This is a genomic window from Burkholderia sp. Tr-862, assembly GCF_011753085.1.
In the GTDB taxonomy this organism is placed as follows: domain Bacteria; phylum Pseudomonadota; class Gammaproteobacteria; order Burkholderiales; family Burkholderiaceae; genus Burkholderia; species Burkholderia ambifaria.
Window position 1 is genome coordinate 1 of record NZ_VWWG01000030.1, and the last position, 54,626, is coordinate 54,626.

General features: G+C 66.3%; 55 protein-coding genes and 1 pseudogene. 27 read left to right on the forward strand and 29 right to left on the reverse strand.

Annotated features, from left to right (window positions below):
* The coding region (locus F3J14_RS11830) for an aldehyde dehydrogenase family protein (RefSeq protein ID WP_166723142.1) at nucleotides 1-1,275 on the forward strand (1,275 nt) is incomplete at its 5' end.
* A 135-nt stretch (nucleotides 1,276-1,410) separates the two neighbouring features.
* Here the strand turns inward: F3J14_RS11830 and F3J14_RS11835 are convergent.
* Nucleotides 1,411-1,815 carry a nuclear transport factor 2 family protein gene (locus F3J14_RS11835; protein WP_166723183.1) on the reverse strand — a complete coding sequence of 135 codons (405 nt, stop codon included), beginning with the start codon at nucleotides 1,813-1,815 and terminating at the stop codon, nucleotides 1,411-1,413.
* 155 nt (nucleotides 1,816-1,970) lie between these two features.
* Nucleotides 1,971-2,783, reverse strand: coding sequence for a methyltransferase domain-containing protein (locus F3J14_RS11840; RefSeq protein WP_166723143.1), 813 nt, complete (start codon nucleotides 2,781-2,783; stop codon nucleotides 1,971-1,973).
* Between the two features lie 663 nt (nucleotides 2,784-3,446).
* On the opposite strand from F3J14_RS11840, the gene F3J14_RS11845 reads away from it, so the two are divergent.
* Nucleotides 3,447-4,037, forward strand: a complete 591-nt coding sequence (locus F3J14_RS11845; RefSeq protein ID WP_011660099.1) for a GNAT family N-acetyltransferase — start codon at nucleotides 3,447-3,449, stop codon at nucleotides 4,035-4,037.
* 39 nt (nucleotides 4,038-4,076) lie between these two features.
* On the opposite strand, the gene tam is transcribed toward F3J14_RS11845, so the two are convergent.
* Complete coding sequence (tam, locus tag F3J14_RS11850; protein WP_166723144.1) at nucleotides 4,077-4,868, reverse strand: trans-aconitate 2-methyltransferase; 792 nt, start codon at nucleotides 4,866-4,868, stop codon at nucleotides 4,077-4,079.
* 125 nt (nucleotides 4,869-4,993) lie between these two features.
* Between tam and F3J14_RS11855 the strand changes: the two genes are divergently transcribed.
* Entirely contained in the window at nucleotides 4,994-5,890 is an 897-nt protein-coding gene (locus F3J14_RS11855; protein ID WP_166723145.1) for a LysR family transcriptional regulator, read from the forward strand.
* Nucleotides 5,891-5,906: 16 nt separating this feature from the next.
* Here F3J14_RS11855 and F3J14_RS11860 read toward each other — a convergent pair whose 3' ends face one another.
* The gene (locus F3J14_RS11860) at nucleotides 5,907-6,341 is read right to left on the reverse strand and encodes a GNAT family N-acetyltransferase (RefSeq protein WP_006749417.1); all 435 of its coding nucleotides are present in this window, start codon (nucleotides 6,339-6,341) and stop codon (nucleotides 5,907-5,909) included.
* A 237-nt stretch (nucleotides 6,342-6,578) separates the two neighbouring features.
* Here F3J14_RS11860 and F3J14_RS11865 point away from each other — a divergent pair.
* The 8 genes and pseudogenes from F3J14_RS11865 to F3J14_RS11900 all read left to right on the forward strand — a co-directional run.
* Nucleotides 6,579-6,839 (forward strand): annotated as a pseudogene (locus F3J14_RS11865) (LysR substrate-binding domain-containing protein); the annotation flags it as partial.
* 209 nt (nucleotides 6,840-7,048) lie between these two features.
* Entirely contained in the window at nucleotides 7,049-9,601 is a 2,553-nt protein-coding gene (locus tag F3J14_RS11870; protein ID WP_166723147.1) for a type VI secretion system Vgr family protein, read from the forward strand.
* Between the two features lie 14 nt (nucleotides 9,602-9,615).
* Nucleotides 9,616-10,647 carry a DUF4123 domain-containing protein gene (locus F3J14_RS11875; RefSeq protein ID WP_247682200.1) on the forward strand — a complete coding sequence of 344 codons (1,032 nt, stop codon included), beginning with the start codon at nucleotides 9,616-9,618 and terminating at the stop codon, nucleotides 10,645-10,647.
* 400 nt (nucleotides 10,648-11,047) lie between these two features.
* The gene (locus F3J14_RS11880; protein ID WP_166723149.1) at nucleotides 11,048-11,530 is read left to right on the forward strand and encodes a DUF3304 domain-containing protein; all 483 of its coding nucleotides are present in this window, start codon (nucleotides 11,048-11,050) and stop codon (nucleotides 11,528-11,530) included.
* Between the two features lie 17 nt (nucleotides 11,531-11,547).
* Nucleotides 11,548-12,027 (forward strand): DUF3304 domain-containing protein, encoded by a 480-nt coding sequence (locus F3J14_RS11885; protein ID WP_166723150.1) that lies wholly within the window; start codon nucleotides 11,548-11,550, stop codon nucleotides 12,025-12,027.
* Between the two features lie 17 nt (nucleotides 12,028-12,044).
* Complete coding sequence (locus tag F3J14_RS11890; protein WP_166723151.1) at nucleotides 12,045-12,524, forward strand: DUF3304 domain-containing protein; 480 nt, start codon at nucleotides 12,045-12,047, stop codon at nucleotides 12,522-12,524.
* Nucleotides 12,525-12,541: 17 nt separating this feature from the next.
* Complete coding sequence (locus tag F3J14_RS11895; RefSeq protein ID WP_166723152.1) at nucleotides 12,542-12,997, forward strand: DUF3304 domain-containing protein; 456 nt, start codon at nucleotides 12,542-12,544, stop codon at nucleotides 12,995-12,997.
* 15 nt (nucleotides 12,998-13,012) lie between these two features.
* Entirely contained in the window at nucleotides 13,013-15,022 is a 2,010-nt protein-coding gene (locus F3J14_RS11900) for a DUF2235 domain-containing protein (protein ID WP_166723153.1), read from the forward strand.
* A 108-nt stretch (nucleotides 15,023-15,130) separates the two neighbouring features.
* Here F3J14_RS11900 and F3J14_RS11905 read toward each other — a convergent pair whose 3' ends face one another.
* On the reverse strand, nucleotides 15,131-15,331 hold the full coding sequence (locus tag F3J14_RS11905; protein WP_166723154.1) for a hypothetical protein: 201 nt from the start codon (nucleotides 15,329-15,331) through the stop codon (nucleotides 15,131-15,133).
* A 30-nt stretch (nucleotides 15,332-15,361) separates the two neighbouring features.
* Nucleotides 15,362-16,690: a DUF3422 domain-containing protein gene (locus tag F3J14_RS11910; RefSeq protein ID WP_166723155.1), complete on the reverse strand. Its 1,329-nt coding sequence runs from the start codon at nucleotides 16,688-16,690 to the stop codon at nucleotides 15,362-15,364.
* A 165-nt stretch (nucleotides 16,691-16,855) separates the two neighbouring features.
* On the opposite strand from F3J14_RS11910, the gene F3J14_RS11915 reads away from it, so the two are divergent.
* A complete protein-coding gene (locus tag F3J14_RS11915; RefSeq protein WP_166723156.1) occupies nucleotides 16,856-17,731 on the forward strand; it encodes a LysR family transcriptional regulator in 876 nt (291 codons plus the stop codon).
* Between the two features lie 30 nt (nucleotides 17,732-17,761).
* On the opposite strand, the gene F3J14_RS11920 is transcribed toward F3J14_RS11915, so the two are convergent.
* A complete protein-coding gene (locus tag F3J14_RS11920; protein ID WP_166723157.1) occupies nucleotides 17,762-18,328 on the reverse strand; it encodes a hypothetical protein in 567 nt (188 codons plus the stop codon).
* A 488-nt stretch (nucleotides 18,329-18,816) separates the two neighbouring features.
* On the opposite strand from F3J14_RS11920, the gene F3J14_RS11925 reads away from it, so the two are divergent.
* Nucleotides 18,817-19,953 (forward strand): acyltransferase, encoded by a 1,137-nt coding sequence (locus tag F3J14_RS11925; protein WP_166723158.1) that lies wholly within the window; start codon nucleotides 18,817-18,819, stop codon nucleotides 19,951-19,953.
* Between the two features lie 57 nt (nucleotides 19,954-20,010).
* On the opposite strand, the gene F3J14_RS11930 is transcribed toward F3J14_RS11925, so the two are convergent.
* Nucleotides 20,011-20,601: a methyltransferase domain-containing protein gene (locus tag F3J14_RS11930; RefSeq protein WP_166723184.1), complete on the reverse strand. Its 591-nt coding sequence runs from the start codon at nucleotides 20,599-20,601 to the stop codon at nucleotides 20,011-20,013.
* A gap of 201 nt (nucleotides 20,602-20,802) precedes the next feature.
* Here F3J14_RS11930 and F3J14_RS35415 point away from each other — a divergent pair, with 201 nt between their 5' ends.
* A complete protein-coding gene (locus F3J14_RS35415; RefSeq protein ID WP_211080349.1) occupies nucleotides 20,803-21,045 on the forward strand; it encodes a hypothetical protein in 243 nt (80 codons plus the stop codon).
* A 22-nt stretch (nucleotides 21,046-21,067) separates the two neighbouring features.
* Here F3J14_RS35415 and poxB read toward each other — a convergent pair whose 3' ends face one another.
* The gene (poxB, locus tag F3J14_RS11940) at nucleotides 21,068-22,789 is read right to left on the reverse strand and encodes a ubiquinone-dependent pyruvate dehydrogenase (protein ID WP_166723185.1); all 1,722 of its coding nucleotides are present in this window, start codon (nucleotides 22,787-22,789) and stop codon (nucleotides 21,068-21,070) included.
* Nucleotides 22,790-23,055: 266 nt separating this feature from the next.
* The gene (locus tag F3J14_RS11945) at nucleotides 23,056-23,556 is read right to left on the reverse strand and encodes an Lrp/AsnC family transcriptional regulator (RefSeq protein ID WP_126226445.1); all 501 of its coding nucleotides are present in this window, start codon (nucleotides 23,554-23,556) and stop codon (nucleotides 23,056-23,058) included.
* Between the two features lie 191 nt (nucleotides 23,557-23,747).
* On the opposite strand from F3J14_RS11945, the gene F3J14_RS11950 reads away from it, so the two are divergent.
* Nucleotides 23,748-24,764 carry a 1-aminocyclopropane-1-carboxylate deaminase gene (locus F3J14_RS11950; RefSeq protein WP_166723159.1) on the forward strand — a complete coding sequence of 339 codons (1,017 nt, stop codon included), beginning with the start codon at nucleotides 23,748-23,750 and terminating at the stop codon, nucleotides 24,762-24,764.
* Nucleotides 24,765-24,875: 111 nt separating this feature from the next.
* Here F3J14_RS11950 and F3J14_RS11955 read toward each other — a convergent pair whose 3' ends face one another.
* From F3J14_RS11955 to F3J14_RS11985, 7 genes are all read right to left on the reverse strand, one after another.
* Complete coding sequence (locus tag F3J14_RS11955) at nucleotides 24,876-25,070, reverse strand: hypothetical protein (protein WP_211080350.1); 195 nt, start codon at nucleotides 25,068-25,070, stop codon at nucleotides 24,876-24,878.
* Nucleotides 25,071-25,122: 52 nt separating this feature from the next.
* Nucleotides 25,123-28,131, reverse strand: coding sequence for an ATP-binding protein (locus F3J14_RS11960; RefSeq protein WP_166723160.1), 3,009 nt, complete (start codon nucleotides 28,129-28,131; stop codon nucleotides 25,123-25,125).
* A gap of 81 nt (nucleotides 28,132-28,212) precedes the next feature.
* Nucleotides 28,213-28,872, reverse strand: a complete 660-nt coding sequence (locus tag F3J14_RS11965; protein ID WP_011660082.1) for a response regulator — start codon at nucleotides 28,870-28,872, stop codon at nucleotides 28,213-28,215.
* A gap of 355 nt (nucleotides 28,873-29,227) precedes the next feature.
* Nucleotides 29,228-29,416: a hypothetical protein gene (locus tag F3J14_RS11970; protein WP_168736183.1), complete on the reverse strand. Its 189-nt coding sequence runs from the start codon at nucleotides 29,414-29,416 to the stop codon at nucleotides 29,228-29,230.
* 120 nt (nucleotides 29,417-29,536) lie between these two features.
* On the reverse strand, nucleotides 29,537-32,605 hold the full coding sequence (locus tag F3J14_RS11975) for an ATP-binding protein (protein ID WP_166723162.1): 3,069 nt from the start codon (nucleotides 32,603-32,605) through the stop codon (nucleotides 29,537-29,539).
* 408 nt (nucleotides 32,606-33,013) lie between these two features.
* Nucleotides 33,014-34,021 (reverse strand): hypothetical protein, encoded by a 1,008-nt coding sequence (locus F3J14_RS11980; protein WP_166723163.1) that lies wholly within the window; start codon nucleotides 34,019-34,021, stop codon nucleotides 33,014-33,016.
* 71 nt (nucleotides 34,022-34,092) lie between these two features.
* A complete protein-coding gene (locus tag F3J14_RS11985; protein WP_166723164.1) occupies nucleotides 34,093-34,800 on the reverse strand; it encodes an SEL1-like repeat protein in 708 nt (235 codons plus the stop codon).
* Nucleotides 34,801-35,156: 356 nt separating this feature from the next.
* On the opposite strand from F3J14_RS11985, the gene F3J14_RS11990 reads away from it, so the two are divergent.
* From F3J14_RS11990 to atsR, 3 genes are read left to right on the forward strand one after another with little or no spacing between them, the layout of a single operon-like run.
* The gene (locus tag F3J14_RS11990; protein WP_166723165.1) at nucleotides 35,157-36,035 is read left to right on the forward strand and encodes a helix-turn-helix domain-containing protein; all 879 of its coding nucleotides are present in this window, start codon (nucleotides 35,157-35,159) and stop codon (nucleotides 36,033-36,035) included.
* A gap of 54 nt (nucleotides 36,036-36,089) precedes the next feature.
* Nucleotides 36,090-36,590 (forward strand): molybdopterin-dependent oxidoreductase, encoded by a 501-nt coding sequence (locus tag F3J14_RS11995; protein ID WP_166723166.1) that lies wholly within the window; start codon nucleotides 36,090-36,092, stop codon nucleotides 36,588-36,590.
* 9 nt (nucleotides 36,591-36,599) lie between these two features.
* Nucleotides 36,600-38,411 carry a hybrid sensor histidine kinase/response regulator AtsR gene (gene atsR, locus F3J14_RS12000; protein ID WP_166723167.1) on the forward strand — a complete coding sequence of 604 codons (1,812 nt, stop codon included), beginning with the start codon at nucleotides 36,600-36,602 and terminating at the stop codon, nucleotides 38,409-38,411.
* Between the two features lie 53 nt (nucleotides 38,412-38,464).
* Here atsR and F3J14_RS12005 read toward each other — a convergent pair whose 3' ends face one another.
* Together F3J14_RS12005 and F3J14_RS12010 are read right to left on the reverse strand one after the other, a co-directional pair.
* Complete coding sequence (locus F3J14_RS12005) at nucleotides 38,465-38,884, reverse strand: secondary thiamine-phosphate synthase enzyme YjbQ (RefSeq protein ID WP_166723168.1); 420 nt, start codon at nucleotides 38,882-38,884, stop codon at nucleotides 38,465-38,467.
* A gap of 10 nt (nucleotides 38,885-38,894) precedes the next feature.
* The gene (locus tag F3J14_RS12010) at nucleotides 38,895-39,221 is read right to left on the reverse strand and encodes a thioredoxin family protein (protein WP_166723169.1); all 327 of its coding nucleotides are present in this window, start codon (nucleotides 39,219-39,221) and stop codon (nucleotides 38,895-38,897) included.
* A gap of 219 nt (nucleotides 39,222-39,440) precedes the next feature.
* Here F3J14_RS12010 and F3J14_RS12015 point away from each other — a divergent pair, with 219 nt between their 5' ends.
* The 5 genes from F3J14_RS12015 to F3J14_RS12035 all read left to right on the forward strand — a co-directional run bounded on the left by F3J14_RS12015 (nucleotide 39,441) and on the right by F3J14_RS12035 (nucleotide 42,301).
* The gene (locus tag F3J14_RS12015) at nucleotides 39,441-39,773 is read left to right on the forward strand and encodes a DUF2322 family protein (protein WP_006760903.1); all 333 of its coding nucleotides are present in this window, start codon (nucleotides 39,441-39,443) and stop codon (nucleotides 39,771-39,773) included.
* 72 nt (nucleotides 39,774-39,845) lie between these two features.
* Nucleotides 39,846-40,646 (forward strand): hypothetical protein, encoded by an 801-nt coding sequence (locus F3J14_RS12020; RefSeq protein ID WP_247682201.1) that lies wholly within the window; start codon nucleotides 39,846-39,848, stop codon nucleotides 40,644-40,646.
* 199 nt (nucleotides 40,647-40,845) lie between these two features.
* On the forward strand, nucleotides 40,846-41,478 hold the full coding sequence (locus tag F3J14_RS12025; protein ID WP_166723171.1) for a LysE family translocator: 633 nt from the start codon (nucleotides 40,846-40,848) through the stop codon (nucleotides 41,476-41,478).
* 249 nt (nucleotides 41,479-41,727) lie between these two features.
* Nucleotides 41,728-42,027: a type II toxin-antitoxin system RelE/ParE family toxin gene (locus F3J14_RS12030; RefSeq protein ID WP_348771987.1), complete on the forward strand. Its 300-nt coding sequence runs from the start codon at nucleotides 41,728-41,730 to the stop codon at nucleotides 42,025-42,027.
* Complete coding sequence (locus F3J14_RS12035) at nucleotides 42,014-42,301, forward strand: helix-turn-helix transcriptional regulator (RefSeq protein ID WP_006761397.1); 288 nt, start codon at nucleotides 42,014-42,016, stop codon at nucleotides 42,299-42,301. The genes F3J14_RS12030 and F3J14_RS12035 overlap by 14 nt, the downstream gene beginning before the upstream one ends.
* Before the next feature lie 82 nt (nucleotides 42,302-42,383).
* Here the strand turns inward: F3J14_RS12035 and F3J14_RS12040 are convergent, their stop codons facing one another.
* The 3 genes from F3J14_RS12040 to F3J14_RS12050 form a co-directional block, all read right to left on the reverse strand.
* The gene (locus F3J14_RS12040) at nucleotides 42,384-43,109 is read right to left on the reverse strand and encodes a YebB family permuted papain-like enzyme (RefSeq protein ID WP_166723172.1); all 726 of its coding nucleotides are present in this window, start codon (nucleotides 43,107-43,109) and stop codon (nucleotides 42,384-42,386) included.
* A 139-nt stretch (nucleotides 43,110-43,248) separates the two neighbouring features.
* Entirely contained in the window at nucleotides 43,249-43,818 is a 570-nt protein-coding gene (locus F3J14_RS12045; RefSeq protein ID WP_166723173.1) for a hypothetical protein, read from the reverse strand.
* Between the two features lie 218 nt (nucleotides 43,819-44,036).
* On the reverse strand, nucleotides 44,037-44,495 hold the full coding sequence (locus tag F3J14_RS12050; protein ID WP_006486309.1) for an Lrp/AsnC family transcriptional regulator: 459 nt from the start codon (nucleotides 44,493-44,495) through the stop codon (nucleotides 44,037-44,039).
* 124 nt (nucleotides 44,496-44,619) lie between these two features.
* Between F3J14_RS12050 and F3J14_RS12055 the strand changes: the two genes are divergently transcribed.
* The 3 genes from F3J14_RS12055 to surE all read left to right on the forward strand — a co-directional run bounded on the left by F3J14_RS12055 (nucleotide 44,620) and on the right by surE (nucleotide 46,636).
* On the forward strand, nucleotides 44,620-45,357 hold the full coding sequence (locus F3J14_RS12055) for an AzlC family ABC transporter permease (protein ID WP_006761394.1): 738 nt from the start codon (nucleotides 44,620-44,622) through the stop codon (nucleotides 45,355-45,357).
* Nucleotides 45,350-45,649 carry an AzlD family protein gene (locus tag F3J14_RS12060; RefSeq protein ID WP_211080351.1) on the forward strand — a complete coding sequence of 100 codons (300 nt, stop codon included), beginning with the start codon at nucleotides 45,350-45,352 and terminating at the stop codon, nucleotides 45,647-45,649. Before F3J14_RS12055 ends, F3J14_RS12060 begins: the two co-directional genes overlap by 8 nt.
* A gap of 207 nt (nucleotides 45,650-45,856) precedes the next feature.
* Entirely contained in the window at nucleotides 45,857-46,636 is a 780-nt protein-coding gene (gene surE, locus F3J14_RS12065; protein ID WP_166723175.1) for a 5'/3'-nucleotidase SurE, read from the forward strand.
* Between the two features lie 105 nt (nucleotides 46,637-46,741).
* On the opposite strand, the gene F3J14_RS12070 is transcribed toward surE, so the two are convergent.
* From F3J14_RS12070 to F3J14_RS12095, 6 genes are all read right to left on the reverse strand, one after another.
* Complete coding sequence (locus tag F3J14_RS12070; RefSeq protein WP_166723176.1) at nucleotides 46,742-47,563, reverse strand: SDR family oxidoreductase; 822 nt, start codon at nucleotides 47,561-47,563, stop codon at nucleotides 46,742-46,744.
* Nucleotides 47,564-47,632: 69 nt separating this feature from the next.
* Nucleotides 47,633-48,100 carry a cupin domain-containing protein gene (locus F3J14_RS12075; RefSeq protein ID WP_166723177.1) on the reverse strand — a complete coding sequence of 156 codons (468 nt, stop codon included), beginning with the start codon at nucleotides 48,098-48,100 and terminating at the stop codon, nucleotides 47,633-47,635.
* Nucleotides 48,101-48,234: 134 nt separating this feature from the next.
* Nucleotides 48,235-49,458 carry a Zn-dependent hydrolase gene (locus F3J14_RS12080; RefSeq protein ID WP_166723178.1) on the reverse strand — a complete coding sequence of 408 codons (1,224 nt, stop codon included), beginning with the start codon at nucleotides 49,456-49,458 and terminating at the stop codon, nucleotides 48,235-48,237.
* 105 nt (nucleotides 49,459-49,563) lie between these two features.
* Nucleotides 49,564-50,916: an aminotransferase class V-fold PLP-dependent enzyme gene (locus F3J14_RS12085; RefSeq protein ID WP_166723179.1), complete on the reverse strand. Its 1,353-nt coding sequence runs from the start codon at nucleotides 50,914-50,916 to the stop codon at nucleotides 49,564-49,566.
* Between the two features lie 20 nt (nucleotides 50,917-50,936).
* The gene (locus F3J14_RS12090) at nucleotides 50,937-51,236 is read right to left on the reverse strand and encodes a metalloregulator ArsR/SmtB family transcription factor (protein ID WP_012365181.1); all 300 of its coding nucleotides are present in this window, start codon (nucleotides 51,234-51,236) and stop codon (nucleotides 50,937-50,939) included.
* A 187-nt stretch (nucleotides 51,237-51,423) separates the two neighbouring features.
* Complete coding sequence (locus F3J14_RS12095) at nucleotides 51,424-52,311, reverse strand: LysR family transcriptional regulator (protein ID WP_166723180.1); 888 nt, start codon at nucleotides 52,309-52,311, stop codon at nucleotides 51,424-51,426.
* 129 nt (nucleotides 52,312-52,440) lie between these two features.
* On the opposite strand from F3J14_RS12095, the gene F3J14_RS12100 reads away from it, so the two are divergent.
* Complete coding sequence (locus F3J14_RS12100; RefSeq protein WP_166723181.1) at nucleotides 52,441-53,478, forward strand: aldo/keto reductase; 1,038 nt, start codon at nucleotides 52,441-52,443, stop codon at nucleotides 53,476-53,478.
* A 54-nt stretch (nucleotides 53,479-53,532) separates the two neighbouring features.
* Here F3J14_RS12100 and F3J14_RS12105 read toward each other — a convergent pair.
* Nucleotides 53,533-54,626, reverse strand: a 1,094-nt coding sequence (locus F3J14_RS12105; protein WP_166723182.1) for a PLP-dependent aminotransferase family protein, incomplete at its 5' end; no start/stop codon positions are given.

A 54,626-nucleotide genomic window follows, 5' to 3' on the forward strand; every position in this document is an offset into this window, starting at 1 on the left:
TGGCGCGACACGCCGCCCGCCGCGCGCGGCCGCGTGCTCGCGAAGATCGCCGAGCGCGTCGAGGCCAACCGCGAGCGCCTCGCGGCGCTGCAGATGCAGGTGAGCGGCAAGCCGCCGTTCGAAGCGGACGCCGACGTTGGCGACGTCGCCGCGACGTTCGCGTACTACGCGCAGCTGTGCGACGACTCCGCGCTGTTCGCGGCCGAGGCGGTCGCACTGCCGAGCGACGCCGTCGCGGCCGAGCGCTTTTACGACGCGCTCGGCGTCGCCGCGCTGATCGTGCCGTGGAACTTCCCGATGGTCACGACCGCGTGGAAGCTCGCGCCCGCGCTCGCGGCCGGCTGCACGGTCGTGCTCAAGCCGTCCGAACTGACGTCGCCGACCGAGCACGCGCTGCTCGACCTGATCGCCGAAGCCGGCGTGCCGGATGGTGTCGTCAACGTCGTGAACGGCGGCGCCGAGGTCGGCGCGGCGCTGACCGCGCATCCGCTGATCGACAAGATCTCGTTTACCGGCAGCACGGCTGCCGGGCGCAAGGTCATGCAGGCCGCAGCCGAGGACATGAAGCGCGTGACGCTCGAACTCGGCGGCAAGTCATCGCTGATCGTGCGCGACGACGCCGATCTCGACGTCGCCGTGTCGCTCGCCGTCGCCGGCGCGTTCACGAACGCGGGCCAGATGTGCTCGGCCACCGCGCGCATCCTCGTGCACGACAGCCTCTACCGCAGCTTCATGGCCGCGTTCGAGACGGCCGTGCGCGCGCTCGTCGTCGCGCCGCCCGCCACCGGGCAGGTCACGATGGGCCCGATGATCTCGGCCGCGCAGCGCGCGCGCGTCGAGGCGATGCTGGAGCAAGGCATCGCGGCCGGTGCGCGGGTCGCGTTCAGCGGGCGCGTCGCCGAGGGCGGCGGCAACGGCTTTTTCATGGCGCCCGTCGTGGTCGCGGAACCGGATGCCGACAACCTGCTGTGGACCGATGAAGTGTTCGGTCCGGTCGCGTGCGTGAAGTCGTTCCGCACCGACGATGAGGCGATCGCGCTCGCGAACGACACGCGCTACGGGCTCGTCGCGACCGTCGTGACGCGCGATGCAGCCGTGGCGAAGCAATTCCAGGCGCGCGTGCGCGCCGGGCTCGTGTGGATCAACGCGCCGCAACTGATCTATCCACAGGTGTGCTGGGGCGGCTTCGGGCTCAGCGGAATCGGCCGCGAACTCGGCGTGACGGGCCTGCGCAGCTATCAGGAACTGCGCCACGCGATGCGCGCGATCGATTGACCAGGGCGGCCGTTCAGGCCGTTGGCGACGCCGTGCCCGGTTGGGCGGCGTCGCCATTTTTTTGGAGGGACTTTGCGGAATGGCGGGAAATGCTGGATAGCCCGACGGCGGTTCGCTCAAAACGGATGGCGGTCGTCAGTATCGGTGAGCGGCCGCTTCGGCGGCGGTGTCGTGGTACTCGGCAAACGTCGTGATCTTCCCGCTTTGGATCGTGAACAGGTGCACCCAGTCATCCTCGTAGGTGCGCCCGGTCGACAGGACATGCCAGCGCTGCGTGCCGAGCACGACGACCCGGTTGCCGCTGGCGATGAACTCGAGCGGCTCGAACCGTTCCGCGGTCTGCGTCGACGCAAGCGCAGCAAAGAACGTCGCGACCTCCCGCGGCCCGCGTCTCCTGCCGACGAACGGTACGACGTCGGCCGGCCCCGGGATGAACCAGTCGATGTTTTCGGACAGCGTCTGCAGGACGCCGCCGATATCGCCCCTGCCGAACGCCGCGTACGCCTCTTGCACCAGTTGCACATTGCTTTGCCCGCTCATCGCGCCCTCCCGCCATCGCCGGTTCGCCGCGTTGCGGCGCGCAAATCCGGCCGCAGACAATTCAGCATAGTCGAACCGCGGAACGCCACGCACAGGGTTCGCGAGCAATCGGCTAGCATGGATTTGGTATGACGGTATGAGAATTCGCGGTACCGCTATCCGGCCGCCACGATCACATGCGCCTGTATCTTGCCGACCACCGGCCCGTCGCCGTGGCGAGCGGCAATGGCCTCGGTCGCGCGGTCCACCGCCCGTTCAAGCAAGCCGGCATCGCGCGCGACGATTTCGTCGTGCAGCGGCGTTCCCACACAATAGGCGGTGGCGGCATCGCGTGCCGATGCCGCGCAACTGGTCTTCTCGCGCGTCGCGATGTCCACGTCGGCGAAGCCCGCACGGAGTAGCTCCTCGCGGATCAGCGCGATATCGTGATAGCCGTGCGGCGTGCGGGCGAGAAATCGCGGCGGGTCGTGCGGAAACAGCGCCGCGACGGCGTGGGTGATTTCGTCGGCAAAGGCGTTTTCCTCGATGCGATCCCAGACACTGAAGACGAAGCGCCCGCCCGGCGCCAGAACACGCTTCGCCTCCGCATAGCCGGCGACCCGGTCGGGAAAGAACATCGCGCCGAACTGACAGCAGACGACGTCGAACGACGCGTCGTCGAACGGCAGTTCGAGTGCGTCGGCCCGCCGCCATTCGATACGGCTGTCGGGCCCCTGTCTGGAGACGGCATAGTCGAGCATCGGCTGGTTGAGATCGGTCACCGCGTAGCGCACGTGAGGGCCGAGTCGCGCCGCGAGCGCCCGCGTGAGCGCGCCGCTGCCGGCGGCCGTTTCGAGCACCGAGCCGGGCGAGAAAGCGGCGATGAGTTCCGCCACGTCGACGGCATAGGCCTCGAAGATCAGCGGGACCATCAGCGTGTCGTAGAACGCCGGGATCGAGCCCGCGAACACCTCGTCGCGATCGGTCATCACACCCCCTTGCAAGCGTCGAGCGACGCGTTCGTTTGCGCGTGCGTTCCAGGTCAACCAGGCCATGCCGGCAGGCTTTCGACCTGCTCGTCCCTGGGCGGCCGGCGCGGCGGCCGCGCATGCCCGAGCAGGACCGGCTTCATACATGATAGGCGTTGGAACTGCCGAACGGTGCGGGCGACGGATGCATGCCGAAGGTCGCGCTTTCCGGGGAAACGTGTCACAGCAACGGATCGGTCAGCGACATCGATCGAAATCCGCAAAACGCGTTCGCTGCGCTTTCGTTATATCCCATAGAATATATCGATATCAGCCCCTCTTCCGGAGACACGCCATGCCCCGCACGCCGACGGATCGCGCCTCGCCGCGCACCGCCTTCAGCGCGGCATCGCGCTCCCTGCTCGTCTCGTGCAGGCGTGCCTGCTGCCGCTCGATCTTCGCGTGCGACGGTGGTTGAGTTGTCATCAAGTGGAAAACGATTATTCGGATTCCTCTCTACCTTCTTCCAAAGGAACGTGCAGCACCTTCGACAAATCTCAATCCGATGGTAGCAACCGACCTGCGGCGGGGTCCGCGCCGATATCCCGCATAATCGGGCGTTGAACGGCGCCGCGGGGGGAAGGCATTGTGCGAGCGCAGCCACTCGAGACAGGACACCGACACATGGACCGAGCCGAGCACATCAGCATCGAACAGGCGGTCGATCTACCCGCCGACGAACTGAACGGATGCGACTTCTCGTTCGAGATCGCGTGGGAACTGAATGCGCCGTACCGGGATCTGCTCGATTTGCGCGCGCTGCCCGTGCGACGCAAGGACTACGGCTTCGACCCAGCCGGCTGGGCGCGCGAGGCGTGCGGTGGCACCGCGCTGTTCCGCGCGACCGCGGGCGGGCGCCTCGCGGGATTCGTCGCGATCACCGAAAGCTGGAACGGGATGGCCGAGATCGCAGAACTCGCGGTCGATCGCGCGTGCCGGCGGCAAGGGATCGGCCAGTACCTGCTGGCGGCCGCGGAAGCGTGGGCACGCAGCCGCGGGTTCGGCTTCATGCGGCTGGAAACGCAGGCGAACAACGTCGCGGCCTGCTGCACGTACGCCCGTGCGGGCTTCGTCGTAGGCGGCCACGACCGCTTCCTGTACGCCGACGGCGTGAACGACGGGGAAGTCGCCCTCTTCTGGTACAAGGATCTGCGCGACGGGCAGACCGCGAAGAGCCGGACAGTCGATCCGGAATCGATGCGGCCGCTGTCCTGACGTGCTACAACCTACCGCCCCGACACCAGTCCTACTTTTTCATGACTTCCGCGTCGCGACGATGAACAGCCGCGGGAACGGCAGCAGCACGGTGCCGTCGTCGAGCACCGGATAGCCGTTCGGTCCAGCGAGCGCATCGCGATAGCGCGCGAGGAACGCGTCGCGTTCGCTGTCGTCGTCCAGCGCCGCGAGAAACGGCCGCAGCGCGCTGCCCTTGAACCATTCGACGACCGCATCGGCGCCGCCGCTCAGCGGATGGTAGTAAGTCGTGCGCCATACATCGACCCGCGAACACATCGGCGACAGCAACGCGTAGTAGTACCGTGCATCGAACCGCTCGGTGCGCGCGGCGTCTTTCAGCTTGTCCGCCCACGGCCCGGCCGCGGCCACTTCGCGCATCAGCCGGTGGGCGGGTTCGTCGAGGTTGTCGGGCATCTGTACCGCGAGATGGCCGCCCGGCGCGAGCCAGCCGACGAGTGACGGAAACAGCGTGTCGTGCGCGGGCACCCACTGCAGCACCGCGTTCGACAGGATCAGGTCGTAGCCGCCCGGATCGTCCCACGTGGTGACATCCGCGAGATCGAAACGCAGCGCGGGCAGGCGCTTGCGTGCAGCCGCGATCATGTCCGGCGACGCGTCGATGCCGCGGACCGTCGCGTGGGGCGCACGCGCGATCAGCGCCTCGGTCGAATTGCCGGGCCCGCAGCCGATGTCGATCGCGGTATGGATCGGCGTATCGGGCACCGCGGCCAGCAGGTCGCGGACAGGCCGCGTGCGCTCGTCTTCGAATCGCACGTACTGTCTCGCGTATTGATCGAGTGGGGTCGTCACGGTAGGCCTCCTGATTGGCGTGGACGGCGTGGTCGGGGGATCGACAGCCGTCGATGCAGCACATTCTGCGATTTCGGCGTTCGTCAGTAAAATGAATTCAATATCGCTATTGATTCATATTTCTGATGAAAATCGATACGCTTGGTGTCCAGGCTTTCGTCGCGATCGCCGATGGCGGCAGCTTCCGGCAGGCCGCCGACACGCTGCACGTCACGCAAACGGCGATCACGCAACGGCTGCGCAAGCTCGAGTCGTTTCTCGGCGTCTCGCTGGTCGAGCGCACGACGCGCCGCACCACCCTCACCGAAATCGGCCGACGTTTCCTGCCGCAGGCGCGCCGGCTGCTGAACGAGCTGTCGGATGCGCTGACCGAAATCCGCGAAACGGGCCTGAGCCAGCGCGGTGACGTGACGATCGCGTGCGTGCCGACGGTCGGCGTGCAGTACCTGCCCCGCATTCTGCGCGCGTTCTCCGGGCACCGGCCGCACGATCGCGTGAAGATCCTCGATCATGCATCGGCGTCGGTGCTGCAAGCCGTGCTGCGGCGTGAAGCGGAATTCGGGATCAGCATCGCCGGCGACCAGCATCCCGAACTCGTCAGCGTGCCGCTCACGCACGATCCGTACGTGCTCGTCTGCCGCGACGATCATCCGCTGGCGAAGCGGCGGCGGATCCGCTGGGCGGCGCTGCAGCCGCATCCGCTGATATTTGCGGGCGAAGTGAGCGGCAATCGCGGGCTGCTCGAAGGCGCGCTGAAGACGAGCGGCGTGTCGCTGCATTCGTTCTACGAGGTGCAGCGCAGTTCGACCGCGCTCGGGCTCGTCGCGGAAGGCCTTGGCGCGGCCGTGGTGCCGAAGCTCGCGATCCAGAAGAACGCGTATCCGATGATCCGCACGATCGAGCTCGTCGAACCGTCGGTGTCGCGCACGCTTGTGCTTGTCAAGCGCAAGGCCGCGCAGTTGTCGCCCGCGGCGCAGGCGCTGTACGACATGATCGTCGAGCGCGCGACGCCGGGGCGGTGACGTCAGGCAACGTCGCTCAAAGCGTCTTGACCATGAACACGCGCGCCGCGCCTTCCGGCTCGCACGGCACTTCGCCGAACACCTCGTACCCGTGCTTCCGGTAGAAATCCGGCGCCTGGAACGTGATCGTGTAAAGCACCGCGCGGGCGCAGCCGCGCCGCTTCGCCTCCGCTTCGGCCTCGCGCAGCAGCCGGCTGCCGAAGCCGCCACCGCGCAGCGATTCCGGCAGGTAGAAGAGATCGATGAAGAACAGGCCGAGCGACGTCCGGCCGGTGAGGCCGCCCAATACCTCGCCGGTCGCGGGATCGGTCACGTAGACGTCGAGCGCCGCCGTATCGGCGCGGCCCGTCATCGCGTGATTGAATTCGCCGAGCTTGCGACTGATGAAGTCGCGGGCGGCCGGCTGTTCGGTGTCGGTCAGCTGAAGGGAAACGGCGGGATGCGCGGTCATGGAATGAAGGCGTGCGTGAATGGACAGCCGGACGTGCGGAGCATCGCAGCGGGTGTCGCACGACTATAGCGCGTCAGGCGTTTGCGCGACGCGAGCCGGCCCTGGCGGGGCGCTCGCGACGTCCGCGCGGCTTACGTCACTGCGAAGTGCAGACGCTGCTCGTCGAACGCGCGCGCTCGTCGTGGACTGCCGGTGCGTTCGCGAAAAAACTCACGGCCGGCCAGGGCGCTCCGCGATGCGATGCGCGGGCAGATCGATCGCTATTTCCGCGAGCACGACGTGCGGCCGCGCGTGCTGATGGAGGCAACCCGGATCGGCGCAATGATCGAGATCGTGCGCCGCGCGAATTTCGCGACGCTGTTACCCGCGACGATCGCCACCGAGCATGGGGATCTCGTCGCCGTGGCGCTGGAACCAGCGGTGCCGCGGCGTATGGCCGTGTTGCTGCAGCGCAAGGGGCGCAGCGCGCCGAGGCGGTCGGGCGCTCAGCATGACTGAGGCGACAGGCAGTGAGCGATTGTGAGAGGCCGCCGCCGGTGTCCCCGGCTGCCAACGCTGACGCGAAATCGGTCCCCCAATAAATCCGATGGCTTCGATACCGAAATGATGCGATTTATCCGGTAAAATCACCTACCGAGAGCATTCCTACGACAAATGCGACGATAAAGTCGCCAACTCATCGTTCTCGATCCAAGAGGGCCACGACGATGAATTCACAAGAACTCGTTCGCGCGATCGCCGGCGGCCTGTTTCAGCAAGGTCGTCTGCTCAAGCTCGATACACCGCTGGGCGACAATGTGCTGCTGCCCCAGACCGTCCATGGCGCGTCGCGGCTCGGCCGTGAATTCACGTTGACGGTAGACGCCGTCTCGACCCGCGACAACGTCGAGCTGAAGAAACTGATCGCGCAGCCCGTCACGCTGTGGATCCAACAGCAAGGCGACAGCTACCTTCCGTGGCATGGCTATGTGCAGACCGCGCGTCGGCTCGGCTTCGACGGCGGCATCACCGCATACCAGATTCGTTTCATGTCGTGGGTCGGATTTCTCCGATACCGCCGCGACCAGCGCATCTGGCAGGACCGCACCGCCGACGAAATCATTACCGACGTATTCAACCAGCATCCGCAAGCCGGCGGCATGTTCCGTTTCGCGCTCTCCGCACCGCTGCGAAACCGTTCGTTCTGCATGCAATTCGAGGACGACTGGCATTTCGTCCATCGTCTGCTCGAGGACGAAGGCCTGTTCGGCTATTTCGAGCAGGCTCCGGACGGCTCGCACCATACGCTGGTGATCACCGATTCCTTGCACTCGTTGCCAGCCGCCACGCCTGCCCGCGTGCCATTCCAGCGCACCGCCTCGGGCGACGACAGCCAAGCTCTCGCCGAGTGGTCCAGCACGCGCACACTGCAAAGCAGCCGTTACACGACGCGCACGTTCGACTACAAGTCACCCGGCACCGCACTCAACCCAAAAAGCACCGACGTCCCGACCAGGCCGGACCAGGGTGAGTTGCCTGATCAGGCCGAGGTCTACACTTACACGGGCGCCTATACGTATGGCCCCCAAGGTGACGGCAACCGTCAGTCGACCATCCGGATGGAAGAATGGGAATCGCGCGCAAAGCGGTTCCACGGCATCGGCGGCATGCGCGGCATCGATGCGGGCCGGGTGTTCGAACTGACCGACCATCCCGCGCATCCGCCCGCCGAACATGACGGCAACCGGTTTGCCGTCGTCGAGACGGTCTGGTGGATCAGGAACAACATTCCGGCCACGCCGTCGCAGTTTCCACACGGGTTGGCCGCGCGCTTCGACGCAATGCAGGCGCAGCTCGGCGACGCGGTCAGCGCGATGACCGTACGCCACGCCGACGGCAGCGAGGGTTTCTATCTCGTCGAGGTCGAAGCCCAGCGCCAGGCGGTGCCGTTCCGCAGTCCGTTCGAACATCCGAAGCCCGAGATGCACCTGCAGACCGCAACCGTCGCCGGCCCCAAGGGCGAGGAAGTACATACCGACGAACTGAACCGCATCAAGGTCCGGTTCCACTGGGATCGCCTTAACGAAGGCGGCGAGCGCGCATCGTGCTGGCTTCGCGTCGCATCGTCGGACACGGGCGGCGGGTACGGCAGCGTACACGTGCCGCGCATCGGCGAGGAGGTGATCGTCGACTGGATGTCCGGCGACTGCGACCGGCCGATCGTCACGGCCCGTCTCTACAACGGCGCGACCAAACCGCAGTGGCATACCTACGGCCTGCTATCCGGCTTCCGTTCGAAGGAATACGCGGGCAGCGGCTACAACCAGCTCGTGATGGACGACGCAACCGGGCAGAACCGCGCGCAGCTCCACAGCAGCACGGCGAACAGCGCACTGCACATCGGTTATCTGATCGAGCAGTCCGGCAATACGCGCGGCGCTTACGTCGGCAGCGGCTTCGACCTGCGGTCCGATGCCTACGGCGCCGTGCGCGCGAGCCAGGGCCTGTACGTCACGACGCATCCGAAGACCGTGTCGAGCCAGCCGCTCGACGTCCGCGAGGCGCAGCAACAGCTCGTCGGCGGCGAAAGCCTGCTCGAATCGTTGTCCGGCGCGAGCGAAGCCCATCAGGCCGACACGCTGCAGCCCGGTCGCGATGCGCTGAAGACGTTCACCGACGCAACGCAGCAGAGCGTGTCCGGCGCGGCATCGGGCGGACGCACGGCGGGTGGCGGCACCGGCAACGCGAACGCGTTCGCGCAGCCCGTGATGCTGTTCGGCAGTCCGGCCGGCATCGGGATGGCCAGCCAGCAGTCGCTGCAGATGGTCGCGGACAAGCACGTCAATGTCGTCAGCGGCCAGAGCACGCACATCGCAGTCGGAAAATCGCTGATCGCGAGCGTGATCTCGTCGGTGAGCCTGTTCGCGCAGAACTCGGGAATCAAGCTGTTTGCCGGCAAGGGCAAGGTCGAGATCCGCGCGCATGACGACGACGTGCAGCTCACTGCGCAGAAGACAGTGAAGGTCGTCGCCGCCACGGCGCAGGTCGACATCGCATCGAAGCAGCCGATTCTGTTGACCTCCGGCGGTGCATACATTCGCATCGGTAACGGTAGCATCGAGATCCACGCGCCCGGCAAGGTGGATTTCAAGGGAGGCAACCACAGCTTCTCGGGCCCGACCAGCCTCGACTATCCGCTGCCGCGCCTGCCCGAAGGCGTATGTTCGGAATGCCGTCGCAGCGCCGCGAAAATGAAGTCCGCACTGACGCCCCGCACATGAACGACGCAGCCTCCATGAAGCCGTTTCGCGATCTGACGCGCGCGCTGCCGCTGCCGGCGCAATGGCCGCGCACGAGTGCCGCGCAACGGCACGACGACCTGCGCGACTGGCATCGCACGCGGCAGACCGGGCACACGCGCCCGTTGCGTCTGATCGCGCTCGTCGACGGCGCGCTGGACGACACCATGCTCGACGCCGCGCGTGCGCGGGGCCTTGCATGGCAATCGCTGTACCCCGACACGATGCTCGAGGCGTCGCGACCTGAAATCGGTCCGTTCCTGCTCGACCTGAGCGCAGACGACGAGGCGTCGCACGCGATGATGCTGGACCTGCTGAATGCCGGCGGCGAGTCGGATCTCGTCGTGTGGCTCGCGACGGGTCATGCGGTGTCCGAACTCGCGGCCTATCTGCATCCGCTTGCCGAGGTCACGCTGCCCGATACGCGACAGGCCTTGCTGCGCTACTACGATCCGTCGGTCCTCGAGAACCTCCTGCCAATCCTGACGCCCGCGCAGCGCCGCGAACTGCTGGCAGCGTTCGTCGAACTGCGTTACCGGTTCGATCCGTGGGAGGCCGTGGCGGGCGACGAGCGAGGGCCGCTGCCGGCGCCCGCCGCGACACCGATCGTGTTCACGGGCGCGCAATACGACGCGCTCGCCAGCGAAGGGTTCGCCGAGACGCTCTATTTCCAGTTGCGCGACGAATTCCTGCCGCCGATGTCGGCGGTCCCGGACCGTTGGGGCGTTCGCTACGTGAAGGACCTGGTCGCCCGAGCGCGGAGCCGGCATGGGCTCGTGAACGAGAACGATCTCGCGTACTTCGTGCTCGTCGGGATGAACGTGCATCCGGCGTTCGACGTGCATCCGGCGATTGCCGGGAAGATCGCGGCGCGCGGGGATAATGCGCCGCCGTTGTCGGAGTCGCTCGGCGATGTCGATACGGAAGTATGGACGGAACTGCTGGACGGGCATCCGCTGGCCGGCTATGCAGCCGAACGGCAACCGGCGACGATGGCGGCGGTGGGTGTACTGCCTGATGTCGGTTGAATGGCGGGGGAATGGGAATGTTGAGCGGAATGCGTCGTGCGACTCATCGGTCGATCGCAATGGCGGTGATGATCGCGGGTGGCCTGTGACGCGCGTATGCGAACGAGTCCCAATGCGGCAGCGGCATCGTATGCTGTCTCGAGGTACCGCCGGGAAAGAAACCTGGCACATCCGGATCGTGTACGACCTGACTCGCGAAGAGGCGCAAAGAAATCGACCGAATGAAGTTTACGAGACAGATATTCCGATACCCGCACTGCCGGACAAGCATCGCGGATACGTTGCGTTCCACTTTCTTCCCGACAGGAAAACTGTCTCGCAATGGGTTGCTCGCCGGATCGACGCGCATGTTCCGGACACCCGCTAGACGGGCGAATTTGATGGATCGATCGATGGAATCATGGACATGTTGAGCGTGATGCGCCGTATCGTTCGCGAACCGATCGTGGTCGCCGTCGCGCTACTCGGTAGCGCGTGGTGGGTGCATGCTCAGATTCAGAGCTATGGCCCATACCGCGTCATCGGATACAACTTCGCCGATCGCAGTATCTACAGAGTCAACATTGACGGATTTGGTGCAGGTAACGTTCGCGCACACGAACCCGGTGGTGGCGGTGGGACCGTGTGCTGCATGGAAGTCCCGCTCAACAAGAAGACCTGGCACATCAAGCTTCGGTACGAATTGACGCCCGAGCAGTACAGGAACAACCTGCCTAACGACGTTTTCGAAACGGACATCGCCATTCCGCCGCTTCCCGACAAGCATGGCGGGTATATCGAGTTTTACTTCCGACCGGAACATAAGATCGAGGCGCGATGGGCGGCATCCCCGACAGATCCACGCAACCCGAATACAACGGGCGATGCGTTGTCTGCGAACTGAGTGGCAGGAGCATCGACATGTTGAATTTTCTTCATCGCCTCATTCGTAACCCGATCGCGATCTCGGCATTGCTGCTCGCGGGTTCATGGGGTGCGCACGCGCAGACGGCAAGCTACGGTCCTTATCGCGTCGTGGGTTTCAACTACACCGATCGAAGCATTGCGCTTTTTACGATCGATGGATTCGGAGCCGGCGGTGTCAACGCGCATGAATCCGGTGGCGGTGGAGGAACGGTATGTTGCATGAGCGTGCCGCGAAACGGGAAAATGTGGCATATCAAGATCGCCTACGAACTGACACAGGAGCAGTACAAAAAAGATTTGCCGAACGACGTATACGAAACTGACATTCCTGTCCCGTCGCTGCCCAATAAACACGGCGGATACATCGAATTCCATTTCCTGCCCGACCGCAAGATCGAAGCCAAATGGGTCGAGTCCCCGACAGACCCACGGAACTCGAATACAACGAGTAATGCGTCGTCCGCGACGAACTGAGTGGCAAGAACATCGACATGTTGAATTTTCTGCACCGCCTCATTCGTAACCCGATCGCGCTCGCGGCGCTACTGCTCGCGGGTTCATGGTGGGTGCATGCGCAGACGGAGAGCTACGGGCCTTATCGCGTGACGGGTTACAACTACACCGATCGTGGCGTCTACAACTTCGTAGTCGACGGCTTCGGCGCCGGTAGCGTGCGTGCCCGCCAGTTCGGCGGGAGCGGCGGTACGGTCTGTTGCGTGGACGTACCCCGCAACAAGAAGACCTGGCATCTCAAGGTCACCTATGACCTGACGCCCGAGGAAGATGCCAAGAACCTGTCACCAGAAATCTACGAGACGGACATCGCCGTACCGCAGTTACCAAACAAACACGACGGCTATATCGAGTTTCGTTTTCTACCCGGCCGAAAAATCGAAGCGCAATGGGTAGACTATCCGACCGGTCCCGGCAACATGAAGACAACGAACAAGGCTTCGTCCACGACGAACTGAATGACAGGAACAACGACATGCTGAATTTCCTTCGCCGTCTCATTCGTCACCCGCTCGCGATCGCCGTGCTGCTGCTCGGTGGTGCGTGGTGGGTGCATGCACAAACAGCGAGCTACGGGCCATACCATGTCATCGGTTACAACTATACCGACAGAAGCATCTACAGTTTCACGATCGACGGGTTTGGAGCAGGTGGTTCTACCGCCCACAAACCCGGCGGCGGTGGAAAATCCGTATGCTGCATGGACATACCACGCGGCAAAAAGATCTGGCACATCAAGATCGAGTACGAGTTGACCCAGGATCAGTACAAGAACAACTTACCGTCCGACGTCTACGAAACGAACATTCCGGTACCGTCCTTGCCGAACAAATCCCAAGGATATATTGAATTCCACTTCCTCCCCGGTCGAAAAATCGAAGCACAGTGGGTCGATTATCCGACCGATCCGCACATCCCCAACACGAACTAAATTCGCGAGGGAAGCATGCCAAACGACACAATAGCCGCCCAAGGCGCCCAACCCGTTTCATCCGACAGAGGTTCCGGCGCATCTCGTGCTGCACGTGCCGCGAGCGTCAGCACAGCACTACCATCCGCAGAACCGACCCCGTGCTTCCGATGCCATCAAGAGATCTATCAGAGTTTTTTCTTTGATGGCTTCGCGCAAAGTCTTCAAGACGATGACCACCTTTCGAACATCGCTCGCCTGTTCAGGGCTCACGAGGAAACTGATAACAGTCGTGGGATCTATGCGATGTACTACGAAGGCATGGGCCGCGATCTGTCGAATCAAACGGTCGGTATGATTGGAAAGGCCGCAAGTGATACCGCTTCCGCACTCGCAAAAGAAGCCAAGGGTAAATTCATAAATAGCCCGGCAAAGAAGGTCGCAAGTGGTATTGGCAAAGCTGCCCTGGACGGCCCGGCTAGCAAAACGCTCGTAGCTCGAGGTTATTCCGCCATCGTTGAAGGCATCAATAAAGCGCCCGAAACCATCAAGCAAAACCTGAGGGAGTCGCTGACGGTCAAGAAGGTCGGCATGGATCTTCTCCCCGTAGGGGTTGGTATTCTTGCGGATTCGATTCAGCCGGTACGTGACAACGAGTACGCGTCAGGCTACATGGGAACAGGTTTCAATGTCCGTTTCATGCAAGCGATTACTGACTTCAAAGCCAATGTCGCACGGGCACAGAAGGATCCACGAGAAATCAAGCGGATACGCGTTGCAGTCTTTGGGTATGACCGCGGCGGCATTCTCGCCCGCAAATTTGCCAACGAACTCGTCGGAAAAGTATGTAAACAAGAAGGCGGAAAAGTAACTTACGATGGAATACCAGTCGAATTCGACTTCATGGGACTATTCGATTGCGTCGCGACGTCCTACGCCGATTCGATTTTCACCAAAGTAGTCGCACCCGTCCTCGGAGTTGTGCCCGCAGAAGGGAAGGCCATCAGCTTCTCGATCAAAGGGCTTGGCATGTTTCTCAGCCTTTCCAAGCAAACGCTTGGAGAATATGACCTTCAGAAGGAATTCAAGTCGATTGTTCACCATGTTGCGGCGACAGAGCTACGGTTTTACAAGAACCTGGATTCGCCTAGGAAATCGCCCGACCATGCTAACTTGCTTGAGATCGTTTATCCAGGCAGCCAGTCGGATGTAGGAGGAGGATTTCGCGAAGGGGACGATCAGAGATCGGCTGAATTGGCTCGCGTATCTGCACGCAATATGCTTGATCGAGCCTGGGCGGCCGGCGTGCCGTTAAAGCCTCTTTCACAACTTCGCCAAACCAATCCCCGCGTGGCTCGCGAATTCGATTTTCAAAAGACGGTCAACGTGAACGGCAAGAACCTGACTGTCAATGACCTCTTCGCGGCCTACACGGCAATGCTGCCGAAATCGAACGGCCCACTCGAAACGCACTTCCTCGAACACCAGAAATTGTTCGTGTCATGGGCACGTCATGTCCACGATCGCACTGCGCACGAAAGCACCGGCAACAACCTGTTCATCAACACCGTGGACGCCAACGTCTACAACGCCGTCTTCCCGCACGGCGGTGGGTTGCCGAACTACGAAGGCCGCGACTGGTACTACAAGAGCCAGGATCCGAACTCCAAGGTTCCGCAGCTCACCTTCGGCGAGCGCCGCACGGTCGACGACATCTCGGACAAGACGGTGCGCGCATTGGCTACCGCATGGGTACATCCGCCGAAGCTGTCACCGGAAGTGATCGCGTTCTTCGACAACTTCGTGCACAACACGATTACGCGGCTCAACAACGTGTCGCTCGGCGACGGCGTATTCATGCAGCTTCGCGAGATCGAGGAGAAAGGCTGGGTCGCGCGCCAAACTGATGCCGCCAAGGACTACATGAAGAAAGTCCTCGGCAACATCTCCCGGAACATCAAGGACGCGCAGGACGAATACGTCAAACAGGTCACGTCCGGTCAGATTCCTCATGGCGCGTCAATCAGCGATCTCTCCGGTGATTGAGCCGCCTGCTTCATCGCTCCAATCTGTCTGCTTGCCATTCGCCCGCCCGAACGCGGCAAGCTGACGCACCGTCAGCTTGCCCGCATCAAGACCACATTCCACTCCGCGTCAGTTGTACCCGAGAATCGCCACCGCCGCGACATCCGGCCGATCGATCGTACCGCCGACGAGCGACGTCATCGGCTCCTGCAGCACGGCCTGATACGACGTCACGCGCGCCTCTTCCGGCGAACCGGATTCGTCCCACACCGGCTCGTCGAATCCATCGAGGCCAGTGAAAAACTGAGCTTGCGTTTGCGTAAAAGTCATCTCCACTCCTTTTGATATGTCATTGATGTTCTAATTCGCCTGCTTCAACGCCGCCGCATGCACCGTCGGCACGGATGCACCGTCATGCGCGGCCTCCGACCGCGCGAGCTGCGCGCGCGTGCGCCGCGTGATGTGAATCACTGCGAACACGACCGGCGCGATCAGCAGGCCTTCCGCCAGTTCGGGATCGACCGGCAGGTTCATCACGTGCAGCGCCTTGAACGCCGCGGTCGCAAGCGACAGCACGTAGTACGAAATGGCTGCCACCGACAGCCCTTCGACGGCGTGCTGCAGATGAAGCTGATTGCGCGCGGTGCGCTCCATGCCGGCCAGCAGGCGCGTCACGTCTTTTTCCTGCGCGAGATTCACGCGCGTGCGCAGCAGGTCGACCGCTCGCGCGATCCGCGCGGCGATCTGCTCATGACGCGCCCACACGCTGCGGCAGGTTTCCATCGCCGGTGCGAAGCGCCGCTCCATGAATTCCGCGATCGTCGGCATCCCTTCGATGCGCTCCTCGCGCAATTCGTGGATGCGCGCCAGCACGAGCTTTTCGTATGCGCGCGACGCGCTGAAGCGGCCGCCGGACCCCGACAGCGCTTCGACCCGCACCGCAAGATGCGTGAGCTTCACGAGCAGGGCCGCGTCGTCGCCGTCGGCGCCGCTCGCGTCCATCCGCTGCATCAGCGCATGCAGCGCCGCGTGAATCTCGTCGAGTTCGCGACTCATCCGCCGCGCGACCGGCAACGCGAGCAGCGCCATCATCCGGTACGTCTCGATTTCATACAGACGCTGCAGCAGCCGCCCGCCCTGCTCCTCGCGGAAATCCTCGTCGACGACGAGAAAGCGCATGAAGCCGTCGTCGCGCACGTGCCAGTCGCAGAACACCTTGCCGCCGCCGAGCACGTTGCTGCCGACGAGCGCGGGCCCGTCGATCCAGCGGCGCAGGTCGCCGCACACGAGCCGCGCGGCATCGCCCGACAGCAACTCCATGCGCACCGCGACGAAGCGGATGCCCGCGAGCCGCGCGAACCATGCGGCCGGGATCCCTTCGATCGCGAGATCGTCGAAATAGCCGGTGTCGCGACGCGGCGCGACGAACGTGAAGGTCGAGAATTCGGTGTGGCGCTCCCACTTCAGATGCCAGCCACACGGCGACTGCACCGCGTAGTGGGTCGCGCCGTCTTGCGGCACGGCGATGCCGGTGTCGCGGCACAGCGCGTGCAGCAGCGTTTCGTGGATGTCGGGCTGGCCATCCGTATAGATCGCGTAATGCGTGAGCGACACGGCCTCGGCGAGCCGCAGGAATGGCCGGGCATGCAATTCGGCGGCCAGTGCGGCGCGCAACGGATGATCCATCATCGGTACACCGCTCTTCCCTGTTCAACGCTGCATGCCGGCACACGCCGGCTTGATTGCCACACCACTTCGACGAACGATACGGCGGGGTCGATTCCACTATGGCAGACACACAGCGACAATAAAAACGCATAATGCTGATCGTTACGTTCAGTTTTCCTGATACCGATGAAGATGCTCGATCACGACGTGCTGGCCACCGTCGTCGCCGTCGCGGAAACCGGCAACATGACCCGCGCCGCCGAAGCGGTGAACCGCTCGCAGTCGGCCGTGAGCATGCAGATCAAGAGCCTCGAGGACGCGATCGGCCGGCCGCTGTTCGTGCGCAAGCCGCGCAGCATCGTGCTGACGCGCGAAGGCGAGGTCTTGCTGGGATTCGCCAGACGAATGCTGGCGCTGCGCGACGAGGCGTGGGCGGCCGTGGTCCGGCCGGAAGTGACCGGTAAGGTGGTCATCGGCGTGCCGGACGACTACGCGTCGTCGCTGTTGCCGTCGGTGCTGAAGAAGTTCTCGGCGACCTATCCGAAGGTCGAGATCCAGGTGATCGGGCTGCCGAGCAGCGCGCTCGCGCCGCTCCTGAAGGACGGCACCGTCGATCTCGTATGCGGCACGCGCATCAAGGGGCTGTCCGGCGACTTCATCCGCCACGAGCCGATGGCGTGGGCCGCGATGACGAACGGGCCGCGCGTATGGGAAGAACGGCCGCTGCCGATCGCGGTGTTCATGCCGGGCAGCGTCGCGCGCGAGAACGCGATCCGCAGCCTCGAACGCGCGAAGCTGCCGTTCCGGACTTCCTATGAAAGCCCGAGCCTGCTCGGGCTGCTCAGCATGGTGGAGGCCGGCCTCGCGGTCGCGCCGCTCGCGCGCTGCGCGATTCCCGCGCAACTGTCGATGCTCGGCCGCTCGCACGGGTTGCCCGACCTGCCGCCGCTCGAGCTGATCCTCGCGCGCAGCACGAAATCGAAGCGCCCGCCATGCGACTTTCTCGCGGACCAGCTGATGGAAGACCTGCAGCGGCAAACCGGCCAGGCCGGCGATGCCTGAAGCGTGGGCGGGCGCGTGCCGCCCGCGCCGTCACGAACCGCCGGGGCGAGGATGGCCGGCCGCGAGCAATGCGGCGTTGACGATGCCGGCCACCGTGTCGACGAGCGCCTCGAGCGTGTCGCCGTGCACATGCCGCCCGGCGGGCGGAATGCATTCGTTGCGTCGGCCGCCCCACTGCGACCCGGCCGTCACCGACAGTGTCGCGCCGAACCGGTTGCCGTGCCGTCGACCGAAGATGCCGACGCGCTGCTCGCCCATATACGCCTGCTCGGGCAGAAGCAGCCGGATCTCGACTGCAACCTGATCCGGATCGCCGGCACGCGTGTTCGCGTCGACGGCCGGCTCGCATACCTTCGCGATGCGAAACGTCACATGCGAATCCCACGCGGCCAGCGGGCCGCCGGCCGCGTCGACGCGTTCGATGTCGACCGACCATTGATGGCGATCCGGCAACCGGATCGCCTGGCGCAGCAGCACGTCTGCCGCGCGAACCGTCACCAGCAACTGCCGGGCGAGCTGTCTGCCCGACGGCAGCGTCACCACGCGCACGCGACGGCTAGCGGGGCGCGCGGTGTGTACTTCTTCCGTGAGGTACATGGATCCTCCTTGGCGAAGGCAGCGCCGCATTCGACGCGGCGCACAAACGTCCGCCGCGACCGGCTGGCGGAGCACGGCGGCCGATGAAACGGCGACGAACCTATCTACAAGCAATCGGCGTTCCCAGCCTGACGAACCCAGTTTAGAAGGCACCGCATCAATACCGTGCAAAAAAACGGGGTTGCGATGCAAAAAACGGCATGCGGGCAGATCGGCACGTAGCGGCCGGGTTGCGCTGCCGGTGTCCCCGTCAACGCTGACAGGACAACCGCCCGCGCTGCGCCGATACACTGTGTGCAACCTCGACGTCCGGCGTCCGCGATGCCGGACGTCGCTTGCATCCGGCGAATTCAGCCACGCCCTGATCCGATGGAGTCTCGCTTGAAACACCGGCACCTCACGCTGCTCGACGCACAACCCGACGCCGGCCCCGGTTCACGTGACGCGTTCCCCGCGGTGCAGGCACTCGCGCACCCGCTGCAGCCGCAATGAGCGCCGGCCCGCGCAATGCGCGGATCGACATGCTGCGTGGGGTGTCGATCCTGGTCGTCCTGCTGCATCACTTCAACATTCCGTATTCGCTGCGCGATACGTCTCTCGCGCGCGTGGTCGGCTGGGATGCCGTGCATGCGGTGGTCCGCAACGGTAACTACGGCGTGACGATGTTCTTCGCGATCTCCGGCTACCTGATCACGTCGAATGCCCGCCGCCGCTGGAGCAGTCTCGGCGCGGTAGACGTGCGCGCGTTCTACATCTCGCGGATCGCGCGCATCGTCCCGTGCCTGCTCCTGCTGCTCGCGTTCGTCAACACGCTGGCGGCAGCCGGCGTACCGATCTTCGCGAACCACGCGCCGCAGGGTGTCGCCGTATCGTTCTGGCTCGTGAATCTCGCGTCGCTGACGTTCTGGATGAACGTGCTGATCGGCGCGTACGGGTGGGTCAACTATGCGCTCGGCGTGCTGTGGTCGCTGTCGGTCGAGGAGGTGTTCTACCTGTCGTTTCCGCTGCTGTGCATCGCGCTGCGCCGCGACGCGCGCCTGTTTGCGTTCTGGCTGGCGATCGCCACGATCGGTCCCGTATACCGCTTCACGCATGCGGGCGACGAAAGCGGGTTTCTGTATGCGTATTTCGCGTGCTTCGACGGCATCGCGATCGGCTGCTGCACGGCGTTGCTGGCCGGGCGCGCGGGCTGGCAGCGGCTCGCGGCCGCGCCCGTTCAATGGCTGACGGCGATCGCCATGACCGTGCTCTATCTCGCATGGCCGATTGCGCAAAGCCATGTGATCGGCGTATCCGCGATGGCGCTCGGCACCGCCGTGCTGCTGATCGGCGCGCATGCCCACGGCGAGCGCGTGCAGGCTCGCGTGCTCGCGCCGGTGCGCTGGAGCGGCCGGCTCAGCTACGAGCTGTACCTGTTCCACCTGATCGCGCTCGGCGCGCTGCGCACGGTGTGGCCGCCGTCCGCCATGCACGGCGACGCCAAGCTCGCATTGCTCGTCGCCTACCTGGTGTTGTCGGCCGGCTTGAGCGCGATCATCGCGCGTGGCTATGCGACGCCGCTCGACCGCTTCATCCGGCAGGCCGCGTCGCGACCTGCGGCACGCGTGCCGGACACTGCGACATGAGCAGCATCCGGACGCACCTGCAGGGTCGATGAAAGGAAGCGCGGTATCACACCGGCATCACGCCACTTCTCCGATGGCGGCCCGGCGCATCGTCACGATGCGCGCGGGCGGAATATTTGCCCACACGATCCGGCTGGCGTCGGCAACAAATGCCGGATCGCCCAGCGGATGACGGTCGGGCGATCGCAGGTCGTAGGTGAACTGGATCATCACCCCGTCGACCGCCAGCACGCGCTGGCACTGATTGACGATCGCCGTCACATCCTGGCGCGGCAGCGTGCGCAGCGGCAGGCACGACACGATCGCGTCGACCCGCGCGTCGCTCGGCAGCAGCCGCTCGAGCTGCCGAGCGTCGCCCGACACGATCGAGATACCGGGAAAGCGCCGCCGCAGGTGCTGCACGAACGCCGGCGACCGCTCCACCACGACGAGGCGCCGCGGCGCGACGCCGCGCTCGAGCAGCGCGGCGGTGATCGCGCCGGTGCCGCCGCCGAGCTCGACGACGAGCCCGTCGCCATCCGGCACCACATCGGCCATTTCGCGCGCCAGATGCCGCGAACTCGGGCACAACGCGCCCACCGCGGCCGGGCGGCCGACCCACTCGCGCACGAACAATGCCGAGACGCGCAACGCGTTCGGCCAGATCATCGGCCCACCTTGCGCGGTTGCGCGTTCAGCTTCGACGTGCCGATGAGGGTTGGGAACAGGGGTACGACGACACCGGGCATTTTCACGTGCATCCTCCTCGACAAATCGATCCGCCGCGGCGAAGCGGCGATCAAACGATTCTAGGAAACGCAAACTTAAGGCGACATGAAGATTGTGCCTGATTGCGCCATCGAGGCGGGTATGCCGCCGCCGAACACCCGCTCAGCGGTCGACGCGCTGCTGAAGCTGCGCGGGGTAGCGCTCGCCGACGTGCTGCTGCGCGTGCGGGCCGCCGTCGCCGATCTCGACAACGCGACGAACGACGCCGCGATCGCCCGCAACCGGTCATCGGGTCGGATCCGCCATCCGCCGGCCGCACTGCGACTGTCCGTGCAGGCCGTGCGCAAATGGACGGCTGCCGGGGGCGACACGTTGACCGGCTGACGGTTCGCGCCGCCCCGCCACCTCACCGCAGGTTGGTCCGCGCCAGCTCGACGATCTCGTCGCCGCGCCCGCTCAGGATCGCGCGCAGCATGAACAGGCTGAACCCCTTCGCATGCGCGATCTCGATCTTCGGCGGCATCGCGAGTTCGTACTTCGACGTGACGACGTCGACGACCGCCGGTCCGTCGTGCGCGAACGCGGTGCGCAGCGCGTGCTCGACGTTCTCCGAATGCTCGACGCGCACGCTGAAGATCCCCGCGCCCTTCGCGATCGCCGCGAAGTCGGTCGGGCTCAGGTCGACGTTCGTGTCGAGATAGCCGGCCGCCTTCAGTTCCATCGACACGAAGCCGAGCAGGCTGTTGTTGTAGACGACGATCTTGATCGGCAGGTTGAGCTGCCGCGCGCTCAGCAGATCGCCGAGCAGCATCGACAGCCCGCCGTCACCCGACAGCGACACGACCTGCCGCCCCGGGTGCGCGCCCTGCGCGCCGAGCGCCTGCGGCATCGCGTTGGCCATCGAGCCGTGATTGAACGAGCCGTGCAGCTGGCGCTTGCCGTTCATCGTCAGGTAGCGCGCGGCCCACAATGTGGGCGTGCCGACGTCGGCCGTGAAGATCGCGTCTTCAGCCGCGACTTCGTCGACGATCTTCGTCAGGTATTGCGGATGGATCGCGCGGCCCGGCGGCTCCGCCACCGCGAGATCGTCGAGCCCCTTGCGCGCGGCCGCGTAGTGCTTCAGCGCGTTCTCGAGGAAGCGCCGCTGCGTCTTGCGCGTGAGGCGCGGCAGCAGCGCCGCGATCGTTTCCTTCACGGTGCCGACGAGCCCGAGCGCGAGCGGCGCGCGATGGCCGAGCTGCGAGCCCTTCCAGTCGATCTGCACGACCTTCGCGTTCGCCGGATAGAACGGGCGGTACGGGAAATCCGTGCCGAGCATCAGCAGCGTGTCGCACGATTCCATCGCGTGATAGCCCGAGCTGAAGCCGATCAGCCCCGTCATCCCGACGTCGAACGGGTTGTCCCATTCGACGAACTGCTTGCCGCGCAGCGCATGCACGACCGGCGCGCCGAGCGTGTCGGCCAGCGCGACCACTTCGTCGTGCGCGCCCTGCGTGCCGCTGCCGCACAGCAGCGTGACCGCGTCCGATGCATTGAGCAGCGCCGCGAGCCGGTCGAGATCGGCGTCGGCCGGCAGGATCGACGGCGGCGCCGATTCGCTCCACGCCGGCGCTTCCTCCGGGCCGTCGCCGAGCGCGATATCGCCCGGCAGCACGATCACCGCGACACCGCGTTCCTCGATCGCCGTGCGCATCGCGCGGGCGAGCACGCGCGGGAACTGCGACGCATTGGTCACGAGTTCCGCGAAATGGCTGCATTCGCGGAACAGTTCCTGCGGATGGGTTTCCTGGAAGTAGCCGAGACCGATCTCGGTCGACGGAATGTGCGCGGCGATCGCGAGCACCGGCTGGTGATTGCGGTGGCAGTCGTACAAGCCGTTGATCAGGTGCAGGTTGCCGGGGCCGCAGCTGCCCGCGCACACCGCAAGCCGGCCGGTCGATGCCGCATCCGCGCCGGCCGCGAACGCGGCGCTTTCCTCGTGGCGCGTATGCATCCACCGGATCGAGCCCATCTGGCTCAGGCTGAACGACAGCCCGTTCAGGCTGTCGCCCGTCACCCCCCAGATACGCTCGATGCCCGCTGCCGCCAGCGTCTTCGCCAGGTATTCCGCCATCGTCTGTCTTGCCATCATGCCCTCGCTCGTCGTTCGGTCGTTACACGATTGATCCGGCTATGGCAGCCGCCATCGCCGCTGACGGAACGAGCATACGCGATCGTGCCAAGCAACGTCGTGATGACGCAATCGTGCCCGGAAGCGCTGCCGTTCGGCCGTTTTTGGCGCTGCCGGGCAGGCGTCATCGTTGCGTCGCCAGCCGCGCCGGCAGGTCGATTCGCGCCCGGCCCCGGCCGGTCGGCGGCTCGTCGGGACGGCGAGCGCGAGTCCTGCCGCCGGGGCTACAACGGCAGCGCATGCGTCGACAGGATCTCCTTGAGCACCATGAACGAGCGCACCTGCCGCACGCCGGGCAGGTACAGCAGCTGTTCGGCGTGCAACCGGTTGAAGCTCTCGTTATCGCGCGTGCGCACCAGCATGAAATAGTCGAATTCGCCGGTCACCACGTGGCATTCGACGCACCCCGACACTTTCTGCGCGGCCTTCTCGAATGCAGCGAACGCCTCGGGCGTCGAACGATCGAGCACGAAGCCGATCACGACCAGCATCCCGGCACCGAGCGGCTTCGGATCGAGCAGCGCGACGATGCCGCGGATCAGCCCCATTTCCTTCAGCCGCTCGACACGCCGCAGGCACGCCGGGGCGCTCAGCTTCACCTTCGCGGCGAGGCTCACGTTCGAGATCGACGCGTCCTGCTGCAACTGCCGGAGGATCGCGCGGTCGATGCGATCGAGCGCCGGTGCGGCATCGGCCGGCGATGCGCTGCTTCGATCTAATTTCATTGCGTCTCCTGTCGGTTTCACGAATCAAAATTATCCGTTTCATCTTCTTCCGATCGATAACGTAGGTCTGCGCGCTTTATTTCGCAAGCTCATTTCTCGCGGTTCTGCCTATCATTTTTCCATCGGGACATGGCGCGCCGGCCGCGCCCGAACGGTCCGATCTTCCGCCCACCGCTATCCGGAGCTTGTCGATGAACCTGCAACGCTTTCCCCGTTATCCGCTCACGTTCGGCCCGACGCCGATCCAGCCGCTCAAGCGCCTGAGCGCGCATCTCGGCGGCAAGGTCGAGCTGTATGCGAAGCGCGAGGACTGCAACAGCGGCCTCGCGTTCGGCGGCAACAAGACGCGCAAGCTCGAATACCTCGTCCCCGACGCGCTCGCGCAAGGCGCCGACACGCTCGTGTCGATCGGCGGCGTGCAGTCGAACCAGACCCGCCAGGTCGCGGCCGTCGCCGCGCATCTCGGGATGAAGTGCGTGCTCGTGCAGGAACACTGGGTGAACTACGAAGACCCCGTGTACGACCGCGTCGGCAACATCCAGCTGTCGCGCATGATGGGCGCCGACGTGCGGCTCGTTGCCGACGGCTTCGACATCGGCATTCGCCGCAGCTGGGAAGAGGCGATGGAGAGCGTGCGACAGGCGGGCGGCAAGCCGTATCCGATTCCGGCCGGATGTTCCGAGCATCCGCTCGGCGGTCTCGGGTTCGTCGGCTTCGCGGAAGAAGTGCGCGAGCAGGAAGCACAGCTCGGGTTCAAGTTCGACTACATCGTGGTCTGCTCGGTGACGGGCAGCACGCAGGCGGGGATGGTCGTCGGCTTCGCGGCCGACGGGCGCGCGGATCGCGTGATCGGCATCGACGCGTCGGCGACGCCCGAGCGCACGCACGAGCAGATCACGCGTATCGCGCGACACACGGCCGAACTGGTCGCGCTGGGGCGCGATATCGACGAGAAGGACGTCGTGCTCGACACGCGCTATGCCGGACCGGAATACGGATTGCCGAACGATGGCACGCTGGAGGCGATTCGCTTGTGTGCACGGCTCGAGGGGATGCTGACCGATCCCGTCTACGAAGGGAAATCGATGCACGGGATGATCGACAAGGTGCGTCGCGGGGAATTCGAGCCGGGGTCGAAGGTGCTGTATGCGCATCTCGGCGGAGTGCCGGCGTTGAGCGCCTACGCGGAGATCTTCCGCAACGGGTGATGTGACGGGGACGTCGGACGGGGGCACGCTCGCTGGCGCGAGCCGGGATGCAAAACCGGGGCCGCACGTGTCGGCATCCGGCCGCATCCTGACGGTCGCCTGTGCGGCGGCCTACGTCGGCTGAGCATGGATCGAAAGACCATGCTCGCCGGGCCGACCCAGACCGGCCGGTCCGGTGTCGGTGTCGGTGTCGGTGTCGGTGTCGGTGTCGGTGTCGGTGTCGGTGTCGGTGTCGGTGTCGGTGTCGGTGTCGGTGTCGGTGTCGGTGTCGGTGTCGGTGTCGGTGTCGGTGTCGGTGTCGGCCATGAGCGTGTCGGCATTTCCCGCCGCCGCGTCGGCTAGCGCAGCGCCATTCGGTTCAGATACCAGCCAATCTCGACAGCGCGGCCTCCATCGCCACGCGTATCTCCGGCCATGCCGGTTTCAGCGAATCGAGGCCGCCCGCGGCCAGCATGCGCTCGCCTTTCGCGCATGCATCGCTCGAATCCACGTCACCAGCCAGCGCGAAACCACCTCGCATCGAATGCAGTTCGCCGGTGAGGCATGCGACGTCCCCGCGCAGCAACGCGGCATCGATCGTCGCCAGCGAGTGCAGCGTCGAGGTCCGCAATTTTTCGCGTATCTCGTCCGTCATGGGCGGCATCGGCAGGTCCGCACGATCGACCGGATGCGACGCCGCCGCGCCGCGTCCTCCGTGGCGCCGCAATACCGCGCCGAGCGCATCGATCGACAGCGGCTTGAGCACGACCTCCGCGACGCCGGTCTGTGCGCAGCGCCGCCGATCCTCCTCGGTCGCATGCGCGGTCATCGCGATCACCGGCACCTTCGCGCCCTGCTCGCGCAGGAAGTTCGCGAGCGCGAAGCCGTCGAGTTCCGGCATGCCGAGATCGGTGAGCACCACGTCGAACGGATGCGCGAAGAACGCGCGCATCGCCTCGACACCGTTCGCGACGAGCATGGCGTCGCAATGCAGCGCATCGAGCTGATCGCGCAGCAGCGCGCGGCTCGCCGGATGATCCTCCGCAACGAGCACGCGCAGCGGGGTCTCGTCGTCCGCGTATGCCGGCAACGACGACGCGGCGGATTCCGTCTCGTCGAACGCGACGCGCCATCCGGACGGCGCGGCGGCCAGCGGCAGCGACACGATGAACGTCGCGCCCTGGCCCGGCCGGGTCTCGACCGCCAGGTCGCCATGCATGAGCCGCGCGAGGCGCCGGCACAACGGCAGTCCGAGCCCCGTGCCGCCGAAGCGCCGGTAGATCGACGCATCGGTCTGGACATACACGTCGAACAACGTCGGCAGACCCTCCGGCGCGATGCCGATACCGGTGTCGCGTACCACCACCTCGACGCCATGCGTCTGGCCAACGATGCCCGTCGGCCGCGCCTCGATTGTCACGCTGCCGCGCTCGGTAAACTTGATTGCGTTGCTGACGAGATTCGACACGATCTGACGCAGGCGAGTCGGGTCGCCGACATAGCCGTCGGCCAGCTGCGGATCGATCCTGCATTCGAGCGCGAGGTGCCGGGCCTCGGCAAGCGGATGGAAAATCGCCGCGACGTCGCGCAGAACCGCACGCAAATCGAACGGCATGGCCTCCAGCACCATCTGGTTCGATTCGACCTTCGACAGATCGAGCACGTCGTTGATCACGCGCAGCAACGCATCCGACGACGACATCACCGTCTGCAGGCGTCGCTGCTCCTCGGCCGGCAACGGCGCGCGCTCCATCAATTCCAGATTGCCGACGATCGCGTTTAGCGGCGTGCGGATCTCGTGGCTCATCGTCGCGAGGAACGTCGACTTCGCCTTGTTCGCATCGTCCGCCGCCTCCTGGGCCTCGCGCAGCTTGTCTTCCATCTGCTTGCGCGCGGTGATGTCGGTCAGCGTGCAGAGCAACACATCGACGCCGCGATAGCGCGTACGGACGATATGCGCGGCGAGATAGGTCGTCCCGCCGCCGGCGAGGCTGACCGACAATTCGTGCGTGACGACGCGCGGCGTCCGGCCGCCCGCGATACTGCGGTGATAGGCCCGCCAGATACGCTTGCCGAGCGACGTCGCCGCATCGGTGTCGCCGTAGGCCTGCGCGGCCTCGTTGCGCACCATGGTGTCGCCGTTGGCGAGCGACAGCAGCATGAGCCCGGCCGGCGCCGTGCGAATCAGCGTGCGGTTCAGCGCCTCGCTTTCGATCAGCCGGATTGCACGACGGTTCGCCGGGCGCAGCGCGCGTCGGTCGAACATGACGATCGCGAACCAAACCGTTCCGATCGCCAGCAGCGCGAGACCGATTGCGATACCCAGGCGGACGGCCACGTCATCGAACAGGCTGCGCCAGGAGAAGGTCGCGGTCAATACCTCGCGGAACCCCGGCATCCGGTCGCCGATAACGATATTCATGCCGACGCGATGGGTAGCCGCCCGTTCTCTGCCCGCCTCGCGCGCATAGTCGAGCGCACGGGCTGTCAGCGCGGGGGCGACCTCGCGGCCGGTCAGAACCTGCCCCGCCGGGCTGACGAGCGCGTAATCCTTGCCGGCGGACGAAGAACGCAGAAAATCGTCGATCTCCGGCCGGCTGACCGCGACGAACCATGCGATCGGCTTGCCCTGCGGGTCGCGCACCGCCTGCACGAACCGCAGTGTCGAGCGTCCGGTCAGCGGATCGTCGCGCCGATCGAGCAGAATCTTCCGGCTATCCGATGCCGACGCCATCGACACGAAGTCGGGCGGCGGTTGCAATTGCCGAATCAATGCCTTGATGTCGAAGCCGGCCGGCAGCGCCAGCACCTGCTTGACCAGCGGATACCCCGTCACAACGACAAAATTGCCGTCCGGATCGACGATATACGCCCCCATTCCCGGATCGCCGGCCTGTTGCGGCGGCATGTTGCCCGTGATCTCGCCTTGCGCGAGCAACTTGAGAAGCAACGGCGCGTAGCCCTTCGTCGGTTGCGATGACGAAGCGAGAGCGAAAGTGGCAAACGCCACACGCCCCGCGTGGCCGACGGCAACAATCCGGCCGCGATCGTCGACAAGCCGCCCGAGCGTATCAGGCGATACGCTCGCGCCATGCTTGGCTATCAGTTCGAGGTTTTCGACGTAGCGATTCTGGAGTGCCCTGACCACCTCCATCTCCGCCAGCAGTTCGGCCTTGCGTATCAGGAACCCCGACCGGTACTGCGCAAGCGATTCCTGCAGGTCGAGTCGCGCGACAAGTGCCGCGCAGACCAGCACGAACACCGTGGTCGCCGCACCGCTTCCGTACAGCAGCCATTGCTGCTGGCGGCGCACGCGCCCCGGCTCGAACGGCTTGCGGCCCGCAGTGGCGGTGGCGTGCGCAATCAGCGCTTTCAGTTTGGTGGGCATACGGAGCGTCGAAGTCGACTCGGCGCCGGCACGGCGTCATGCGCCGGCCGGGTCACTCGGTACCGCCCGCCGGTTGCCCGTCTACGCATCGGTCCCGGGCATTTCGGGCAGCTGGCCCTCGCTCGCATAGCGGATCAGGTCCGCGTCGCGGACGATGCCGAGCTTCTTCATCGCGCTCGACTTCTGCGAGCTGATCGTCTGCTTGCTCCGATGAAGCTGGACGGCGATCTCGCCAACCGTCAGGCCGGCGCCGTAAAGTCGCACGACCTCGATTTCGCGGGCCGTCAGCGTGCGTGTGCCCGGCGACGTCTCGGTGCCCTCCAGCAATTGCTTGACGAACGGCGACAGATAATTCGCACCGACATAAGCCGCGTGAACCGCACCGACCAGATGCGAAATCGCGTCGGACTTGCTGAGGATGCACCCGACGCCCTGCCGCTGAATCGCATGCAGCACGCTCGGATTGTCGATCATCGTGATCGTCACGAGATGAAGCGCGGGATAGCGACGCTGCAGAAACGACAACAACGCAAGCCCGTCGCCATACTTGCCGCCCGGCATCACATAATCGACGACGAGCACGTCGCTCTGCTGTACGTCGAGCATCGCCACCAGGTCGGTCGAATTCGAGACAGTGCCGAGCAGCTTGATCGTGCTGCTGCCCGCGAGTGCCTGCGACATCCCGAGTGCGGACGAAGGATGATCGTCCGCCACCATCACTCGCACAAAAAATTCATCCATCTATATTCTTCTCCCGATACACGCGGCCCGACGTGCGATGTTGTGCGACGCGCCGGGATTCGAATCCATCTCGCGACACGGTCGCGTTGCGATGTTCTGCGAATCGGGCGGTGCGCAGCGTAATTTTAAGATAATAGACGGGTTCCGCGTCGCCGCGAGGAATCGACGTGCGGCCGCTTGCGCCGGACCGCGCCCGCCGGGCTTCGACGCAACCGCCGGCGCGCCGTCCACCAGGCCCGGACACGGCATCGCAACGGCAGGCACGTTCGCCGATCCGCCGCCCACGCACATCCGATCGACGGCCTTCCCCATACCGTCGATCCATCCCGTCCCGCGAAACGGCCTTGGCCGCTTCCTAACGTTTTGCCACGGACTTGTCCGGTTCGCCCGACCCGTCGTCCGCGACATGCTGCCACTCGGTGATGGCCCGCCGCTTCTGCGACGGCGACATCATCATGAATTCATTCAGCTTCGTGAGGAAATCCCGTCTGGATTTCTCCGGCAGCGTCGCAAATCCAAGCAGCAGCCCGAACACCTTTCCCATATAGCGCACGGCCTTACCCTTCCTTCTTCAGTCGAAATCACGCGGCATCTGTTCGATGCGGCGTGTCTGCCTTCCCCGTTTTGAACGCTGGGCGATCTATGTCGCCATGGCGTCGCTTTCTTATCTTCCCGGCCAGTGGGCCACCGCGGCGGCCATTGCTCTCGACGCCGGCCGTTCGTCCGCCGCGGCGGCGGAAAACGCGATCCCACGCTGTCGAGCGACGCGCGCGACAGCACGACGCAGGTCGGCCAGCGTCACCGGCTTCGTCAGCACGCACTCGACATTCGATGCGGCGTAACGCTGCGCGTCGTCGGGAGCCAGATGCGATGCCACGACAATCATGTCGCATGGCAGCGCGCGCGCATGGACGGCTTCCGCCAGTTCCCCGGCCGACATGTCGGGCAGGTCGGCGCCGAGCAACAGCACGTCCCATGCACCGTTCGCGAGCGTATCGAGCGCGGCTCCCCCGGACGACACGCACCGCACCACGCAGCCGAGCACGTCGAGCTGCTCGCGAAAAATCGACCCGTTGACCGACGCATCGTCGGCGACCAGCACGCGCGGCACACGCGGGCCGGAAGCCGCCACAGGTTGGCCGTCACCGGCTTCACCGGCCGGCGGGGGCCGCTGCTCGGCAGTCGCGACGCGCGCCTGCTCGATCGCCGTGCGCAGCCCGTTCAGCGAATAGCTCGACACGCGGATCGTGCGACCCGCGACGTCTGGCTGCAGCGGACCGTCCGGTGTAGCGAGGACGACCGGCGTGCCGCCGCCGAGACTGTCGAGCTCCTCGCGCCGCCATTGGTCCGAATCGCCGAAGAGTACGATCGCGTGAGCGCGCACGAGGCACCCGGCGGCTATCCCGATCGGACTTGGATGCATCGCGACATCGAAACCCCATGCACGCAGATGCGGAAATGCGAACGCGCGCCACGCGTCCTCCGGCGACACGACGATCAGCGTCCGCCTGTCGCCGGCAACGACCGGCGATTTCGGCGCGATGCCCATGCGCAGCGGCAAGCGCACGGTGAACAGGCTGCCGATGCCCGGTGCGCTGTCGACCGAAATCGTCCCGCCCATCGCCGCGACCAGCCGATCGCACAGCGCGAGCCCGAGCCCCGTGCCGCCGTAGCGCCGCGTGATCGACGCGTCGACCTGCGAGAACGGCTTGAACAGCCGCGCATGTTGCGCGGGATCGATCCCGATGCCCGTATCTTCGATGCCGATCGCGAGTTCGGGCTTCCCGCGCGCGTCGTGGCCCACCGCCAAGCGCGCGACGATGCGCCCTTCGCCGGTGAACTTGATCGCGTTGCCCAGCAGGTTGCCGACCACCTGCGCGAGCCGCGTCGGATCACCGCGCATACGCTGCCCCGCGCTCGCATCGATATCGGCGAATAGCGGCAACCCTTTCGCCCTTGCGACGGGCGCGAACGCCGCCAGTTCGCGCTCGATCACCGCGATCACGTCGAACTCGATCGACTCGACCGTCATCGCGCCGGCCTCGATCTTCGAGAAATCGAGGATGTCGCTGACGATCGCGAGCAGGCCCTCGGCCGATGCGCGCAGCGTCTGCACGCGACTCTGCTGCGACGCATCGAGCGCCGTGCGCTCGAGCAGCTCGAGGTTGCCGAGGATCACGTTGAGCGGCGTGCGGATCTCATGACTCGTCGCGGCGAGAAACGACGACTTGGCCGCATTCGCCGAATCGGCCGCACGCACGGCTTCCTCGAGCTGATGCACGAGCCGGCGCTGCGCGGTCGCGTCCGCGAAAACCGCGATCAGCACGTCCTCGCCCTGGTAACGCGCGCTGTGCGCGATGACCTCCAGATGCAGCGGCGCGTCGCCGTGTGCATCGAGCACGAGCTCGGTCATCATCGTGCGGCCCGCCCCGCCATTCGCGACGAACGCGTCGTATTGCGCCAGCGCCTGCGCGGCCAACGCATGGTGATCGCCGCCGTGCGGGACGAGCATCTGCGCCAGCACGTCGCTCGCGAGCATCACGCGGCGGTCGGACAACGATACGAGGCCGATGCCGACCGGCGCCATCGCGATCACGCTGCGGCACAGCGCCTCGCTCTCGAATACACGCGCCGAACGTGCGTAGACCGGCACGAGCACGCGCCGGTGGAATCGCACGAGCAGCAGCCACATCACGACGATCGCGACGAGCGTCGACGCCGCGAGCGCGCCGGCCTGCACGCCGATGCCGGCCGCCACGTCAGCCCACGACAGCACATAGGCGATCGTCCAGCCGGTCGCCGCGAGCCGCGAGCGGAACACGATCGCGCCGTCGCGAAAGAGCGGCTCGTCGGCCGCCTGGTCGCGATGCGCGACATCGAGGTTCAGCAGGCGCTCGGTCAGCGCGTTGGTCCGCTCGACGCCGGGATCGATCGTGATCAGCCGGTTGTCCGCCGACGCGATGAAGAACACGCCGGCCGTCCCGCGCCCAGGCAGCCATGACAGCAGGTATTCCGGTGAGTATTCGGTGACGAGCACCGCGAACGGCTGGCCGTCGGCGCGCGCTTCGGCGGCGATCCGGATACGCGCCTGCCCCGTCACCGGATTGATGTAGGGCGGCAGCCAGCGAACGTGCGGCCGACCGTCGGTCGGCGCCGGGCCGTCGAAATCGACGTGCAGGGCCGCGAGGACGCGCGCGCGCGCCTCGGTCGTCGCGAGCGCGGGATTGTCGCGCGACAGATGCGGCACGAAGCCGAACACGCCCGTGCGCGTACTGTAGTGGTAGCCCTCGAGCGTGCGCCCGCGATTGAGTGAGCTCGCCGCGCCGATGCGCGACAGCAGGAACGACAGCGCGAGATAGCGCGCCACCTCGTCGCGCTGCCCGGTTTGCCCAGGCACGCCGACCACGAGCGACGGATACGGCTTGATCGCGAACTGCTGGCCGTTGGCGAAAAACGCGTTCACGACGTCGGGAGGCGCCGCACCGAGCTCGTGCCAGATCAGCTGGGTATTCGCGACGCCGTTGCGGAACGACGTCTCGGCCACCTGCACCTCGTCGACCGCCTCTTCGACGCCGTTCAGGAAATTGCGCCGCTCGCCGTCCAGATAGCCGTAAACGATCGACGTGATCCCGAGCCCGCAGGCGATCAGGATCAGGATCGTGACGACGATGCCGCCACCGAACATCGAAATGCTCTGGTAGCGGCGAATGGACTGAAGCGTGCTGTATGGCATGACTCGGCGTGACGGCGCCCGGGGATGCGGACATGCGGCAGATTCCCTGCCGGGCTGGGCGTCACGATGGATACATTGGGGATAGAGACATCCCGATCATGCCAAACGACACTGCGAAAATCAGTTGTGTATTATCCTTTTAGTACACGTCCGATTTGTTTCAATGCTTGTTTTGAACTCGAACGAATCTTCGCGGCGCCATCGCACCTGACGTCCTGTTCCCTCGGACAAGTCGTGACATCGCTCCCTGTCCGCGCGCGCCAATACAATTCCGCCGGCAAGCCGACGGCAGGAGATGCAATTCAGGGACGATGCGGTGCACCCGACGTACCCGGGTTCGGCCCGCACGGAACGCCCGGCAAGGAGCGGCCCGCGCGATGCGCGCCGGGCCGGGCCGGCGGCGCCCGCTCAGTTCTGCGTGAGCGGATTCAGCGTCGTGCACAGAAAACCCGTGCAGTTCGCCGGCTTGAAATAGAAAGGCGCCTGCTGCATCGCTGCCGCCGGCGGGAGGGTGAACGCCAGTTCGCCGAGATACGCATTGCCCTGCGCGCCGAAATCGTTCGCCTGCTGCACGAAAGTCGCGCCGCTCGACTGAGTCGTGGCCGACTCGTAGGTGAAGGTCGGCGACTGCGTCTGGTCCTTCACGTAGATCCACGACCTCGTGCTGCCGAACACTTGCCCGCCCTTCGCGCGATAGCCTTTCGCGCCTTCGCTGTTGGCCTGCGCGATGAAGTCGTTGATGTTCCCGGCCGCGGTCAGCGCATCGTACGTATAGGTCGCGTTCGATGCGTTGTTCTTCATGTACACGTTCGCCTGCACCGATCCGACGACCATCGCGCTGAGGAACCAGTAGCCCGACTGGCCCTGGGCATTCGCCTGCGTGAGGAACGCGTTCGGATCGGCCGGCAGGCCCGTCGTCGTGTACGTGTAGGTCGCCGACGAACCGCCGTCCTTGCGGTAGACATACCCGTAACCGTACGGTCCTTCGTAGCGGTAGCCGTTCGCGCCCTGGCCGTTGGCCTGGCTGAGGAAGCCTGCCCAGTCGGCCGGCGGCGATTGCAGCTGATACGTGTAGGTCTGCGCCGTGCCGTCGTTCACGAAGATCGAGCGCGTCCCGCCGGTGATCGCGTCGTAGTAATAGTCGCCGAGATAGCGATAGCCCTTCGCGCCTTCGCTGTTGAGGAGCGTCAGGAAGCTCGGGCCGTCGGCCGCGGGCGTCTGCGCATCGTAGCGCCACGTCAGCGTGCTGCCGCCCGATCCGCCCGAGCCACCGGTCCCGCCGCCGCCCGTGCCGCCGCTGCCGCCGTTGTTGCTCGCACCCGATCCGCCGCCGGACGCGGCGGGCGAGGAATTGTCGTCGCCGCCGCAAGCGGTCAGCGCCAGACAGGTCAGTGCAATCAATGCGGCGGCTCTCATCGGGATCACCTCGAAGCGAACAGGACGACATGGAGCCGGTACGCGCGGACGGCGCCGCGCGCACCGGCAGGTCATGTATCGTAAACCGGGCGGCGGCATGCCGCGCCGGCCCGGACATCAGTTGACAGCTGGCCGCCACGGCCGAGGCCGCCCTTGACGTCCTGCGCCTTGTAGCTGCGCGGAGCAACGACCATCTTGTTGTAGGCGTCGATGAACGCGACGACGGTCGCTTTGCCTTCCGGCGTCGACGAGAAGCCCGCGAGCGCGCCGCCCACGCCACCGCCGAATCCGCCCAGCGCCGCGCCGTAGTTGGTCGCCGTCGAACTGCCTTCCGACGCCGCGATCTGCACGGCCGAACGCACGTCGAACAGCGTCAGCGTCACGACCGATGCCTTCGTCTGCAGATGGCCGGCCACCGCCGCGACCGCGCTGTTGCCGATCAGCCCGCCGATCATGCTGCCGATGCCGCGCTCGGCGGCGTCGCGCATCCACTTGAGCGCCTGATAGCTGTCCTGGCGCACGCCGTCGCCGCGAAAATAACGCAGGCCGAGGCCGTAGGCGGCCTTCGGCTGGGCCTTCGCGGCCTGCTTCAGCGCAACGATGCGCGGATCTTCGCGGTCGTTCGCATCATCCCTTTTTTGATAGGACACCTGATCTTTAGGGCGATCGGAACAACCTGTGTCATCGCAGATCCGCACCGTGTTGCCGGTGATGGACGGATCCTGCGCGCACGCGGCCAACAGCAACAGCAGCCCCGGTGCCAGCAAACGGCGATACATGTGTGCGTTCCCCACGTTTATCTGCGCCGCACTGCTTCGCGCTATCCCCCCCCCCGCGAGCGCGCACCCGGTTTGCGTGCGGCGAGGCGAATACAATTCGCCAACGCCGACACGCAGTCCAAGGCTCTCTCAGGCTCTCTCTTCGAATCGTTCAGTCACGCGCTGGCTGCCGCTTTCGCTGGGTCGACTGTCGTCGACAGCGGTCTCTAAACCTGACGCAATAAACAATAGTGACGTGGTGAGCAATAATAATGGAGAAATATGGCATGTCAAGGTGATTCGCGATTTCAAAGTTTGCGTATCGCGTCACTTTTGAATATGCTCTTCGTCGCTAAAACCCAGGAGACCCTTTCGAGATGTCCACTAGTGAGCAGGCCAACGTCGATCTCATCACCGCCACCAAGGTGCGCGATCTGCTGACGCGCAACGGCATTCCGCCGCGCAGTCACAACACGACGATCGCGAACGTGCTGGGCCTCAGTTTCTCGGTCGTCACGCGCAAGATGAAAGGCCTGATCCCGTGGAACCTGTCGCAGTTGCAGGACATCGCGACGCACTTCGGCGTGCCGCCCGCGATCCTGCTCGACGACAAGGGCACGCAGCCGCCCGCCGCCGAGATGATCGACGCGACGCTCGTGATCGAGTCGCGCCGCTTTCGCTGCCGCGCGGCGATCTCGGCGAAGGCCAGCAGCCAGATCGAAACCGATTTCGTCGCGCTGCAATGGCAGGGCGAATGGATCGTCACCGAACGCCAGCACGCGCGCGAAGGCCGCACCTATCCGGTCGACGTCATCGAGCTGCGCTCGAGCCAGCCGACCGTCTATGCAGCGCGGATCGCGGTGGTCGACGATTCGCAGGACGTCGCCGAAACCGTGTGCGAATACTTCATCGAGAAAGGCGTGAACGCGGTCCCTTACTTTGACGGCGCGTCGTTCCGCAAGGCGCTGGAAGTCGAGGACTTCGACGGCTACATCCTCGACTGGATGCTCGGCGACCAGACGGCCGCCGAGCTCGTGCGCGGCATCCGCTCGAGCGAGAACGGCGGCGCGCCGATCTTCCTGCTGACCGGCAAGATCTCCACGGGCGAGGCGAGCGAGGACGAGATCGCGCACATCGTGTCGCACTACAACGCGCGCTGCGAGGAAAAGCCGGTGCGCCTGCCGATCCTGTTCGCCGAAGTCGCACGCGAACTGAAGATCGCGCTGCCGGCCGCCGCGGCCGCCGCCGCGAGCTGAAACCACAACGAACACCACCTTCACACGAACACGAACACGACCGAGGGGAAACACATGCGAATCTCGACGATCCGGATCAAGAGCCTGGTCGCGGCCGGCCTGCTCGGCATGGCCGCCACGTGCTGGGCCGCGTCGTTCACGTTCACCGTCGACGGCAAGATCGGCCGCAGCAACCAGCCCGGCAAGACGACGTTCGTCTTTTCCGAGCAGGCCCTGATGGCGCTGCCGCAATACACGATCGTCACGTCGACGAGCTGGACGCCGAAGGCGACCTTCACCGGCCCGCGCCTGTCCGACGTGCTGAAGACCGTCGACGCGCACGGCACGCAGATCGAGTTCCGCTGCATCGACGAGTACACGTTCACGATCCCCGTGTCGGACGCCGACAAGTACGGCGTGATCCTCGCGCGCACGATGAACGGCAAGGTGCTCGGCAACGACAACTACGGGCCGCTGTGGATCATGTATCCGCGCGACCAGTATCCCGACGAGCTGAAGACGCCGCTCGGCGAAGCCAAGTTCGCGTGGCAGATCATCGGCCTGACCGTGAAGTAAGCGGGCGACATGAAGCGCGGGCGGTGGAAGAACAGAAAAATCATCCTGGTCCTGGGATCCCTGTGGATCCTGGGATTCGCCGCGTGGGCATTCCTGCTGTGGGACCTGCTCGCGACGTCGGTCAACGAGGGCGTGCTCGAAGGGCCGCGTGAAGGCGTGTTCTGGACCGCCGCACAATACCGCAACGTCTACACGCGCTTCGACCGCCAGCTGATTCTCTACGCCACGCACGTGGACGACGACTACGACCACGTGCAGATGCAGCTCGACAGCCTGTCGGTGTCGTTCGGCTTCCTGCAGCGGCCGTCCGAGGTGTCCCAATACTGGCTGCGCATCCCGCGCGCGCGCGGCGAGATCGCGGCGCTCGGCGAATTCATGGCGCGCCTGAAGCAGGACGTGCCGCTGTTGCGCGACGCACCGAACGACGCACAGCGCGTGATCGACGAGGTCAATGCGCATTGGCCGAAGGTCAACGGCCTCGCGAACTACTTCCGCGCGATCGAGATGGCGCAGCGCGACTTCACGTTCCATCAGTTGAAGGAAAAGCAGCGCGCGATCCTGTCGCTCGGCATCATCCTCGGCGTGATCCTGTGCGCACTGTTCCTGCTGCTGTTCTATACGATGCGTACGCGCGACGACCTGCTCGAACGCCAGGACGCGGCGCTCGATGCGGAACGCAAGGCATCCGATCGCGCGTTCGAGATGATCGAGGCGAAAAACGCGTTCCTCGGGATGGTCAGTCATGAACTGCGTACGCCGCTGCAGGCGATCTGCGGGTCGATCGAGATCCTGCTCGCGCGGCCGCAATCCGACGCGAACCTGAAGACGATCCGGCGGCTGCAGAATTCCGCGTCGTCGCTCGAGGCGCTGGTCAAGGACCTGACCGACTACATCAAGCTGCGCTCGACCAAGCGTCTCGCCGAAGCCGAAACGGTCGGCATGGCGCCGCTGCTCGCCGAGGTGCTCGATCCGCTGCGCGCGAAGATCGCGGCCAAACGGATCGCGATCTCGCAGCAGGTCGAACCGCGCGACCTCGCGATCCGCTCCGATCGCAAGCTGTTGCGGCAGGTGCTGTCCAACCTGATCGAGAATTCGGTGAAGTACACCGTCGACGGAGCGATCGACGTATCGATCCGGCTCGTCGACACGCCGGCCGGCCGGCAGTTGAAACTTGCCGTGCGCGACACGGGCGCCGGTATCGCGAAGCAGCATCTGTCGAAGATCTTCGAGCCGTTCTACCGCGCGAACGACGCGGTCGGCCTGCATGTGGACGGCATCGGGATGGGCCTCGCCGTCGTGCGCGAGATCGTGACGACGCTGCGCGGCCATGTGGACGTGCGCAGCGCCGTCGGCGAAGGCAGCGAGTTCGTCGTCACGCTGCCGGCCGAGGCGCCGGATGCCGCCGAAACGGCCGGCGACACGCCCGCATGGCCGGCCGTCGACGTGCATCGCAACCGCCGCGCGCTCGTGGTCGACGACAACGACAACGCGCGCGAAACGCTCGGCGCGATGCTGTCGGCGCTCGGCCTCGACACCGATCTGTGCGGCACCGGGAACGAAGGCGTCAAACGTTTCGGCGACGCGCGGTACGACCTCGTCGTGCTCGATCTCGAACTGCCGGACCTGAGCGGCTTCGAAGTCGCGCGCCGCATCCGGATGGTCGCGCAACCGGACGACGACGGCAGGTTTGCGTCGATCCTCGGCGTCAGCGCGTACGAATCGGCCGCGTTGCGCGAGAACCAGCGGGAGTTCGACGCGTTCCTGCCGAAACCCGTTCACCTGCGCGAACTCGGCGCGCTCGTCGAGAAGCTGCTCGGCTGAACGCGCCGCGCTGCGTCACGGGCCGACCTGTCCGTCCGTTCGCGCTTCCGCGCTCATTCGCCGATCAAATGCAGCACGATGTCGCGCCGATGCGCCGCGTGACGATGCTCGAACAGGTAGATGCCCTGCCAGGTGCCGAGCACCATGCGTCCATGCTCGACCGGGATCGACAGCTGCACCTGCGTGAGCGCCGTGCGCAGATGCGCGGGCATGTCGTCGGGCCCTTCGGTGTCGTGCTCGTAGCGCGTGGCGTCCTCGGGCGCGAGCGTCGCGAAGTAGCGTTCGAGATCGCGCTGCACCGACGGATCCGCGTTCTCCTGGATCAGCAGCGACGCGGACGTATGGCGGCAGAACACGGTCAGCAACCCGGTGCGGATCGCCTGCTGGTCGACAAACGCACGCACCTGCGATGTGATCTCGACGAGGCCGCTCCCGTGCGTTTCAACGCCGATGTGCGTGATGGCCTGTTGCATGATGGCTACCTCAGGCGAGTGCGGCGAAGCCGTCGGCTTCGATCTGGTTCGCGTCGGCGGGGCGCACCACGCGCGCGACTTCGACCCCGTCGCGCAGGAATACCAGCGTCGGCCACAACTTCACGCGGAACGACCGGCCGAGCGGCCGCCCCGGGCCGTCCTCGATCTTCAGGTGCCGCACGGCCGGATGCGCGGAGAGCGACGCGACGATCGCGGGCTGCGCGCTCGCGCAGATCCCGCACCAGTTCGCGCCGAATTCGATGACGGTGATACCCGCCAGTGCGTCGACTTCCGCGCGCGTCGGCGCATTGGCGGTGTAGCGTTGCTCAATGTCCATCGGGGCCCTCGTGTGCAATGCAATGGCGGGACGTGGCCGCCGCGTGCCGGCGTGGGCGGCGGATGCGGCCGGTGACCTCCTACTCTAGCGGAAAAGCCCGCGCGATGCCGACGGTGGCGGGCAGCGCGGTGCAGCTCGCCGGTGCGGCGCGGCTGGCCGGATGACGATCGGATAAGATACGGCCCGATTGGCCCCTGACCGAACCGACGGAGTGTTTCAGTGATTCAACCGACCCAAGTATTCAAGGACAACCTCGCGCAACTGCCGCCCATCGACGGCATCGCACGCATCGATCTCGTCGGCGCGAACGGCGACGTCGTCGCCAGCATCGAGAACCAGCCGGGCAAGCAGGGCTCGCTCGCGGTGTATAACTACCTGAAGCAGGCATTCGGCACGCTCGATGCGAAGGCCGCCGAACACGGTCTCGCCGTGTTCGCGGAGCACACCGCCGACGCACGCAACCGCCCGGGCGCGCACCCGAACGTCGATCGCCTGCTGGCGATCGTCGACGGTGGCGAAGCACTGCGGATCGACGTGATCGCGCAGGGCTGAGCCGACGTGCGCCGCATCGCCGCCCTGCCGTTGGCCCGCCGCGTCGCATCGCTTGCGGCACTCGCGTGCGTCATGCTTGGCGGCGCGGCGTCGGCCGAGGCCGAGGCGCTGCGTACCGCTTCCGATATCGGCGGCGCGTCGCTGGTTCCACTCGGTGCGCTACCGCGTTCGCCCGAGAACGGCACGCTCGACGCGTTTTGTGCGCAATATCGCGCGAAGACCACAACCGCGGCCGGCCGCGACGTCGCGAAGCTCGGCTGGATCGTGACGTCCGAGGCACCGCTCGGCCGCTACACGATCGTCACGTTCGCGAGCGGGTTCAAGCCGGGGACGAGCGCGATCTGCTTTGCGCGCAACGCAAACATCGGCGTCTTCGACGGCACGACGCTCGTCGCGCTTGGCTATACGGCGCGCGCGGCCGGCTGGCAACTCGGCTCGGTCGAGCCGCTGGAAAGCGGCGCGCTGCTGGTCTGGGGCGGCGATGGTCCGTCGGCGCCCGTCGGCGAGCTGCGCGAAGAGAATGGCGGCTTGCGGATGACGGCGGTCGCCGCGGAACGCACGTACTGTCACGGCCGTGCAGTCGTGCCCAACGTGTACGGCAAACCGCTCGACAAGGCACGCAAGATCCTGATCTCGCACGGCTGGCAGCCGCTGCGTCCGCACGAGAAACCGGACGAGATGGATGGCGCGGCGACGCTCGCGAAGCACGGGATCATCGAAGCCGAAGCATGCTCGGGCACCGGCATGGGGTATTGCGCGCTGCGATATCGGAGCGCGGCCGGCGTGCTCGGCGTGACGACGGCCGGCGGTGAGCCCGACACGCCGTCGGCGAATACCGTGATCGATTATCAGGTGGCTTGCAGGAAGCAGTAACCGGCGCGATGGCGCGTGCGCTCGATTCGCGCGTGGCGCGCTTGGCATGAGTTCGTCGGCGCACCGAAAACGGAGCGAATCCGTTTTCGATCGGCTGTGCGGGCACATCGAATCATCGGCCGTTCGGTCAATTGACCCGCGCCGAACGCGCTCCTACACTGATCTCCCTTTCACGCCGCTCCGGCACGACGGGACTTCCATGATCGACCTCTCCACGCTCGCGCTGTTCTCCGGCGCGTGCCTCGCGCTGACTGCCACACCCGGCCCCGACATGTTGCTGATCGCGTCACGCAGCGTGAGCCAGGGCCGCCGCGCGGGGTTCGCCACGCTCGCGGGCATTCAGGCCGGCACCTACTGCCATGCACTCGCGGCCGCGCTCGGACTGTCGCAGCTCTTCGTCGCGGTGCCGCTCGCCTATGACGTCGTGCGCTTCGCGGGTGCCGCATATCTGCTCTATCTCGCGTGGAAGACGTTCCGTTCGGATGCGACCGCGCTGTCGCCGGTCGCGTCGCCGCGCCGCCATTCGACCGCCGCGATCTTCCGCCAGGGCCTGACGACGAACCTGCTGAATCCGAAGATGGCGCTGTTCGTCCTCGCGCTGTTCCCGCAATTCGTGCGCCCCGAGCACGGCTCGATCGCCGTGCAGATCCTCGTGCTCGCGACGGTGCTCAACCTGATCGGGCTCGTCGTCAACGGCGCGGTGATTCTGTCCGCGAGCCGGTTGAGCCAGCGGCTCGGCGCGCGCCGCCGGCCGTCGAAGCTGCCGCAGTATCTGCTCGGCACGGTATTCGTCGGGTTGGCCGCGCGGCTCGCGGTGGCGGGACGGAATTGACCCTGCCGGCGCTTCCAACCAGCGCCACCCGCGCCGACACCGAATCGCACACCTCGTCCGATTCAGGTCACCCGAACCTGGTCGGGCACCGCCTTCCTGATCGACCTCCCCGATAGATGTAACGACGCTTCGAACGTCCGCCCGGCCGCCTGCCTCCGCAGTCGCGGCCGGACGCTCCACTTGCATCGACATAACATATTTGTTACTGTGCTACCTAACTCGTACGAAATTCAGTTCTTCAATACGCGTGTGGAGACGGGGGTCGTCACGTTACCGACGACGCTGCTTGCGCGTTTTTTTGCACTCGCTGATCGCATGGAGCAGTACGGCCCGAATCTTGGCGAACCGCACACGCAGTCGATGGGAAACGGGCTGTACGAAATGCGACTGAAGGGTGCCGAAGGTATCGCCAGGGTGTTCTACTGCGCGATCGTCGACCGGCGTATCGTCATGCTTCATTGTTTCGTGAAGAAGACGCAAAAGACGCCGCGGAAAGAACTGGAAATCGCACGCCGTCGACTCAAGGAGGTTCAAGATGGCAACGTATAAGGAGCTGCGCGAGCGCGCGTTGTCCAACCCCGACGTGCGCGCCGAATACGAACGACTGAACCGCGAAGAACTCGCACTGCTCGACGTGATGCTGGCTGCCCGGCGAGACGCTGGCCTGTCGCAAGCCGACGTGGCCGAGCGCATGGGTACGAAAGCACCGGCGGTGACACGACTCGAGCGCGCGCTCGCAACCGGCCAGCATTCACCGTCCATCGATACGCTGCGCAAATACGCGGCCGCTTGCGGCAAGAAACTCGTGATCTCGTTCGCTTGATGCGTCGTACCCGGCCGCCCGTCGTTTGAGCGGCCGACACCCGCCACCCGCCCCTGTCGTTCAACACCCGGAACGTGCCGCGTCAACGGTCATGTGCGCCGCCGATATCCGCATCTTCCGAATCTCGCGGCTCCCGCGCACCGATATCGCGCCCACGCGTATCCGCCACCACGCGCAACTCACCGCTATCGAGCAAGCTCGCCGGCGTCACCGTACGGCGCTGCCACGGAATCCGGCCGAAATACCAGATCTTCCAGAACCCCAGCGGATGATCGGGATTGCGGCGCAGCAGCGTATCGAACGTCTCGACGTCGCCGAGCACGATCCGCGTCGCATCGCGCACCACTTCGCGCACGAAACGCGAGCAGAACTGCCGGCGCGACGCGAGATTGAAGCCCGTGTCATAGACGACGCCGAGCCGGCGCATGGCCGCGTCGACGAGCCGGCGCCGTTGCGCGGCGTCGAGCGGCTGCTTCAAGCGCGCGATCACGCACGCGCCGCGATCCGAGCGCGCGAGAAACCGTGACATCGTCGTCACACGCGACAGCGGAAACGTGCTCTCCGCGACGAGCGGCTCGCCGCCGCGCTCGCCGACGATGATCCCCACGTGATTCGTCCACGAGCGCGTCGCGCTCGCCACTTCGAGAAACGGCCGCACCGTCACGCGGATGAAGACGATGTCGCCGATCTCGGGTTCGGCCGGCAACGGCATCGTGTCCGGACCGGCCGTGCCCACAGCGAACAGGCGCCGCCGGCGCACGCCTGGCCGGCCTATCGCCGGCGCCCGAGAACCCGTGTCGATGAACATACGAACCTCACGCGAGTGGACATGGCCGCGAGCATGTCAGCCACGGCCGCATCGCGCATCCGCGACGTGCGTGAGGGGATCAATCCGCGCCGCCAGGTAGCGAATTCCGGTACCGGCGCGCAGCGCGCGTGCGCGATCGTCAGCGATTCGCGCCGAGCGCGACGCGCAGGCGCTCCATCAGCCGCGTGTAGTGCAGCACCACCTCGGCCTTGTCCGTCACGTTCGCGGTCGAGAACCGCTCGGCCCACGCCGCGTTCCATTCGTACGTGCCGTGCACGCTGCGGTCGCCGTCCGGCGCCTGGATCAGCGAACGGATCCGCGCGTCGCGCCCCGGCCCCGTATGCATCTCGAACAGCGCGTGGATGAACGTGTGATACGCGTCATACACGTCCTCGTCGAACAGGTAGCGGTAGATGTGAAACGTGCGGTCGAGGTCGCGCTTCGCGCGGATCACGTCGTCCGGCGAGATGTCCTTCCAGTAGCCGATCCACGTGTAGAAGCACAGCAGCGCATTGAGCTGCGGCGCGACCGTGTCGTACAGCGTGAGCCGCTTCTCGATCAGCCGCTGGTTGGTCCACTGCACGAGCTCGAGCCGCTTCAGCCGGCGCGCGACGAGCCAGCCGAGGCACGCGACCGACAACGGCGTCAGCACACCGAGCACGAGCTTGACGATTTCCAGCGAATTCCATGGCGTATTGAATGGTTGCATGAATGGCTCGACCAGAAAAAAGACACCGCCCGGCGGATCGCATCGCGCGCAGCGCGCCTGTCCGATCGCCTCGCGGTTGACCGTTAGTTGCTTGAGCATCGAAGGCGCACCGTGATGCAGCCGGTGTGCGGCGAAGCGGCGTGTTCCGCCAGTGTATCGGCCGATTGTCACTGGCTGGTGACGATCCGCCGAATCGTCGTCGCGCGGCTCGCGCCGCGTTACGTCGGCAGCGCCGACGTGAGCTTGACCTTCTGCATCGGGATGTCGGTCTTCACGCTCAGCACGCCCGGAATGCGCGTCAGGTATTCCATCTGGAAGCGCCGGTAGTCGTCGATGTCGGCCGCCACCACGCGCAGCAGGAAATCGCAGTCGCCGGCCATCAGGTGGCACTCGACCACTTCCGGCATCTGCTGGACGGCCTCGGCGAAGCGGTTCACGGATTCCGCGTCCTGCCCCTTCAGCCATACGCGCGTGAAGATCGTCAGCCCCTTGCCGACCTTCGCCGGGTTCAGCACGGCCACGTACTTCTCGATCACGCCCGCTTCCTCGAGCAGCCGCACGCGCCGCAGGCACGGCGACGGCGACAGCCCGACCTCGTGCGCGAGTTCCACGTTCTGCATGCGGCCGTCGCGCTGCAGCGCGCTCAGGATCCGCCGGTCGATAGCGTCAAGCTTCATTGGCATCCAATTCCAAAAAAATGGCGATACACGCGTTCAATGCCAAATTCTCCGGAAGATCTGGCCACAACGCAACCCGATTCGAGTCAAAAAAGCAGACAATCCTCCTCCCCAAGGAGGAGTAATGAGCAGTAGCGTTTCAACATCGTCCGGGCTTCGCGACAAGCCCGCCCATGTCGCCGAGATGGGTCGCGGATTGCGCGCGGCGCTGCCCGTCATGCTGGGTTTCGTGCCGTTCGCGCTGGTGCTCGGCGCGCAGGCCGCGCAAAAAGGGCTGAGCCTGTTCGAGGTCCCGATGATGACGGGCCTGAATTTCGGCGGCGGCTCCGAATTCGCGGCGATCCATCTGTGGACGTCGCCGCCGCACATCGCGCTGATCGTCGCGATGTCGTTCCTCGTGAATTCGCGCCATATCCTCATGGGCGCGGCGTTCGCGCCGTATATCCGGCGCCTGCCGCGCCGCCGCGCGTTCGCCGCGCTGTTCTTCATGTGCGACGAAAGCTGGGCGATGTCGCTCGCCGACGCGCGCTCGCGCTCGGCCACGCACATCAGCGTCCCCTATTACGCGGGCGTGTGCTCGGGGCTCTACCTGACGTGGATCTCGATGACGACATTCGGCGCGGCGGTCGGCCCGACGATCGGCAACGTCGAGCAATACGGCTTCGACATGGCGTTTACGGCCGTGTTTCTGGTGCTGCTGCGCGGGATGTGGAAGGGCATGCGCGCGAGCCGTCCGTGGTTCGTGAGCCTCGTCGTCGCAGCCGCCACGCACCTGGCCGTGCCCGGCGCGTGGTACGTCGCGGCCGGCGCGTGCGCGGGGCTGATCGCCGCGCTGCTGTGGGAGCCGCGCGATGCTGCCTGATTTCGCGACGGTGGCGACCATCGTGCTGATGGCGTCGACGACCTACCTGTCGCGCGTCCTCGGCTACGTGCTGCTGCGCAACCGCACGCTGAGCCCGCGAATGGCATCGGTGATGGAGAACGTGCCCGGTTGCGTGCTGATCTCGGTGATCGCGCCGGCCTTCGTGTCGACGCGCCCGGCCGACCTGCTCGCGCTCGCCGTCACACTGGTCGCGTCGACGCGCCTGTCGATCCTGCCGACCGTCATCGTCGGCGTCGTGTCGGCCGGCCTGCTGCGGCATCTGCTCGGATAACGCGGTCCGACCCGCCGCGCGGGCGGCACGTCGAACCAACGAACGGGCGCATCATGCGCCCGTTTTCGCATGCGCGAGCAGGGCGCGGCACTGCATGGCACTACACGGCACTACACGGCACGACACGCGTCACGACGCAATGCTAGCCTTGCGGGTGTACCCGCGATGCCTTTCCCCTCTCATTGCCTACCTGCGAGGATCATCCCGATGCAAGAAACCCGCCCGCTGTTCGACCGCGTCCTGCTCACCAACGACGACGGATTCGACGCCCCCGGCCTTGAAGTGCTCGAACAGGTCGCCATGCAACTGGCGCGCGAAGTGTGGATCGTCGCACCGGCGGAAGACCAGAGCGGCACGTCGCATTCGCTGAGCCTGCACGAACCGCTGCGCGTGCATCGCAAGGGCGAGCGCCGCTTCGCCGTGCGCGGCACGCCGGGCGATTGCGTCGCGATCGCGGTCAGCCACCTGATGAAGGACGCGCGGCCCGACTTCGTGCTGTCCGGCGTGAATCGCGGCGCGAACCTCGGCACCGAAACGGTATTCTCCGGCACCGTCGGCGCGGCGATGACGAGCATGCTGGTCGGCGTGCCGGCGATCGCGCTGAGCCAGGCATTCAGCGATCGCAACGAAGTGCCGTGGAATACGGCGCGCACGCACGCGCCGGACGTGATTCGCCGGCTCGTCGCCGCCGGCTGGGACCGCGATGCGTGCCTCAACGTGAATTTCCCGCCGCGGCCGGCCGACGACGTGCGCGGCCTGAAGGTGACGAACCAGGGCGCCGGCACGCTGCAAGGCGTCGACATCGTGTCGGGGCGCGATCCGCGCGACATTGAATACCACTGGCTGAAGCTGACGCGCGCACCGCGCGACGACGATGCGGATTCGGAAACGGTCGCGCTCGGCGAAGGCTACATCGCGGTCACGCCGCTGAAGTTCGAACGCACGCACGATCAGGCACTCGCGCGGCTGCGGGCGAACCTTGGGTGAACGGTGCGATCGCGCCGGCAGGCATCGGCCGCCGGCGAATGACACCGGATCGAGGCCGCTCGGCGGCCTCGCTGCGTCGCCGAATCACGACCTCAGCGCGCCGCATCACGTCAGGTTCATTCCCCCGTCGAGCATCACGATCTCGCCCGTCACGTAGTCGGACGCGACGAGCATCGCGACCGTGTGCGCGACGTCGTCCGGCGTCGCCGCGCGGCGCATCGGCGCACGCTCGTGCCAGAGCTGCTGCGCTTCGGTCCAGTCGGCCGTCAGCGGCGTATCGACGAGCCCCGGCGCCACCGCGTTGACGCGAATCGCCGGCGCGAGCGTGCGCGCGAGCAGGCGCGTCGTGTGATTGAGCGCGGCCTTCGCCGCCGCGTACGGAATCGACGCGCCCTTCGGCCGCACGCCCGCATGCGAGCTGACGTTGATCACGCAACCGGCGCGCCCGCTCGACGCCGCTTCGAGCAGCGCGGGCTGCGCCTCGGCGACGAGCCGGAACGGCGCGATCACGTTGATCTCGTGCATCTCACGCCATACGTCGGGCGTCGCGGCGGCGAGATCGTTGTGCGGAATCACACGGCTCGCGCCCGCATTGTTGACCAGCACGTCGAGCCGCCCGTGCACCGCGAGCGCGTCGCGGATCAACCGCACGCGTTGCGCATCGTCGGCGAGATCGGCCTGCACGTAGCTCGCGCCGAGCTCGGCCGCCATCGCGCGGCCGGTGTCGGCGGAGCTGCGCGAATGCAGGATCACCGCATAGCCATCCGCCGACAGGCGTCGTGCGATGGCCGCGCCGATCCCCGACGTCGATCCGGTGACGAGCGCGACAGGCCGATGCACGCGCGACGCGCGCGGCTCGGCGATGGTTTCGGTTTCAGGTTCCGTTTCGGAAATCGGGGCATTCATCGGCGGATGCGGCGCGTCCATGGCGTGGAATCCCGTGAGTAGCGTTCCCGCATCATAAGCGCGGCGACGGCCGATGCGGAGGCGTGCCGTCTACGGCCGTTTCGGCAGATCGACGAAATCTTCGAGTTCGCCGGCGATGTAAAGCCGCTTGCCGATTCTCGGGTATTCGCACACGTCGTGTTCGAGGCGCTGGCCGGCGATGAACAGTTGCAGCGGCACGTCGCCGGTATTCTGCAACGTGTGTGCATCGCCGCCGCGCGGAAAGCCGAGAAAATCGCCCGGCCCGATGTCGAAAGCGCGCTCACCGAGCGTGGCCGTGCCGGTGCCGGACAGCACGTACACGCATTCTTCCTCGTACAGGTGACGGTGATATTCGGCCGATTCGTGACCGGGCATCAGCGTGAGCAGGTGAGCGCCGATTTGCGTGAGGCCGGTCAGGTCGCTGAGCTGCCTTTTGAGGCGAACGGCATTGGGATTCAGCGAATGCACCGCGCGCGTCGGTTCCATCTTCGCGATGTCGGCAGCTTTCAGCAGTTCCCGGGGAGGTGTCGTGGACATGGGGATCTCGTCAGCGTGATGCAGCGGTTGAACGTGCCGCCCGGGCCGGCGCGGCGCGCATGCCGCGCTATTGTCCGGCATTTTCACGCGGATGAGAAACGCGTATGCGCCCGTCGGCGCACACCCCGACACCACTACCGCGCGCAATCGGCCAGCAGGTTCGCCAGCACCGACGCGCCTTGCGCGAGGTGCACCGGATCGGCATCCTCGGCCTCGTTGTGGCTCAGGCCGGCCTTGCACGGGACGAACACCATCGCGCTCGGCGCGACGTACGACAGGTTCACCGCGTCGTGCCCCGCGCCGCTGCACATCTCGAGATACGGATAGCCGGCGGCGGACGTCGCCTGCCGCACGCGCGCGACGCACTCGGCATCGAACACGACCGGCTCGTATTCGGCGATGGTCTGCACCTGTACCTGCGTGCCGCGTAACGGGGTCCGTTCCCGGCAGATCGCCTCGATATCGGCGACGAGCTGCTTCAGCGCCGGCAGCGACGGATGGCGCACGTCGACGCTGAACTTGACGAGACCGGGTATCGTGCTCGGGGAGTTCGGCTGGCACGCGACATGACCGACGGTCACGCGCGCATCGGCATCGAACGCATGCCCATGGTCGACGATCGCGGCGATCATCGCGGCCGCCACGCCCATCGCGTCACGGCGCACGCTCATCGGCGTCGTGCCCGCATGCGACTCGAAGCCGGTCACCGTGACGTCGAGTTCGTAGATGCCCTGCACGCCGGTCACGACGCCGATCGGCAGGCCGGCGTTCTCCAGCACGGGACCCTGTTCGATGTGCGCTTCGAAATAGGCTTTCGGCATCTGCCGCTCGCGCTCGCGGCCGGCGAAGCCGGTACGCTCGAGTTCGTCGCCGAGCCGCACGCCCGTCTGCATGCACGGCCGGGCCAGCGCGTAATCGAGATCCAGCGCGCCCGCGTAGACGGCCGAGCCCATCATGCCCGGCGTGAAGCGCGAACCCTCTTCGTTGGTCCACGCGACGACGTCGACCGGATGGCGGGTGACGATGCCGTGCTCGTTCAGCGCGCGAATCGCCTCGAGGCCCGCGAGCACGCCATAGACGCCGTCGAAGCGGCCGCCGAGCGGCTGCGTGTCGAGATGGCTGCCGCACATCACGGCCGGCGCATCGGGCTGCGTGCCGGGCCGGCGCGCGAACACGTTGCCGATCGGATCGATGCGGATTTCGCAGCCGGCTTCCTCGCACCAGCGAATGAAGCGTTGCCGGCCGAGCACCTCGTCGGCGCTCAGCGCGAGCCGGCAACTGCCGCCGTGCGCGGTCGCGCCTATCTTCGCCATCTCCATCAGCGAATCCCACAGTCGTTGCTGGTTCACGACGATCATCGCGAATTGCTCCGGGAAACCCCGCCGCTGATGGCGGGAAGGAAAGGAATGCTGTCGACAGGCAGCTTCTTCGACGGGTTGGCGACGCATGCGCGCCGCCGCCGCTCAGCCCACGTGCACGCCGCGCAGCTTCGTCAGCAACGCGACGAGACGATCGATGTGTTCGTCCTCCGTGCGCCACGACGACACGCTGATCCGGAACGCCGGCCGCCCCTGCCACACGGTCTGCCCGAACCACACATCGCCCGAATCCTGCGCGGCCTGGAGGATCGCGGTCGTCTCGTCGTCGGTGCCGGCGCGCACGAGCACCTGGTTCAGCACGACGCGGTTCAGCACGTCGTAGCCGGCCGCGCGCAGGCCGTCCGCGACGCGCGCGGCCTGCGCGCAATGCCGCTCGATCATCGTCGCCACGCCGGCGCGGCCGAGCGCGCGCAGCGCGGCCCACACCGGAATGCCGCGCGCGCGCCGCGAGAATTCGAGGTTCAGGTTCTTCTGCGCGTCCTGCGCGCCGCTCAGGTAGACGGCATCGCTGTTCATCGCTGTCGCGAGCGCGGCCGCGTCGCGGCAGATCACCATCGCGCCGTCGTACGGCGTGTTGAGCCACTTGTGGCCGTCGGTCGTCCAGCTGTCCGCGCCGTCGATGCCGTTGGTCAGCGCGCGTTTGGACGACGCGCGCGCCCACAGCCCGAACGCGCCGTCCACGTGCACCCACGCGCCGGCGGCCTTCGCAAGCGGAATCAACGCCGCGAACGGATCGAATTCGCCGGTGTTCACTTCGCCGGCCTGCACGCAGAGGATCGTCATGTCGTCGAGCGGCGGCAACTGCGCGGGGTCGATGCGGCCGTGCGTGTCGACCGGCGCGACGATGACGCGCTTCATCCCGAAGCCGAGCACGCGCAGCGCCTTCTTCACCGTGACGTGCACGAACTCGGAGACCACCACCTTGACCTCGGGCGCGCCGATCAGACCGTCCTCGTCGACGTCCCAGCCCTTGCGCGCGAGCAGCGCACGCCGCGCGACGACCAGCGCGACGAGCGTGCAGGCCGTCGCGCTCGTGCCGAAGCCGACCGCGCTGCCCTCGGGCAACCCGAGCACGTCGACGATCCAGCGCGCGGCCTGCCGCTCGATCGTCGCGGCCACCGGCGAATTGGCGAACGACGACGCACACTGGTCCCACGCGAGCATCAGCCGCTCGGCCGCCGCCGCGGCCGGCAGCGTCGCGCCGATCACGAAGCCGAAGTAGTTCGGGCCGTTTGACGCGACGGTCGCGGGCGTGCCGCGCTCGTCGAGCAGGCGCAGCACGTCGTCGGCCGGACGGCCCGTATCGGGCAGCGGCTCGTCGAAGGCCGCAAGACCGGCGAGCGCGGCCGCGTCGGGATACGCGCGCCGTTCGTTCGTCGCCGCGAGATACGCATGCGCGCGCCGGTCGGCGTCGGCCAGCAGGGCGAGTTCATCCATGTCGATTGCCTCGGTGAAGGTCAAAGTTGCAGGAGATCGCGGCCCAACTGATGCAGCGCATCGTCGATCCGCCTGTAGTACGTGAACTTGCCGACGCGCGTCGCCTGCACGAGCCCGGCATCCGCGAGGATGCGCATGTGCCGCGTGGTCGTCGCCGGCGCGATGCCGAGCTTCTCGGTGATGTAGGTGCAACACACGCCGAGTTCGTCGAAGTCGCCGTGCGGCTGCGGCGGAAAATGCTCGCGCGGCTGCTTGAGCCAGCGCATCACGGCCAGACGGCTTTCGTTGGCCAGTGCGCTGATGCGGGTGACGTCGTCCATGGGTTGCGGTTTCGTTTGACGTTTCGAATATTAGCTAAATGACGAAACGTGGACAACCGGTCCGGCGGGCAGTATGTGCGTTCGCTGTCGTGCCGGCAGCGGCTTCGTCCGCTATCGCACCGCATCCGACGTCACCACGTCGCGGCCGGCATGCGGAGGCATCCGGCGCGGCGCGATCCGGTTGCGATCATCCCGCTGCCAGCGCCTGCGCCAGTTGCTCGATCAGCGCCCGCACACGCCGCGGCTGCGCGGCGCCGCCCGGATAAACGATCTGCAGGTCGACTTCGCCCGGCGAGAAGTCGCGCAGGATCTCGACGAGCGCGCCGGACGCCAGATCCTGCTCGACGTCGAGCAGCGACTTCAGCGCGAGCCCGTGCCCCGCGACGCACCACGCGCGCACGAGCGCACCGTCGTTGGCCACACGCCGGCCACGCACCATCACGCGCTTCAGTTCGTCGTCGATGCGGAACGGCCACTCGGCATACAGTTCCTGCCCGAAACGCATCACGATGCAGTCGTGCGCGGCGAGTTCGTCCGGATGCCGCGGCGTGCCGTGCGAGGCGAGATAGGCGGGCGCGGCGCACACCACGCGGCGCGACCGGCCGAGCGAGCGGCTGCGCAGCGCGCTGTCCGCGAGCGTGCCGCGCCGGATCGCGAAATCGAGCCCCTGCCCGACGAGATCGACATAGCCGTCGCCGAGATGCAGGTCGACCGTGACGCCCGGATGCTCGGCCAGGAACGCGTCGACGACGGGCACGACGCGCGCCTGCCCGAGATCGGCCGGCGCGCTGAGCCGCACGGGCCCCGACAGCGTCTGCGCGCCGAGCCGCACGCGGCTTTCGAGCTCGTCCGCTTCGGCAAGCAGGCGCCGCGCGCCGGCCACCAGCGTGCGGCCCTCGTCGGTCAGGCTGATCGCGCGGGTCGTGCGCGTGAGCAGCGCCGCGCCGTAATGGCTCTCGAGCGCCGCCAGCCGCTCGGAGACCGTGGCCGGCGACAGGCCGACCTCGCGGCCGGCCGCGGCCAGCCCGCCCTTTTCCACGATGCGCAGGAACAGCGCCAGGTTATCGAGCAGCATTCTTCGCATTCTCCGAATGATATTTTCGAAGTCTGCCCAATTATCCGGTTGAACCGCAAGCGCTAGAGTGAGGATCCACCTTGCCGGCGCCCACTCGCGCCGGCTTCCGCTCAAGAGAGGGCACACGACATGGAATACCGCACGCTCGGCCGCTCCGGCCTCAAGGTTCCCGTGCTGAGCTTCGGCGCAGGCACGTTCGGCGGCACCGGCCCGTTGTTCGGCGCATGGGGCAACACGGGCGTCGACGAAGCGCGCCGCCTGATCGACATCTGCCTCGAAGCCGGTGTCAACCTGTTCGACACGGCCGACGTGTATTCCGACGGCGCCTCCGAGCGCGTGCTCGGCGCCGCGATCCACGGACGGCGCGACCAGGTGCTGATCTCGACGAAGACGGGGCTGCCGACCGGCGACGGGCCGAACGACGCCGGCACGTCGCGCGCGCGACTGATCCGCGCGGTCGACGACGCGCTGCGCCGGCTCGACACCGACTACATCGACCTGCTGCAGCTTCACGCGTTCGACGCGGCCACGCCGGTCGAGGAAGTGATGTCGACGCTGGACGACTTGGTGCGCGTGGGTAAGCTGCGCTACATCGGCGTATCGAATTTCGCCGGCTGGCAAATCATGAAATCGCTTGCGGCGGCCGACCGGCACGGCTGGTCGCGCTACGTCGCGAACCAGGTCTATTACTCGCTCGTCGGCCGCGACTACGAGTGGGACCTGATGCCGCTCGGCGCGGACCAGGGCCTCGGCGCGCTGGTGTGGAGCCCGCTCGGCTGGGGCCGGCTCACCGGCAAGATCCGCCGCAACACGCCGCTCCCGGAAGGCAGCCGCCTGCACGACACGGCCGGCTTCGGGCCGCCGGTCGACGACGAACGCCTGTACGACGTGGTCGATGTGCTCGACGCGATCGCGGAGGAAACCGGCAAGACCGTCCCGCAGATCGCGCTGAACTGGCTGTTGCAACGGCCGACCGTGTCGTCGGTGATCGTCGGCGCGCGCAACGAGGAACAGCTGCGCCAGAACCTCGGCGCAGTGGGCTGGTCGCTGACCGACGCGCAGATCGCGAAGCTCGATGCGGCGAGTGCGGTCGAAGCGCCGTATCCGTATTTCCCGTACCGCCGGCAGGACGCATTCGCGCGCATCAATCCGCCGCTGCGCGGGTAAGCGCAGCCGCGCGCCGTCGCGCCCCACCGCCATCGGAACGCGGCGCGACGGCCGTCACCGCGCGGCCAGCACGCGGTCGATCATCTCGCCGATCCGGCGCGCGAGCGCGTCCATCCGCTCGGCCGGCACGCCGCCGTAGCCGAGCACGAGCCCGTTGTAGCCGTGCGCGGTGCCCGGCACGCAGAACGACGACAGCGGCCGCAGGATCAGCCCGTGCGCCTGCGCGACGCGGCTCAGTTCCGTATCGGCCACCGGCACGTCGAGCCGCGCGGACAGATGCATGCCGCCAGCGCCGCCCGACACCGTCAGCCGCGTGCCCAGCCGCCGCGCCAGCGCATCGTGCAACGCGTCGCGTCGCTCCGCATAGACGCGCCGCATGCGCCGCAGATGCCGCGTGAAATGCCCCGCGTCGATGAAATCCGCGAGCGCGCGCTGCTCGACCGCGCGGCCCTGCAGCATCAGCGCGCCCGCCGCGTCGCGCAGCGGCTGCGCCAGCGCGGGCGGCACGACCATGAAGCCGAGCCGCAACGCGGGAAACATCACCTTGCTGAAGGTGCCGAGATAGATCACGGGCGCATCGTCGGCGAGCCCCTGCACGGCCGCGTGCGGCGTGCCGTGGTGGCGGAACTCGCTGTCGTAGTCGTCCTCGACGATCCAGGCGCCGGCCGCGCGCGCATGGGCGACGAGCGCGAGCCGCCGTTCGAGGCTCATCACCGCGCCGAGCGGATACTGATGCGACGGCGTGATGTAGACGAGCTTCGGCGCACGATCGCGCCAGTCGTCCGGATGCGGCGCGAGCCCCTGCGCATCGACGCCGATCGGTTCGACACGCAGGTCGGCCGCGAGAAACGCGTTGCGCGCACCTTGATAGCCGGGGTTCTCGATCCACGCGACATCGCCCGCGTCCGCCAACGCGCGGGCGCACAGGTCGAGCGCGCCTTGCGTGCCGTCGGTGACGATCACCTGTGCGGCGTCGCAGCGCACGCCGCGCGACGCACGCAGATAGCCGGCGATCGCGTCGCGCAGCACCGCATCGCCTTCGGCCGACTGGTAGCCGAGTTGCGCCGGCCCCGCCGTGCGCCAGGCCCGTTCGATGCAGCGCCGCCACTGCGCGAGCGGGAATTCGTCGAAGGCCGGCGCGCCCGGCA

Coding starts and splice junctions, on each gene's coding strand:
- F3J14_RS11840 (WP_166723143.1), bottom strand. CDS start 2,783: ATGACCGATCGCGACGAGGTGTTCGCGGGCTCGATCCCGGCGTTCTAC.
- F3J14_RS12090 (WP_012365181.1), bottom strand. CDS start 51,236: ATGGACGACGTCACCCGCATCAGCGCACTGGCCAACGAAAGCCGTCTG.
- F3J14_RS11960 (WP_166723160.1), bottom strand. CDS start 28,131: ATGCCCACCAAACTGAAAGCGCTGATTGCGCACGCCACCGCCACTGCG.
- F3J14_RS12025 (WP_166723171.1), top strand. CDS start 40,846: ATGATCGACCTCTCCACGCTCGCGCTGTTCTCCGGCGCGTGCCTCGCG.
- F3J14_RS12100 (WP_166723181.1), top strand. CDS start 52,441: ATGGAATACCGCACGCTCGGCCGCTCCGGCCTCAAGGTTCCCGTGCTG.
- F3J14_RS11885 (WP_166723150.1), top strand. CDS start 11,548: ATGTTGAATTTTCTTCATCGCCTCATTCGTAACCCGATCGCGATCTCG.
- surE (WP_166723175.1), top strand. CDS start 45,857: ATGCAAGAAACCCGCCCGCTGTTCGACCGCGTCCTGCTCACCAACGAC.
- F3J14_RS12075 (WP_166723177.1), bottom strand. CDS start 48,100: ATGTCCACGACACCTCCCCGGGAACTGCTGAAAGCTGCCGACATCGCG.
- F3J14_RS11880 (WP_166723149.1), top strand. CDS start 11,048: ATGGACATGTTGAGCGTGATGCGCCGTATCGTTCGCGAACCGATCGTG.
- F3J14_RS11860 (WP_006749417.1), bottom strand. CDS start 6,341: ATGACCGCGCATCCCGCCGTTTCCCTTCAGCTGACCGACACCGAACAG.
- F3J14_RS12020 (WP_247682201.1), top strand. CDS start 39,846: ATGCTTGGCGGCGCGGCGTCGGCCGAGGCCGAGGCGCTGCGTACCGCT.
- F3J14_RS11980 (WP_166723163.1), bottom strand. CDS start 34,021: ATGAGAGCCGCCGCATTGATTGCACTGACCTGTCTGGCGCTGACCGCT.
- F3J14_RS11915 (WP_166723156.1), top strand. CDS start 16,856: ATGAAGATGCTCGATCACGACGTGCTGGCCACCGTCGTCGCCGTCGCG.
- F3J14_RS12040 (WP_166723172.1), bottom strand. CDS start 43,109: ATGTTCATCGACACGGGTTCTCGGGCGCCGGCGATAGGCCGGCCAGGC.
- F3J14_RS11835 (WP_166723183.1), bottom strand. CDS start 1,815: ATGAGCGGGCAAAGCAATGTGCAACTGGTGCAAGAGGCGTACGCGGCG.
- F3J14_RS11965 (WP_011660082.1), bottom strand. CDS start 28,872: ATGGATGAATTTTTTGTGCGAGTGATGGTGGCGGACGATCATCCTTCG.
- F3J14_RS12010 (WP_166723169.1), bottom strand. CDS start 39,221: ATGGACATTGAGCAACGCTACACCGCCAATGCGCCGACGCGCGCGGAA.
- F3J14_RS11890 (WP_166723151.1), top strand. CDS start 12,045: ATGTTGAATTTTCTGCACCGCCTCATTCGTAACCCGATCGCGCTCGCG.
- F3J14_RS11925 (WP_166723158.1), top strand. CDS start 18,817: ATGAGCGCCGGCCCGCGCAATGCGCGGATCGACATGCTGCGTGGGGTG.
- F3J14_RS11920 (WP_166723157.1), bottom strand. CDS start 18,328: ATGTACCTCACGGAAGAAGTACACACCGCGCGCCCCGCTAGCCGTCGC.
- F3J14_RS12050 (WP_006486309.1), bottom strand. CDS start 44,495: ATGAAGCTTGACGCTATCGACCGGCGGATCCTGAGCGCGCTGCAGCGC.
- F3J14_RS11900 (WP_166723153.1), top strand. CDS start 13,013: ATGCCAAACGACACAATAGCCGCCCAAGGCGCCCAACCCGTTTCATCC.
- F3J14_RS12035 (WP_006761397.1), top strand. CDS start 42,014: ATGGCAACGTATAAGGAGCTGCGCGAGCGCGCGTTGTCCAACCCCGAC.
- F3J14_RS11930 (WP_166723184.1), bottom strand. CDS start 20,601: ATGATCTGGCCGAACGCGTTGCGCGTCTCGGCATTGTTCGTGCGCGAG.
- F3J14_RS12005 (WP_166723168.1), bottom strand. CDS start 38,884: ATGCAACAGGCCATCACGCACATCGGCGTTGAAACGCACGGGAGCGGC.
- F3J14_RS11955 (WP_211080350.1), bottom strand. CDS start 25,070: ATGGCCGACACCGACACCGACACCGACACCGACACCGACACCGACACC.
- F3J14_RS11990 (WP_166723165.1), top strand. CDS start 35,157: ATGTCCACTAGTGAGCAGGCCAACGTCGATCTCATCACCGCCACCAAG.
- F3J14_RS12085 (WP_166723179.1), bottom strand. CDS start 50,916: ATGGATGAACTCGCCCTGCTGGCCGACGCCGACCGGCGCGCGCATGCG.
- F3J14_RS11995 (WP_166723166.1), top strand. CDS start 36,090: ATGCGAATCTCGACGATCCGGATCAAGAGCCTGGTCGCGGCCGGCCTG.
- F3J14_RS12070 (WP_166723176.1), bottom strand. CDS start 47,563: ATGGACGCGCCGCATCCGCCGATGAATGCCCCGATTTCCGAAACGGAA.
- F3J14_RS11950 (WP_166723159.1), top strand. CDS start 23,748: ATGAACCTGCAACGCTTTCCCCGTTATCCGCTCACGTTCGGCCCGACG.
- F3J14_RS12080 (WP_166723178.1), bottom strand. CDS start 49,458: ATGATCGTCGTGAACCAGCAACGACTGTGGGATTCGCTGATGGAGATG.
- F3J14_RS11975 (WP_166723162.1), bottom strand. CDS start 32,605: ATGCCATACAGCACGCTTCAGTCCATTCGCCGCTACCAGAGCATTTCG.
- F3J14_RS12095 (WP_166723180.1), bottom strand. CDS start 52,311: ATGCTGCTCGATAACCTGGCGCTGTTCCTGCGCATCGTGGAAAAGGGC.
- F3J14_RS12045 (WP_166723173.1), bottom strand. CDS start 43,818: ATGCAACCATTCAATACGCCATGGAATTCGCTGGAAATCGTCAAGCTC.
- F3J14_RS11945 (WP_126226445.1), bottom strand. CDS start 23,556: ATGAAATTAGATCGAAGCAGCGCATCGCCGGCCGATGCCGCACCGGCG.
- F3J14_RS11910 (WP_166723155.1), bottom strand. CDS start 16,690: ATGATGGATCATCCGTTGCGCGCCGCACTGGCCGCCGAATTGCATGCC.
- F3J14_RS12055 (WP_006761394.1), top strand. CDS start 44,620: ATGAGCAGTAGCGTTTCAACATCGTCCGGGCTTCGCGACAAGCCCGCC.
- F3J14_RS11855 (WP_166723145.1), top strand. CDS start 4,994: ATGAAAATCGATACGCTTGGTGTCCAGGCTTTCGTCGCGATCGCCGAT.
- poxB (WP_166723185.1), bottom strand. CDS start 22,789: ATGGCAAGACAGACGATGGCGGAATACCTGGCGAAGACGCTGGCGGCA.
- F3J14_RS11985 (WP_166723164.1), bottom strand. CDS start 34,800: ATGTATCGCCGTTTGCTGGCACCGGGGCTGCTGTTGCTGTTGGCCGCG.
- F3J14_RS11895 (WP_166723152.1), top strand. CDS start 12,542: ATGCTGAATTTCCTTCGCCGTCTCATTCGTCACCCGCTCGCGATCGCC.
- F3J14_RS11845 (WP_011660099.1), top strand. CDS start 3,447: ATGGACCGAGCCGAGCACATCAGCATCGAACAGGCGGTCGATCTACCC.
- F3J14_RS11875 (WP_247682200.1), top strand. CDS start 9,616: ATGAAGCCGTTTCGCGATCTGACGCGCGCGCTGCCGCTGCCGGCGCAA.
- atsR (WP_166723167.1), top strand. CDS start 36,600: ATGAAGCGCGGGCGGTGGAAGAACAGAAAAATCATCCTGGTCCTGGGA.
- F3J14_RS35415 (WP_211080349.1), top strand. CDS start 20,803: ATGCCGCCGCCGAACACCCGCTCAGCGGTCGACGCGCTGCTGAAGCTG.
- F3J14_RS11870 (WP_166723147.1), top strand. CDS start 7,049: ATGAATTCACAAGAACTCGTTCGCGCGATCGCCGGCGGCCTGTTTCAG.
- F3J14_RS11970 (WP_168736183.1), bottom strand. CDS start 29,416: ATGGGAAAGGTGTTCGGGCTGCTGCTTGGATTTGCGACGCTGCCGGAG.
- F3J14_RS11905 (WP_166723154.1), bottom strand. CDS start 15,331: ATGACTTTTACGCAAACGCAAGCTCAGTTTTTCACTGGCCTCGATGGA.